Consider the following 49,335-nt stretch of genomic DNA (forward strand, 5'->3'; position numbering starts at 1 on the left):
ACACCAATCGAGATCTTCTTACTTAATCTACGTCACTAAATTCGTTCAAGTTATTTCTTGCAATCTGCCATTATAATAAAGGTCTCGTCGAGCAGTTAGGCTTAACGCCTTTGCCACAAGATCCCAGCTATACGGACGTATTGAATTTGGCCAAAGCGATTACTGACAAGACGGGTGGTCAAACTAAGGGGATGACGATTGAAGCGTATGGTTGGTTATTTGAAGAATTAACCGCCAACCAAAATCAACTGTTAGCCAATCATGACAATGGTCGTGCAGCTGGCCAGTATGCGACAAAAATTAATCTGAATACGCCGGCGGCCAAGCGTTTAATGCAATTTATGACGCAAGCCATTCAAGATAAATCATTTGTGAATTATGGGTCCGGTGACATTGCCGAAGCGAACCAACAAACAGGGTTTTTAGCAGGCAAGTTGGGGATTTTCATGCAATCGTCAGCGTCAACTGGTGATTTGCAAGCCAATGCTAAATTCAAACTCGGTGTGACGTATGTGCCACATGCTGATGGTGTGCCACGCAACGGGCTCGCGCTAGGTGGGGCGGCGTTGTGGGCAAATAAGAACCAACCCGCAACAGTCAAGCAAGGCACGGCAGACTTCTTGAAATTCATGGCATCGGCTAAGTCACAAGCCCAATGGCGTTTGGCAACAGGGTATCTTGCCGTGAACAAGCACGCTAAAGATTTGCCACAGATTACCACCGCGGTCGCTAAAGATCCTAATTTGGGTGTTGCGACGCAACAACTCGCAACCAGTCAAAAAAATCCAGTAACAGCTGGGCCGTTGGTGCCAATTATGCCAATTGCTCGAACTAATATGGAAACGGCGATGCAATCCATTGCCAACGGGGCGCCGATTGATAAAAGTCTGCAAGTGGCCGAAGATGCGACTAATCAAGCGCTGGCAGCTTATAATGCTGCAAATCATTTAAAAAAGTGAGGAAGACGCATGATAAAAATTGCGCATCGCGGTATATCCGCTCAAGCACCCGAAAATACGCGGGGCGCGTTTGAACTGATGTTACCCCTTGGGGTCAATTGGTTAGAAACTGATATTGATATGACGTCTGATGGTCATCTGGTGTTGATTCATGATAGTAAGGTTGATCGCACTTCAAATGGCAACGGGATGGTCAATCACAATTCACTGATGGGGTTACAAAAGCTTGATTTTGGGCAGTGGTTTGCGCCAGCATTTACGGGAGAACGCATCGTCACGTTGGATTGGTTAATTGATTTTATCAATGAACATCACATCAATGTGAACTTTGAGCTCAAGACGAATGTCCGCGGTGAGCAGCAAAATTTTTATCTGATGCGTCTGCATCAAGCGATTCATCGCATTAATCGTGAAAATCAGATTATTGTGTCGAGTTTTGATGTGAAATTACTTAAAAAATTCCATGACTTAATGCCAAAAATTGCGATTGGGCTGTTACTGGCAGAGCCAATTTCAGATAACACGAACACGGTCGCACTCGCACGCTTGGTCGGTGCCACCTACGTCCATCCTGATGTTAATGGCCTCACTGAAGCAGCCGTCCAACTGTTATTAGCTAATCAATTGGGTGTCAATGTGTGGACAGTTAACGATGCAGAAACGGCACAACGGCTGGCTGATTGGGGTGCTCATGCCATATTTACCGATTTTCCAAAGACGATGTAAGTCGTCTTTTTTGATTGCAAATTATTTGCTGCACAAGGTAATTTTTGCGGTGACATGTGATAAAATTAAGGGCATATTAATTGTCGGAGGCTGGATGTGGCTAAATTGGGAGAGCGGCGTGCCGCACGGGTTGCAGCAAACTATAAGCGGGTGATTAACAGTTTGGATAATCACTGGCATGTGTTAGACGATTCACGTGTGGCGGTAGTGAAAGAAGTATTAGCATGGCTTGGGCATCCAGACCAAAAACTCAAGATCATTCACATTGCCGGCACGAATGGGAAAAGTTCTACAGGCGCTATGCTGGGCGCTATTTTACAGGCTAATGGCTATTCTTACGGTCATTTTTCGAGTCCCTACATTCTATCAGATCGTGAGCAAATCACCGTTGATGATGAGATGATTTCAAAAAGTGATTTTCTCCGCCATTATCAAGACTTGGTGGCTTGTTTTAAACGCCATGGGGTGCCTGCCAATCATTTGACGTATTTTGAGTATTTTACCGTCATTTCACTGTTGCATTTTGTCGATAATGCGGTCGATTTTGTTATTTTTGAAGCCGGATTGGGTGGATTAAGAGATGCGACAAATGCGATTGCCACCCCGATGTTGACTGTCTTTACGAAAATTAGTGTCGATCATCAGCTCACGATTGGCCGTAGTCTTCATGATATCGCTGAAAACGAAGCAGCCATTATCAAACCAGGGACCGTGGTGATTGATTATGCTGGTCAAGACTTGACCGTGCATCGTGTTTTAAAGGCGCAGGCTGAGGCGGTTGGTGCTGAGTGGTTTGTGCATACACAAGATCAAATTATTATTGCCAACACGACGCCAGGTGGTATGGATCTTATTATTAATGGCACACCAGGTTATTTTTTGAGTATGCCTGGGGCGTTTCAGGTACATAATTTTGGGATTGTTTTACAAATTAAAGCTGCTTTGAAGACAATGGGGTACACGTTTACTACTGAGAAAACGCAGGCTGGCTTAGCCAACGTGAGCTTGATTGGTCGGATGAACTATCACCCAGAAAAAAACATTTTATTTGATGCAGCCCATAATGTTGACGGCATCACCGGTTTGGTGGCAGCGTTAAATGCTTGGCATTTGAAAATCAAACCCACGTTAATCTTAGGGGTCTTAAAAGATAAAGAATACCATGAAATGTTGGATGAAATTATTCCAGTTGTCCAGCGGGTGATCACCGTCACGCCGAAAAATAAATCACGGGCTTTGTCAGCAGAAGAATTGGCCGCTACCATTATTATGACCTACCCAAAAGTCGAAGTTGAGATTGCCAATGATGCCTCGGCTGCGATTTCATTAGCCATGCGGGTCCGTGAATCATCACAGGCATTGATTGTAGTGACGGGATCCTTTTATACGCTAAGTGCTCTGCAAAAAGATGAGCGCATTTAAGCTGTGAGCAGCGTTTTTGAGATTTATCTCGAAATATGGTATGATAGTATGCGTTGACTTACATTAAATAAGGAGAAATCTTCATGACGCAATCGTCTCTGCAACCGCTTTTCTGGGACGAAGTTGTGGCTAATGCACAAAAAGGCCATGATTCGTCTGAAAAGCGACCATTCTTCAGTTTGGCACCCATGGAGGCCGTGACGGATACGATTTTCCGTCGTGTGGTTGAAAAAGCTGGTGCCCCCGATGTTTACTTTACAGAATTTACGAACGCAAGTTCAATGATTCATCCCAAGGCAAAGTTTTCCGTGCAAGGGCGTTTGGCCGTCGCTGAAAATGAGACACAACCAGTGGCACAAATTTGGGGCTCACGACCAGAAGATATTGCTGGGGCAGCAAAATTGTTGCCCGACATGGGTTATCGGGCAGTTGATTTGAACATGGGTTGTCCTGATCCAACTGTTGTTAAAAATGGCGCTGGGTCAGATTTGATTCGCCACCAAGACTTGGCAGCACAACTCGTCTCAGCTGCCAAAGAATCTGGGCTCCCAGTGTCAGTTAAGACACGTCTCGGTTTTTATGATCCCATGGAATTCCGTGACTGGTTGCCTGTGATTTTGCAACAAGATGTTGCGGTGTTGACGGTGCACTTGCGTTCGCGCAAAGAAATGTCAAAAGCACCCGCGCATTTTGAATTAATTGATGAAATCGTAGCGATGCGTGATGCCATAGCACCAAACACATTGCTACAAATCAATGGTGATATTAAGTCACGTGCCGAAGGAGAAGCGTTAGCTAAAGCCCATCCAGGCGTTGACGGCATTATGATTGGCCGCGGTATTTTTGAAAATCCTTATGCGTTTGAAGAAAGTCCGCGTCAACATACTTTGGAAGAATCAATTGCCTTGTTAAAGTTACAATTAGACTTATTTGATGAGGTAAATGCGACGGTAACGCCTAAGCATTTTGAAGCTTTGAAGCGTTACTTTAAGATTTATTTGCGTGGCTTTGCGCACGCATCAGCTTTACGACAAGTGTTGATGGAAACCCATGCGACTGATGAAGTGCGTGAGGTTTTAGATCGTGAATTGGCACGTGTCTATGCGGCTGTTGCCGCTGATCAGCACATTTATCGTGATAATGCAGCAGCTAGTGCCGAAATGGCAGCAGCCACTGCAGCCAAACTAGCACGTGAAGCAGCAGAATCATAATTGAATCGTTAAACTGGTTGAGTAAACACTCAAGGCGAACGTTTGTGGGGGAGCAACGTTAGTTTTTTGTGTTTGCTCTTTTTATTATCTGATAAAACAAGTACAATCATGTAGAAAGGACGTATTGCAGTACGCAATACAGCAAGGAAATATGACATTTTATTTAGATTTATTTTTAATGTTAGCCGCAGCCATCATCATGGGCTTAGGGGCACAACGTATCGGGATGCCGATTGTTGTTGGCCAATTATTAGCGGGTGTGGTGCTGGGTCCGAGTTTGTTGAACATTGTTCAGATTTCGCATAGTATTGAATTTATGGCTGAACTCGGGGTCATGATTTTGATGTTTATTGTCGGCCTGGAAACCGATATCAAGCAATTAAAAGCCAACATCAAACCGTCACTGATGGTAGCCGTTTTAGGCGCAATCTTCCCGATGGTAGTCTTTTACTTCCTCGCGCAAGCTTATCATTTTGATACCAAACAAGCGATATTCTGGGGCGTGGTGTTTGCCGCAACATCAGTCTCAATTACAGCGGAAGTCTTAAATGAATATCACCAACTGAAAACAAGAGCTGGTGTGACCATCCTTGGCGCAGCCGTAGCGGATGATATTTTAGCGGTTGCGAGCTTGTCTGGCTTCATTGCGATTTTCAGTGGTCAAGCTGACAAACAGCAACCACTTTGGCTCCAAGGGTTATTGGCAGTTGGCTTTTTCGTTGGGTTATATGTTGTGAGTCGCTATGTGCTACCAACATTTGTGCGGGTGGCAACGAAAATGAGTTTGCCAGCCATGAGTGGTTTGGTCGGGATGTTGCTGGCTTTGGGCGCCGGCACAGTTGCTGAGTTTGCTGGTATTTCTGCTGTGGTTGGATCATTCTTTATCGGGGTGGCCATTGCCAACTTACCACAAGCCCACAAGATGATGTCTGAGATGGTGTCAATTGGGTACGGCCTATTTATTCCAATCTTTTTTGCAAGTATCGGCTTAAAGATTTCATTTGACGGGTTTGGTGATAAGTGGGGGCTGCTACTCGTGATGTCATTAGCTGCTATTTTGACAAAGTGGGTCGGTTCTGGATTAGGGGCCAAAATGACTGGTATGAGTTATCATGATGCCAATGTTATTGGCTTGGGGATGGTGTCGCGTGGTGAAATGGCCTTGATTGTAGCCAATATCGGCTTGCAAGCCCACGTCATTGGTAAGGATACGTATTCCGAATTGGCAATTATCATCCTTGTCACGACGATTTTTGCACCAATTGCGTTGAGAAAAGTCCTTGTGAAATAATTAAAAAAAACGTTGTGCCTGTTCTGGGTGCAACTTTTTTTGTATAATAAAGCTTATGGAACTCACAAGTAAAACAATTGAACAATTACTCACTGCACATCATTTGTTAGTCGCTAAGCCAGATAGCGATCAAACATTTGATTTTTTACATTATGATACCCGTCAAGTTAAAGACCAGACACTATTTGTTGTCAAAGGGGCTTTTCGGGTAGAATATTTGGCGCAAGCCGCCGGCGTGACTGGCTTAGTCACGGAAGAACTGCTACCGGTTGATTTGCCACAATGGCAAGTCACGGATGTCCAAAAGGCATTATCAGTCTTATCGATGGCCTTTTTTGACTACCCACAAAACGACTTGTGGATTGGTGCCTTTACGGGCACAAAAGGGAAAACAACCGCGGCGTACATGGCCTTTCAAATCTTACAGCACATGACGCATCAGCATACGGCTTTGTTTTCAACGGTTGATCGCATTACTGGCAATCAACCAGCTGATAAGAAAAAGTCGGATTTGACCACGCCAGAATCTTATGAACTTTTCAAAGATATGCGCCGCGCTGTTGATAATGGCATGACGCATTTGGTCATGGAGGTCAGCTCACAGGCATATCTCAAACAACGTGTCTATGGCCTAGAATTTCAAGTTGGCGCCTTTTTGAACATTTCACCTGATCACATTGGGCCAAATGAACATCCCAGCTTTGAGGATTATTTAGCCCATAAAATGATGTTACTGGATCATGCTGAACAGGTTATTGTTAATGCGGCAAGTGATCAGTTATCAGCCGTGTTAGCACACGCCAAAACGCATCATGATCACGTCTATACTTATAGTCAAACCGACCAAGGTGGTGCATACACGTATCAATCTCTTGAAAGTGCGATTCATGAGAGTCGTTTCACGGTTGCTGAAAGTGATTTGGCTGAGATGAGCGGGACTTATCGCTTGAATTTACCAGGTGATTTTAATGAATCAAATGCTTTAGCAGCGTTGATGATGACTGCCTTGGCGGGGGCCCAGCATGCTGATATGGTGGCTGGTTTAGATACGGTCTTTATTCCTGGTCGTATGTTGAGCTTACCAATTCCCGGTCATGGTGTCGCATTTGTTGACTACGCCCACAACTATGCGTCGATGCGGGCACTGCTACAGTTTGCACAGAGTCAATATCCTGATGGTAAGGTTTCAGTGGTGATTGGTGCACCAGGCAATAAAGGTGTGTCACGCCGTGCTGACTTTGGTCGGGTGGTGTCAGAGTTTGCGGATACGGTCTTTTTGACGGCTGATGATCCACAATTTGAATCGCCAATGGCCATTGCCAAAGAAATTGCGGCCCACATTACCAATCCTGATGTGACGGTACATTTTGAAATGGATCGTATCCAAGCCATTCAACAGGCGATTGCACAGGCCAACCCGCATGATATCGTGATTGTTGCTGGCAAAGGTGAAGATCCGTATCAAAAGATTAACGGTGTTGACGAACCTTATATTGGTGACTATGCGGTTGTCCAAAACGTTTTAAACGCGAATAATGCCTAAGAACACGCCCGATACGGGCGTGTTTTTTTAATGAGATATCACGTATTGTCTTCTTTGACATAAATGTGATATCATTAATATATGAAAAAGATTAACGAAGAAAAAACTCATAAATCAGGTCGCATTCCATTGCGGATTGCACCTGAATTGCATGAAATATTAGCGGAACAGGCCGCGCAAGAAGGGCGCTCGCTGAATAGTTATTTGACGAAGTTACTGGAAGCAGGCGCGCAACCGGACACTTTTGAAGAACGGCAGATTGTCGGTCAAATTATTTCAGGAGAAAACTTTGATTTGTTTAATCGATTAGTCTTAGTATCAGGGATTTATTATCGCTATTTAATTGATAATGCTGCGACGGCTAAAGTGGATCGGCAATATGTTGTGATTGAAGCGACTGGCAATATTTTAACGTTACGCGAATTAAAGCCAGTGCTTGCTGTTTACGAATCTTAATATACGGGGGAGAAAGATGCTATTTTTTAAAATTGTGCCACAAAACAACGCAGGTTTAGTTGAAACGCTTGGTAAGTACCGCACGCGGAAAGAAGCTGGCCTTCACTTTTATGTGCCGTTTGTCCAACGCATTCGAAATGTCAGTTTGGCCATGCGACCATTGCGATTGCCAGATTATTCAGTCATTACGGCGGATAATGCTGATATTAAAGCTAGTGTCACATTGAACTACCATGTCACGGATGCGGTTAAATATATGTATGAAAATACGGATTCGGTCGAATCCATGGCACAACTTGTACGTGGTCACTTACGTGATATCATCGGCCGGATGGAATTGAATGAAGCTTTGGGATCTACGACTAAAATCAACATTCAGCTTGCCTCAGCGATTGGTGATTTAACGAATACGTACGGGATCAATGTTGACCGTATCAACATTGATGAATTACGCCCATCGGCTTCCATCCAGGAAGCAATGGATAAGCAGTTAACGGCTGATCGTGAACGAGTGGCAACTATTGCAAAAGCCGAAGGGGAGGCACGCTCCATTGAACTTACAACCAAGGCTAAAAATGACGCCTTGATGGCGACGGCGAAAGCCGAAGCTGACGCGACGAAAACCCGTGCTGATGCCGAACGTTACCGAATCGATACGGTACAAGCTGGTTTGGCTGGAGCGGATGACAAGTACTTCCAAAACCAATCCATTAACGCATTCGCGACGTTAGCCAATTCACCTACGAATTTGGTCGTTGTGGATAGTAAGAAAATGGCAACGCTTGGCCAATTACCGGTGGCTGGCAAGTTGTTTGATAAGGGTCTAAAATAAAAGCGCTGTTAATCCAGCGCTTTTTGCGTGACATCAGCAGGGGTTGTGAGAATATGTTACAATTTTTTCAGTGAGTGACGGGTAGTTTAGCTGCGGTCACAAGAATTAAAGGCATGCACACGCTTTGCTGTGCTTGGTAAGGAAAATGTTTAAAGAAAAAAATGTGCTGGTCGTTGTCACGGGCAGTGTATCAGCTTATAAAGCGGCTAGTTTTGTCCGTTTGCTCGTGAAGGATCACGCCCATGTACGCGTTGCGATGACACAATCAGCACAAGAATTTATTACCAGCAAAACACTGGCTATTCTATCTGGGCATGACGTGCTAACTGATTTATTTGCTGGCCATACGACTGAGGTGGTGCATATTGACTGGGCTAAGTGGGCGGATATCATTTTCGTCGTCCCCGCCACCGCAAACATGATTGGTAAGTTGGCTAACGGCTTGGCTGATGATGCACCAACCGCAACCATTATGGCCGCAACAGCTAAAAAGATTATTGCACCGGCCATGAATGACGTGATGTTAGCGAATCCCGCGGTTGTCCGCAATTTGGCAACACTTGCGGCCGATGGTTGGTTGGTGATTGAACCAGCCGAGGGTTTTTTGGCAGAAGGGTATGCTGCTAAAGGGCGCTTGCCAGAACCAGAAGCCATTTTGGCAGAAGCGGCCATCCGACTCCGCGCCCAAACGGGTCATCTGCGTGGCAAAAAGATTGTGATTACGGCTGGTGGGACGCGTGAAGCGCTGGATCCGGTGCGTTTTTTAACCAATAAATCCAGTGGCAAAATGGGTTATGCGTTAGCCCAAGCTGCCGCGGAAAATGGGGCCGAGGTCACGCTTATCACCACGGTTGATCGTCAGACTATTTTTGGCGTCACCAAGGTCATGGTTGATTCAACCCAAGCGATGTATGAGGCCGTGATGGCGGCTTTTCCGACCGCAGATATTTTTATTGGGGCTGCAGCAGTGTCAGACTTTAAGCCTGCCACACTGGCCCAAGATAAAATCAAGAAACAAGGGGATGGCGGTTTGACGTTAACGCTTGTTCAAAATCCTGATATCTTGAAAACAGTGGGGCAGCAAAAATCAGCCAATCAGTTGGTTGTTGGTTTTGCGGCTGAGACCCAAGATGTCATTGCCTATGGACAAGCTAAGCTGAAAAAGAAGCGGGCGAATATGTTGATTGTTAATGATGTGAGTTCGCCAAACATTGGCTTTTCATCGGATGATAATGTGATTACAATCTTAACGCCAGATCAGCCAGCAGAAACCTTACCGCAAGCAGATAAATTAACCTTGGCACGCGAGATTATGCAACGGATTAGTACGTTGAAATAGCAGCGTTTTTGTGGTAAAATATGGTGTTACACATCGATTACAGGAGGAAATGTGACTAGGACAGTTGAAAAGCGCAATGCGCATTGTCCTTGCAATTGCGCTGTTGACTTGTAAAGCAACAGCCAAGACGTCACAGCTGACAAACATGGCAGACGAAGAAGAAAACAAGGCCTCTAAGTATCATATTGGCGACATTTTACTCGCACCAGCTTATGGTAATTTGGAAAAGCCATTTACTGGACAAGTTGAAAAAGTTTATGAAAATTCATTGTTGGTTGAAATTACGGAAAATGATCCAGCTGACCAACCCACTGTTAACGAAATGAATCATCGTGCAGTGGTCCGAATGGATGAAATTGAAGTGATTAAGCATGCTCCAGCACCAAAAACTGCTGAGGTTGACGTTGAAGAATAAAGATGTTTCGGTAATTCATTACCAGCGAGTCTGAGTGGGTGTGAGTCAGATAATGAAGGAAACGGCGCGTATTTGGAGTCAAACAATTAGATATTGAGTGGCGAAAGCTATTAGAGTGGTACCGCGGGTGAAAACTCGTCTCTTGTGATATATCAAGAGACGAGTTTTTATTTTGCAGGCAAAAAATACGGTATAATATAAACTAATATAAAAAAGGATACGGACACATGGCAGATAACACACAAGTTGTCTCAGCACTTGCAGCAGTGTTGACAGATTTAACAGCATCAGAAATTGCTGAAAAATTAGAAGCACCAAAATCATCAGAATTAGGGGATGTTGCCTTCCCAACGTTTACGTTGGCCAAAGTTTTGCGCCAAGCACCACAACAAATCGCCGCTAATATTGTGGCAGAAATTGACCAAACAGGTTTTGAAAAGGTTGTCGCAACCGGCCCTTACGTGAATTTCTTCTTGGATAAAGTGGCAACATCTCGTGAAACCTTGCAAACGATTTTGACATTAAAGGCAGACTACGGGAACAACACCGACGGTCAAGGTGAAAATGTCACGATTGACATGTCATCACCAAACATTGCTAAGCCAATGTCAATGGGCCACTTGCGTTCGACTGTGATTGGGAACGCTTTGGCCAATATCACAGCCAAAAACGGTTACCAACCCATCAAAATCAACCATTTGGGTGATTGGGGCACACAGTTTGGTAAGTTGATTTATGCTTACAAGACTTGGGGATCAGAAGATGAAGTAAAAGCTGATCCGATTGCGACGTTGTTGCGTTATTACGTTGAATTCCATGACAAGGCCAAGGAAGATGACAGTTTGAACGATGCTGGTCGGGCTTGGTTTAAAAAGCTTGAAGACGGTGACGAAGAAGCGTTGGCATTATGGGCATGGTTCCGTGAAGAATCACTGAAAGAATTTACAGAAATCTATGATCGTTTAGACATTGGGTTTGATTCATTCAACGGTGAAGCATTCTATAATGACAAAATGGACACAGTTGTGGACCAGTTGACGGAAAAGGATTTGTTGGTGACGTCGCAAGGGGCACAAATTGTCGATTTGACAGATATCAACCCGAACTTGACACCTGCCATGATTAAGCGCACAGATGGGGCGACTTTGTACATGACCCGTGATTTGGCAGCGGCAGTTTATCGTAAGGATACTTATGATTTTGCCAAGTCTTTGTACGTTGTGGGTGGTGAACAACGGGAACATTTCGTTCAAATGAAGGCCGTGTTGTCATTAATGGGCTTTGATTGGGCCGATGATGTTGAACATATTTCCTTTGGTTTGATCACCTTTAACGGTAAGAAAATGTCAACGCGTAAGGGTGATGTTGTCTTGTTGAAGGATGTCTTAAATGACGCCCATGATTTGGCTTTGAAGCAGATCCAAGAAAAGAATCCAACTCTTGAAAATAAGGAAGCAGTTGCCGAACAAGTCGGTGCGGGTGCCGTCGTCTTCCACGATTTGATGAATGACCGCACCAACAACTTTGACTTTAACTTGGAGGAAGTGGTGCGCTTTGAAGGTGATACGGGACCATACGTGCAATATACCAATGCCCGTGCTAAGTCAATTTTGCGTAAGGCGCCTGTTTCAGTTAGCTTGGATGCAGTGACACTTGATGACCCAATGACTTGGGATATTATCACGACGTTGAACAGCTTCCCAGCTACGGTGCAACGTGCTTGGCAACAACGCGAAGCTAGCATCATTGCCAAGTATGCTTTGACGCTATCACGCGCCTTTAATAAGTACTACGCCAACTCAAAGATTTTGACGGATGATGACCAATTGCAAGCACGTTTAGCCTTGGTTGAAGCCGTTACCATTGTGTTAACAGAAAGCTTGCGTTTGCTTGGTGTGAAAGCACCAGAAGAAATGTAACTAGGTGTTGCGTGGCCGCTGCTTAAAGTAGTAGCATTTATTCTCATGTAGGAGAAAAATATGATTTCAAAACAACAACGGCAGGCATTAATCCTTGAGATTATTCAAAATCAAGTGATTACAAGCCAAGAAGATTTACTCAGTGAGTTATTGAAAAATCAAGTTGAGACAACGCAAACAACAATTTCTCGTGATATTCGAGCGTTGGGAATTGTCCGCATTAAAGATATTGACGGCCAACTACGCTATCAACAACTATCATCAGATGATGACCAAACAGGTAATCCGGTGACAGCCAATGCCGTCGATTCAGCGATTGCTGAATATGCCATTTTTGTCAAGCGTGTGCAATTTATGACGATTATTAAGACGACAGATTCTAGTGGCAACGCTGTTGCCGGGATTATTGACGATGCCCATTTACCAGAAGTTGTTGCAACGTTGGCCGGTTTTGACACCATTTATGTCACCAGTCCAGATGAAGCAAGCGCGGAAGTGCTGACGGCTCGCTGGTCAGCTTTGATAGGTTAAGGTATGAAGGCGTTGAAGCAATTGATTCAGAAAATGCGCGATAAGATCAGGCCGGTTGCCCAGCGTTGGCAGTTGTGGCGATTACTGGTGGTTATCTTTTTAACCGGTTTTCTACTAATGAGTGTGTACTTAGTGGTCTTGGCGAAAACTGCCCGCGTGCAGAACTTGCAAGCGACGCTGGCGCAAACCACGTCAGTGTATGATGATGCGGGTGATAAAGCCGGTGAATTGTATTCGCAAAAAGGGACCTATGTCAGTTATGATAATATTTCGCAAAATATGCGGGATGCGGTCATATCGAGTGAAGATCGTAATTTTTACAAAGAACATGGTTTTTCCATCAAAGGGATTTTGCGAGCGGTGGTGCTCAACTTGAAAAATAAGTTGACGGGCTCGTCAGCAATCGCCGGTGGTGGCTCGACCTTAACGCAACAGTTGGTTAAGAATGCCTACTTGACGCAAGAACAAACGATGACGCGTAAAGCCAAGGAAATTTTCTTGTCGATGCAGGTTGAGCAGGTGTATACCAAAAATCAGATTCTCACGATGTATTTGAATAACGCATGGTTTGGCCATGGTGTTTGGGGTGTTGAAGATGCTGCCCAAAAATATTTTGGGGTGCATGCTCGTGATTTAACCACGTCTCAAGCGGCAACCTTAACGGCCATGTTGCCAAGTCCGGCATTGTATAATCCAATTGATCATCCACAGGCTGCGCTTGACCGGCGGAATGTGGTACTTGGCACAATGGTTGCCAATAAAAAGTTATCGGCTTCTGAGTATAAGTTAGCCAAAGCCGCGCCGATGACGTTACGCGATACGTATAATAGTCAAAATAATTATCGTTATCCGTGGTTCTTTGATGCCGTCATCAATGAAGCGGTTCAAACGTATGGTTTGACCGAAACAGACGTCATGAACCGTGGCTATAAGATTTATACAACGTTGAACCAGCAAGATCAGAAGCATTTGCAAACGGATTTTGATAATCCGGCCATGTTTAATTACAATACTGACGCACAGGCAGCCAGTGTGATACTGAATGCCAAAACTGGTGGTGTCCGGGCTGTTGTTGGGGCGCGCGAAGACACGCATACTTTCCGTGGCTTTAACTATGCAACCCAATCAAAGCTGTCGCCAGGTTCAGCTATTAAGCCGATTGCCGTTTACGCGCCAGCCTTAGAACGTGGTTACAGTATCGACACGATGCTACCAAACACAACGCGGACTTTTGGGACGAATCATTATACGGTACACAATGCCTTAGATGTACAAACAGCAGACGTACCGATGTATTCAGCTTTGGCGCACTCGTATAATGTGCCGGCTGTTTACTTACTCAATAAAATTGGTGTTAATGCTGGGTATGCCAGTGCCAAAAAGTTTGGCCTACCGTTGACTGAGAAAGATAAAAATCTTTCATTAGCATTGGGCGGCTTAACGAACGGTGTGTCACCGATTCAAATGGCACAAGCTTATACCGCCTTTGCCAATGATGGGGTGATGAGTGATGCGCACTTTATTACCAAGATTGTCGATGCGACGGGTAAAGTGATTGTCTCTCAACCAAAAGCCAAGCAGACACGCGTCATCAGTTCACGTGTTGCCGACAATATGACACGGATGATGCTTGGGACTTACACCAACGGAACGGGTCTTGGCGCAGCGCCACGCGGCTTTACCATTGCAGGTAAAACAGGCACCACTGAAAATTCCAATGATACGCAAAATGCCCAATCATCAAAGGACTCATGGGCGCTGGCCTACACGAAGGATGTGGTGTCTGCCTATTGGATGGGCTTAGATACGAAGAATAAAGATAATAGTTTACCTTTGGGACTGACAGCAACAATGGGCCCATTAGTAAAGTATTCGCTCCAACAAATTTTGCCAAATACGCCAGAGACGAACTTCTCAGTCACTAATCCTAATAGCGCGTCAGATAATAACAATCAGGCGAGTCAAGGGATTGATTGGGGCCGTTTGGGCTCTGATTTCTCAAATGGGGTTAATCAGGCAGTCGATGGTGCGGGCAAAGCTTGGCAAGCAGTTAAAGGCCTCTTTGGTGGCCAATAATCACATAACGTAAACAATTAAAAATAAGAGGATAATAATATGACAGTTAACATTTATGATAACGCCAACGAAATGGCAAATGTTTTAAAAACAACCCCACAATACACAGCTTGGCAAGCAGCATTTGATGCGATCCAAGCTGATGCAGAAGCGAAGGCATTGTTTGATCAATTCCAAGACATCCAAATGGCTGTGCAACAAATGATGCAAACGCAACAACAACCAACAGTAGAACAAGAAAAAGAATGGAATGCTGTTGCTGAAAAAGTACAAAAAAATGACACAATCACGGCATTGTTGGCAGCTGAACAAGCTTTGAATACATTGTTGACTGAGTTAAATGATATTGTCACAAAGCCAGTAGCGGATGCTTACGCAGCTTTGCGTCGCTAAATTACAGCACCGGACGTGATGACAGCGTACGGTGTTATGAAAGAGGAAAATGATGTTAAAAAAGTTTTTTGAGTTTTTCAAAGAATGGCTTGTGCCAATCGGTTCAGCGTTAATTATTGTCATCTTGATTCGCACGTTCCTATTTACTTTTGTTCACGTTAGTGGTCCATCAATGACGCCTAATTTGCAAAACAATGAATTAGTGATTTTAAATAAGATTGCTAAGTATCAACGAGGCGATGTGGTTGTTTTTGATGCGCGTCAGGAAGATCCAAGAATTCGACCTGGTGAAAAAGATTACGTGAAGCGCATTATTGGTGTCCCTGGGGATACCATCTCTTATAAGGACTCAAATCTTTACGTTAACGGCAAGCAAGTTAACCAAGATTATATTGGGATTAATGAACGGACCGAAGGCACAGAGATGTCATTTGGTAAGAACTGGTCATTAGCGAGTCTGTCAGCGAGTGATTTGTGGCAAAAGAAGGATCGTAACAAGGTGAAAGTGCCAGCCGGAGAATATTTCGTGATGGGTGATCACCGCTCAGTTTCTAACGACGGCCGTTACTTTGGTTTCGTTGATGCCAAGCATATTGAAGGTAAGGTAATTGTCCCATTCTGGAACTCAAATCAAACAGCTAAAGCAAACGTCAACCAACAAAATAAGCATTTCTTTGCAAAATAGCATTTGCAACTGAGCCAAAAAAATGCTACTATATGTGAAACGATAAAACCTTTAATTAAGTCCAGAGAGACTTGCAAGGCATTTAGATACTCGGGGTCGTAGTCTATACTATTGACCGTAATTTTCTAGAACCGCGTAAGTCTGCCGACTTACGCGGTTTTTGTATAAAGAGGGGTATTATGCGAAATTTTCTGAATATAAATGCACTCGATCGAGATGATGTGTTAAAGTTGGTGCAACGGGCATTGGCCTTAAAAGCTGGTGTAACGCCAAAACAGGCACCGTTCACCGTTGCCAATCTATTTTTTGAAAATTCAACCCGAACCCATACAAGTTTTCAGATGGCTGAAAACAAGTCGGGCTATCATCAGATTGTGTTTGATCCACAAACCAGTTCGATGTCAAAAGGGGAAAGTTTAGCAGATACCCTCAAAACCCTTAAAGCAATCGGCATTGATGTTGCGGTAGTCCGGCATGCCGTCAATGATTGGTATGTGCCAGTGCTTGAAGCAGCTGGCCATCCCATCCCGCAATTGGTTAACGCGGGTGACGGGAGTGGACAACATCCTTCTCAAAGCTTACTTGACTTGGTGACCATATATGAACAATTTGGTCATTTTGATGGGTTGCATATCCGAATTGTTGGTGATTTGTTACACTCACGGGTGGCACGTTCCAATGCGGAAATCTTGCATCAATTAGGCGCTAACGTCACGTTCTCAGGACCGGACGGTTGGTTGCCGAATGATTTTCAACAATTTGGTCACTTCGTTGCCATTGATGAGGATTGGGACAAACAGGATGTGGTCATGTTTCTCCGTGTTCAGCATGAACGGATTACCCAAACGGAAAACTTAAGCTTTTCAGCTAGACAGTATCACGAACAATTTGGCTTAAATCAGGCGCGTTATGCGCGTTTGAAAGCGACCGCGATTGTGATGCATCCGGCCCCAGTCAATCGTGATGTCGAAATCGCAGACGACTTAGTGGAAGCCCCAAAATCTCGCATCTTTGAGCAAATGACGAACGGTGTTTATGCCAGAATGGCAATCTTAGAATATACAATGGAGACTGAACATGCAGCTGATTAAAAACGCAAACCTGCTTGTAGACGGTGAGCTTAAGCAACACGATGTCTTGATCGATGGTCAAACAATTGCGCAAGTCGCCGAAACAATCACAGCCCCTACGGCAGAAGTATTTGATGCCAATGGCGCTTTTCTCACCAATGGGTTGGTGGACGTGCATGTGCATTTCCGTGAACCAGGCTTTACGTATAAAGAAACGATTGCTTCTGGTTCTGCCGCAGCGGCTCGTGGCGGTTTTACAACCGTTGTTGCCATGCCAAATCTCAATCCAGTACCGGATAGTCCTGAACGCGTTGCCCAACAGGTTGCGCTAAATGCCAAAAATGGGGTTGTCCATGTCGCACAATACGGCGCTATTTCAGCTGGATTAACGGACCAAACGGTTTCAGATATTGCAGGCATGTCAGCCGCTGGGGCAGTTGCCTTCAGTAATGATGGGAAAGGGGTGCAAACAGCCGATACGATGCTACAAGCCATGACGGCGGCCGCCAGCGTCAATAAGCCATTGGTTGCGCACTTAGAAGATGATTCCTTACTCCATGGTGGTGTGATGAACGCTGGCGCAACGGCCAACAAATTGCAATTACCAGGGATTACGGGGTTGGCCGAAAGCGCACAGCTTGCGCGTGATCTTGTCCTAGCGCAAGCAACTGGGGTGCATTACCACGTGGCTCACATTTCAACGCAAACGTCTGTTGAACTCGTGCGTTTAGCGAAAGCACAGGGCGTACATGTAACGGCTGAGGTATCACCACACCATCTTTTATTAGCGGATTCAGATATTACAGGGGATAACGCCTTGTTCAAGATGAACCCACCGCTACGTTCGCAAGCCGATCGCGAAGCGGTGTTAGCAGGGCTGCTGGACGGTACCATTGACATGGTAGCGACTGATCATGCGCCACACGGGACGGCAGAAAAGGCACAATCCTTTAACACAGCCCCATTTGGCATTACAGGTATTGAAACAAGCTTCCAATTGCTTTATACGCATTTGGTGAAATCAGGGGTGATGACGTTAGAAACGTTGATCCACCGCATGTTGGTCGCGCCGGCTACCGCCTTTGGTTTGCCAGCACCAACCCAAATTACTGCTGGCGAAACGGCCGATTTGGTCTTGTTTGACTTAGCAGCACGGGACACGATTGCTGAAGCAGACTTCAAATCACTCGGTAAAAACACACCGTTTGTGGGTTGGCCGGTTTATGGGCGTACAATGGCGACTTGGGTTGATGGTGACATTGTGTATCAAGCATGACACGGCAGAACGTAAATTACAGTAAGGATAAGGGACAAATGAAAAAGCGATATTTAGTACTTGAAAATGGATCAATCTATGAAGGTGAAGCCTTTGGAGCTGAGACAGACGTGATGGCAGAACTGGTATTTAATACCGGTATGTCAGGTTATCAAGAATCAATCACAGATTTATCCTATCGTGGTGAAATGATTGTCTTCACTTATCCTTTAATTGGTAATTACGGCATCAACCGTGATGACTTTGAAAGTTTACGGCCAGCAGCCTCAGCCATTGTTGTACATGAAATTGCGCGTCGCCCAAGTAACTGGCGCCAAATGATGAGTTTGACGGAATGGGCTGAACGCATGGGGATGCCAGGGATTACTGGCGTTGATACGCGTGCCTTGACGCGTGAGTTGCGTGACCAAGGTGCCATGAAGGCGGCTTTGGTTGATGAAGTGACGGACGATGTGTTTGTGCAATTGCGTGATTTTGAAACATCAGCAGATTTGGTTGCCGAAGCGACGACAAAGACGCAATACCAAAATCCAACGGATGGTGTATCCATTGCTTTGATTGATTTTGGTTTGAAGAACTCGATTTTGCGCGCTTTGGCGAAGCGTGGTGCAAACGTGATGGTCTTTCCAGCTGATGTGTCAGCTGAAACAGTGCTGGCGGCTAATCCAGATGGCATTCTTTTGTCAAATGGCCCTGGTAACCCCGAAGATGCCGCCTATGCCATTCCAACCATTCAAACGTTACAAGAACAGTTGCCGCTGATGGGCATTTGCTTGGGTCACCAGTTATTTGCCCTGGCTAATGGGGCCCAAACTTATAAAATGAAATTTGGTCATCGTGGCTTTAACCACGCGGTGCGTCATTTGGCACATGAGCGTTTGGACTTTACCTCACAAAACCACGGCTATGCTGTGGATCGTGATAGCTTGGGGGACACTAACCTTGAAGTGACCCACGAAGAAATCAACGACTTAACAGTTGAAGGTTTGCGCCTCAAGAACCACCACGCTTTCTCAGTTCAATTCCATCCTGATGCTGCCCCAGGGCCACATGATGCGGAATATTTATTCGATGATTTTTTGAACATGATTGCGGAAGCACAAAAGGAGACAACACAACATGCCTAAGCGTACAGACATTAACAAAGTATTGGTGATTGGTTCTGGCCCAATTGTGATCGGACAAGCTGCTGAATTCGATTATTCTGGCACGCAAGCTGCCTTGAGCTTGAAAGAAGAGGGTTACCAAGTCATTTTGGTGAACTCAAACCCCGCCACAATTATGACGGATGCAGAAATCGCTGATAAAGTTTATGTTGAGCCAATCTCAATTGACTTCATCGAACGTATTTTGCGTAAGGAACGCCCAGATGCCATCTTACCAACGCTTGGTGGCCAAACTGGTTTGAATATGGCCAAAGATTTGTCTGAAGCAGGTATCTTGGATGACTTGCATATCGAATTATTAGGCACAAAGCTCACGGCTATTGAAGAAGCGGAAGATCGTGAAGCGTTCAAGGATTTGATGGAACGTTTGAACGAACCAATTCCTGAATCAACGATTGCGACTACTTTGGAACAAGCCTTAGCATTTGCTGACACGCATGGCTATCCAGTGATTGTTCGTCCTGCCTATACTTTAGGTGGTACGGGTGGTGGAATTGCAACCACGCATGACGAGTTAGTCGAAATTGCCGCCAATGGGCTAGAATTGTCACCCGTGACGCAAGTTTTGATTGAACGTTCAATTGCAGGTTATAAAGAAATTGAATTTGAAGTGATGCGTGATGCCAGTGATAATGCGCTGGTCGTGGCATCCATGGAAAATTTTGATCCCGTCGGTATCCACACGGGTGATTCAATTGTGACGGCACCAGTGCAAACTTTGTCAGATCGCGAAGTGCAAATGATGCGTGATTCAGCCTTGAAAATCATCCGCGCCTTGAAAATTGAAGGTGGCGTGAATATTCAAATGGCTTTGGATCCAAAGTCTTATAAGTATTACATTATTGAAGTGAACCCGCGTGTGTCACGTTCATCAGCATTGGCTTCCAAAGCAACAGGTTATCCTATTGCCAAAATGGCGGCCAAAATTGCGGTTGGGCTGACATTGGATGAAATCATTAACCCTGTAACTGGCACGACTAAGGCTGAATTTGAACCAGCCTTGGACTATGTCGTCTTTAAAATTCCACGCTGGCCATTTGATAAGTTTGCCACTGCCAATCGTCGCTTGGGTACGCAAATGAAGGCCACCGGTGAAGTCATGGCGATTGGTCGTAACATGGAAGAAGCCATGTTAAAAGCGGTGCGCTCGCTTGAAATTGGGGCAACTGGCTTAAATGACATCACCTATGATGATATGACAGATGAAGCGTTGCTTGATGCTTTGATGCCTGCTCGTGATGATCGTTTGTTCATGATTGCTGACTTGTTGCGTCGTGGTGTCAGCATCGAAACAATCCATGATAAAACACAAATTGATGAATTCTTCCTGGATAAAGTGTCACACATCATTGAAATCGAACGTGATTTGGCAGCGCATGTTGGCGATTTAGATTACTTACACTACGCGAAGAAAAACGGTTTTGCAGATGAAACGATTGCCGGAATTTGGCACAAAACGACGGCCGAAATTCGACAATTACGCCAAGAAGCCGGTATTATCCCAGTCTATAAGATGGTGGATACGGTGGCTGCTGAATTTGAGTCACAAACTCCTTATTTCTACGCGACTTATGAACGTGAAAATGAGTCTGTAAAGTCAGATAAGCCATCTGTTATCGTACTTGGTTCAGGGCCAATTCGTATCGGGCAAGGCGTGGAATTTGATTACGCGACCGTGCATGCCGTTAAGGCGATCCAACGGGCCGGTTACGAAGCCATTATCATGAACTCGAACCCCGAAACAGTCTCAACAGATTTCTCAATTTCAGATAAGCTCTACTTTGAACCGTTGACACTTGAGGATGTTTTGAATGTGATTGACCTCGAACAACCTTTGGGTGTTGTGGTGCAATTTGGTGGGCAAACAGCGATTAATTTGGCCCAACCATTAGTTGAAAATGGCGTGCATATTCTTGGGACAACGGTTGAAGATTTGAATCGTGCCGAAGATCGTGAAGCCTTTGATCAAGTCATTAAACAATTACAACTCCCACAACCCATTGGTAAAACAGCTACCACAGTCGAAGGCGCGTTGGCAGCAGCTCAAGAAATTGGCTATCCAGTGTTAATTCGCCCATCTTACGTGTTAGGTGGTCGGGCAATGGAGATTGTGTCATCAGATGATGAACTCCAAGACTATATGCAACGGGCCGTAAAGGTGTCAAATGATCACCCCGTTTTGATTGATTCTTACTTGGTGGGTCAAGAAGCAGAAGTGGATGTTTTGTCAGATGGTGAAACAGCGGTTATTCCAGGTATCATGGAACATATCGAACGTGCCGGTGTGCATTCAGGCGATTCTATGTCAGTCTACCCACCACAATATTTGTCACAAAAAGTCCAAGATGAAATTACACAAGCAGTCATTAACTTGGCAAAGGCCATGGGCACGATTGGGTTGATGAACGTACAGTTCGTGATTCATGAAGACACGGCTTACGTGATTGAAGTGAACCCACGAGCTTCACGTACGGTGCCATTCATTTCAAAGGTGACCCATATCGCATTGGCACAACTCGCTACCCGCGTGATGTTGGGTGAAAAGTTGGCAGATATGGGCTTTGAAACGGGTCTGGTACCAGCTGATGATATGGTCCATGTGAAAGCACCAATCTTCTCATTTACGAAGTTACCAGACGTTGATTCACTACTTGGGCCAGAAATGAAGTCAACTGGTGAAGTTATGGGCTCAGATGCTACTTTGCCAAAAGCCTTGTACAAAGCTTTTGTGGCCTCAAACATTAAAGTACCACAATATGGTAATGTCCTCTTTACAGTTGCTGATGACGATAAGGAAGAAGCATTAACGTTAGCCCGTCGTTTCAACGATCTTGGGTTTGCCTTGTTTGCTACGGCCGGCACAGGCGCGTATCTTGCTAGTCAAGGCTTACCTGTTGAAACACTGGACAAAATCGCTGAATCTGACAACAATTCGGTTGAAGCACTACGCGCACAAAAGCTCCAAGTTGTGATTAACACGACACAAGCGGATGATCGTGCCGAATCAGACGGCCGTTTGATTCGAAACGCCGCCATCGAAAACGCAGTGCCGCTGTTTACGGCATTAGATACCGTTAGTGCTTTCTTGGATGTTCTGGAAAGCCGTAGCTTTACAGTCAATGAAATGAAATAATACCTGCAGTACTAATAAAATTGTCCGGTGAGACAAATTAGGAGAAAAAATGACGCAACGCTTAGCAGTAAAGTTACCAGGCCTAAACTTGAAGAATCCGATTATGAATTCATCAGGAGCTGTTTATTTTGGCCTGGAAGATATGTACGGGATTGAAAAAACTGGTGCCTTGGTGACGAAAACGATTACCATGGCGCAACGTGCGGGCAATCCGCAACCTTGGGTCATTAACATCACCAGTGGCGTGATGAACTCGGTTGGTTTGGCTAATCCTGGTGTTGAGCAGGTCATGGCTGATTTATTGCCAAAAATTACGGCAAAATATGCCGGTGAACTCCCCGTAATGGCCTCTATTGCGGGTGAATCCGTTCAAGAATACCGTGATTTAGCGCAGTTGTTATCCGCAACGGGACATATCACAGCCATTGAAGTGAATTTATCTTGCCCAAACGTGGACCGTGGCGGTATGGCCTTTGGGGTGGATGCGCAAGCTGCTGCAGAAGTGGTGACGGCAATTAAGAGCGTGACGGATTTGCCAGTATATGCCAAATTGTCACCCAATGTCACGGATATCAAACCCATTGCCAAAGCTGTCGAAGACGCAGGTGCTGACGGCATTGTTTTGATTAATACGGTAGTGGGGATGCGCTTTGACTTGAACACCCGTGCGCCACAATTAGCGCGTGGCACAGGCGGTATGTCTGGGGCAGCGATTCATCCGATTGCAGTCCGATTTGTATATGAAGTTGCCCAAACTGTGGCGATTCCGGTGATTGGGGTTGGTGGCATTCGCACCGTCGATGACGCCTTAGAAATGCTAATGGCTGGTGCGAACGCTGTCCAAGTCGGTTCCGGGTTGGCTGAAAAACCAGACATGATGTTAGACATCATTACAGCGCTGCCGGAAGCCCTCGATCGCTATGGTTTTGACGATGTGCAAGCCGTGACAAACACGTTTAAGAACTCACAGAACTGAAGTTGAAAGGAATGCTGATGACCGCACCTGTTTTTATTGCCTTAGATTTTCCGGATGCTGCCAGTGCGCAAGCGTTTTTGGTACCATTTCGTGATTTACCCGAACAACCAGCTGTGAAGGTTGGGATGGAACTATTTTACGCAGCCGGACCGGAATTTGTGCGTGAGTTACGCCAACAAGGCTTTACCGTCTTTTTAGATTTTAAACTTTACGATATTCCAAACACCGTTGGGCATGCTGTAGCGCGCCTTGCGCAACTGGACGTGCAATATTTGACCGTTCATGCCGCTGGTGGGACCAAAATGTTACAGCAGGCGGTTGCCAATAAGGGCGCTGACATGAAAATTTTGGCGGTGACGCAACTTACATCATTTTCAGAAGCGGACATGCAAGCCACGCAGCAAACACCATTATCAATGGCTGATAGTGTACAGCATTTGGCGAAGTTGGCTTATGCCGCTGGGGTGGACGGGACGATTAGTGCACCAGGGGAAGCAGCGCTCATTCAGGCGGTGACAGCTGATGATTTCTTACGGATCACGCCAGGTATTCGTTTGGCTGGTGATGCCGCCGATGATCAAGCACGCATTACCACGCCAGCAGTTGCCCGCCAATCAGGGGCCACTGGCTTGGTGGTGGGTCGTTCAATTACAAAAGCACAAACGCCAGTTGCCGCTTATCAACGCGTGATGGCAGAATGGGGAAATGAAGCATGACAGAATATGCAACACAAGTCGCAAATGATTTATTAAAGATTGGGGCCGTGAAGTTTTCACCGGAAGTGCCCTTTACTTGGGCCTCTGGCATTAAAAGCCCAATTTATACGGATAATCGGATGACGATTGGTTTTCCTGAAGTTCGTCAAAATATTTTTAAAGGTTTGGCTGAACTCATTACGACCCATTATGGGGATGTTGAAATCGTCGGTGGTGTTACCACGGCCGGTATCCCACACGCGGCTTGGGTAGCTGAAACGTTGAACAAGCCCATGATTTATGTTCGCTCAAAGCCAAAAGATCACGGTGCTGGTCGGCAAACAGAAGGTGCTGACGTGACTGGTAAAAAAGTGGTTTTGATTGATGATTTGATTTCAACCGGCGGGTCAGTTTTGGGTGCTGTTGAAGCAGTTCGCAAGGCAGGCGCTGACGTGTTGGGCGTTGTCTCAATCTTTTCATATGAATTACCGGCTGGCGTGGCTAACTTTGTGCAAGCAGGGTTAACATTTCAGTCCTTGACAACCTATTCACAACTCATTGATGCCGCCATTGCGCGAGGCGATTTGAATGCTTCGCAATTAGCAACCTTAAAAGCATGGCAACAATCGCCAGCTGATTGGCAAGCTTAAACAAGTAAAAAAGCTGAACGACGATGATCGTTCAGCTTTTTTGATTAATAAATGGCATCGCGGTACAAGCCAATAACTTTACCGAGAATGGTCACATTATCTAAAATAATTGGTGCCATGGCATCATTTTCAGGTTGTAATCTGAAATGATCGGCTTCACGGAAGAAACGCTTAACAGTTGCTTCGTCATCGTCATTCATTGCGACAACAACATCACCATTATCGGCATTATCTTGCTTCCGCACGATCACTTTATCGCCGTCCAAGATACCGATGTTGACCATTGAATTGCCACGGACGTTGAGCATAAACATATCGCCGTCAAACTGCATCAAGTTATCTGGGATTGGGAAAAACTCAGTGGCTTCTTCTTCAACTGCGAGAATTGGCGTACCAGCTGTTACTTGGCCTAGAACCGGAATGCGACCAGGTGTGGTGGACACACCTAATGCTTCCAACCCTAAATCTGTTACTTCAATAGCACGGGCGCGTGGCTTTGAGGCGTCTTTTAATAAGTAGCCTTTTTTCACTAAGCGTTCGATGTGCCCGTGAATGGTAGAAGACGACGATAGGCCGACTGCTTCACCAACTTCACGTACTGTTGGCGGATAACCATTGTTGGTTTGTGCTTCATGAATGAAACGCAAAACTTGGAGTTGTTTGCTTTCTTGAATTTTGATTGCCATGATGGGTATATTCCTTAATAATAAGCGATTTAATATGATTTCATTATAGCGAAAGTGGGAACAGAAATCAAACGTTTGTTCGTTTTCGGCTCATGACACCCGATAAATTGGGGGAATCTTTACCAAAAATTTGAAAACAACGCCCATAGGTGGCCGCTGAGTGGCAAAAAAACGTGCCACAAGGTCATTTACTGCCGGTATTCATCGGGTTAATCGTCTTGTCAACCTGGGTTTTGTGTTATAATGGTTGGTAGACAATTTTATTAAGGGGATATTTAACCATGAACACAGGACTTTCAATCTTGATTTTCGTTATTGGCTTGGTTATCGGCTTGATTGCAGGTTTCTTCCTCGCACGTAACGCCATGAAGAACTATCTTGCCAAAAACCCACCGATTTCAGAAGAAATGATGAAATCAATGATGATGTCAATGGGACAAAAGCCATCACAAAAGAAGTTGGCACAAATGATGGCACAAATGAAGCAACAAAGCGAACGTGCACAAAAAAAATAAGCCTTCAGGCTTATTTTTTTTCGTGTTTTTGATCAATATAGACAAAATCAGGATTGATTTCTTGGTCTAAGCGATCAAACGCATCTTGAATCATTTGTGTATATTTGGTAATGTTTTCTTTGTCCAACTTATCTTTGCGATCAACCACGATTGGTTCCCCGAAATTAATCGTTGTATTGTTACGCTTGAAGAGTTGACTAAACTTAACTGGCCCCTGATATACAGCTGGTACAATGGGCTTACCAGACATCTTGGCAATTAAGATGGTACCAGATTTGAGTTCAGCGCTGTGACGTGAACCGGAAGGGAACATGATCAATGACCGGTCACCAGATTTCAATTCGCGCACGGGGACTTTAATCACACTGGGCCCAACGTTTTCACGATCCACGGGGAACGCACCAGCGGCTCGGATGAGCCACGCAAGTGGGGGGAACTTAAACAATTCGATTTTTGCCATAAAAATGAAGTGCTTGGGATAGGCGGCTACGGCATACCAAACGGGATCCCACCAAGAACGGTGAGGGCCAACGAGGATATAATTATCGTTGACAGGGAGACGATCACGGTGGATATATTTAATGCGACCGTTAATCGTCCAAATCAAACCAACGACAATGCCGTGGAGTACGTCATAAAATTTCATGCTAATTCACCTCATAAACTGTCCTAACTATTTTACACGATATCGCGAGAAAAAAACAATGATTGAACCAATTCTTAAACAAGGTGAACGACTTGATGGTTTGCCAGCACAAAACATTCGTATTATTCAAAATCCAGATATGTTCGCCTATTCGCTCGATGCGATTTTATTGGCTTATTTTGCCGGCGTGAAAGGCAAAGGCAGCGGGTTAACTGTTGATCTTGGTGCTGGCACTGGGGCGGTTGGCTTGTTTTATGCTCCAAAGGTGACGGGGCCAATCACTTTAGTTGAAATCCAACCTGAACTCGCTGAGATGGCGCAACGTAGTGTGGCGCTAAATGGCCTGCAAGATCGTGTGTCGGTGGTGCAAGCGGATATGAAAGCGATTTTTGATGTCATTCAACCAGGATCAGCCGAAACGGTGCTATCTAATCCACCTTATTTTCCTTTAAATGACACGACGAAGACTAACAACGACCAACATTACGAGATTGCTCGGCACGAGGTCACGATTGATTTGCCTGGTCTGGCACAAGTTGCCAATAAATTACTTAAAAACAACGGCAAATTTTACATGGTACACCGGCCAGATCGGTTGGCTGACATTTTTGCCGCCTTTGCGCAGCGCAAGTTGATGATTAAACGCGTGCAGTTTGTTTATGGTAAGGCCGATCGGGAGGCCAATATGGTACTCGTCGAAGCAATTAAGGCTGGGAAACCAGGTGGTGTGCGGATTATGCCGCCTATTGTGGCCTATACCGCCGATAATGACTACACAGAGACGGTTAAGACGATTCTGTATGGACAAGCGTGGTCAACATGAAACACTACTTCTTTTATGTGCTTTATACTGCGGATGGCTACTTTTATGGTGGCTTTACCGATGATGTACAGCGGCGGCTAGCCACGCACGAAAAAGGGCAAGGTGCGAAATTTACCCGAGTTAAATCACGGCATCCGTTGCAACTCGTTTTTTCGGAAGCCTTTGACACAAAAGGGGATGCATTACGTGCCGAAGCGGCTTTTAAACGGTTAACTCGCGCTAAAAAAGAAGCTTTCTTAGTGACACGTGGTGTTTCAGCCACAATTTGGGAAAAATAGCTTGCTTTATATCTTGAACACTGTATAATATTAACTGTTGTCAAAAGCAACAAATACACACGGCAAACGAGTTCACATAGGTGCAGCAATGTCAGTGTGAATGTCGAATTTGTCGGCGGAAAAAACCTAGGAGGCCACATCATGGCAGTTATTTCAATGAAAGAACTCCTCGAAGCAGGAGTACACTTCGGTCACCAAACACGTCGTTGGGACCCAAAGATGGATGAATTTATCTTTACAGAACGTAATGGTATTCACATCATCGATTTGCAAAAGACAGTTAAGTTGGTTGATGAAGCTTACAACTTCATGCGTAACGCATCAGCTGATGGCGCAACTTTCTTGTTCGTTGGAACAAAGAAGCAAGCTTCAGATGCAATTGCTGAAGAAGCAACACGCGCTGGTCAATACTACATCAATCACCGTTGGTTGGGTGGTACTTTGACAAACTGGAACACAATCAAGACACGTATCCAACGTTTGAAGGATTTGGAAGCAATGGCCGAAGACGGCACATTTGACCAATTGCCTAAGAAGGAAGTTGTGTTGTTGAACAAGCAACGCGAAAAGTTGAACAAGTTCTTGGGTGGTATCAAGGACATGCCTGGTTTGCCAGACGTTTTGTTCGTTGTTGATCCTAAGAAGGAAGAAATCGCCGTTAAGGAAGCTAACATGTTGAACATTCCTGTTGTGGCAATGATCGACACAAACGCTAACCCTGAAGTGGTTGACGTTAAGATTCCTGCAAACGATGACGCTATCCGTGCCGTTCGTTTGATCACTTCAAAGATGGCTGATGCTATTATCGAAGGTCGTCAAGGTCAAGATTCAGCACCTGAAGATGCATTCGTTGAAGGCGATGAAACAACAGAATCAATCGAAGAAATTGTTAGCATTGTCGAAGAAGGCAACAACTAATCAGTAAGATTTAAATGACATTTGCCGTTCCTGCGGACCTGTTTGGGACGCGGAAACGGCATTTTTATTTGTTCGAAAACAGAACAAATCATGCTATAATAAACTTATAAACATTTTTAGAGGAGCAATATAATGGCAATTACTGCTGCACAAGTAAAAGAACTACGTGACAAGACATCTGTTGGTATGATGGATGCGAAGAAGGCTTTGGTTGAAGCTGACGGTGACCTTGACAAGGCAATCGACTTGCTCCGTGAAAAGGGTATGGCTAAGGCCGCTAAGAAGGGCGACCGTATTGCTGCTGAAGGTATGACTTACGTTGCCGTTAAGGGTAACAAGGCTGCCATCATCGAATTGAACTCAGAAACTGACTTCGTGGCTGGTAACGCTGAATTCAACGACTTGTTGAAGACTGTTGCTAACACAATCGTTGAAAACTCACCAGCAGACGTTGAAGCTGCTTTGGCTTTGGAAGTTGAAGCTGGTCAAACTTTGAACGAAAAGATCATCGGTACAACACAAATTACTGGTGAAAAGATCACTTTGCGTCGTTTCACAGTTGTTGAAAAGGCAGATTCAGAAAACTTCGGTGCTTATTCTCACTTGGCTGGTTCAATTTCAGCATTGGTTGTTGTTGAAGGTGCCTCTGAAGAAGCTGCTAAGGACATCGCAATGCACGTTGCTGCCATTGCACCACAATACGTATCAGATGCTGATGTGCCTGCTGAAGTTGTTGAAAAGGAAAAGGCTGTTCAATTAGCTTCTGAAGACTTGGCTGGTAAGCCTGACAACATCAAGGAAAAGATGGTTGAAGGTCGTATCAAGAAGTTCTTGGCTGAAATTTCATTGTTGGATCAAGCATTCGTTAAGAATGGTGATCAAACTGTTGCCGAATTTATTGCGTCACAAAATGGTTCAGTAAAGTCATTTGTCCGTTACCAAGTTGGTGATGGTATCGAAAAGAAAGTGACAGACTTGGCCGAAGAAGTTGCTAAGCAATTAGGTTAATTACTTATAAAAGTGCGTTATTTTCATATAACGCACTTTTTTTGCGGGAAATTTTGGTATAATGGACTAGATAATGAAAATGAGGTAAATCATGACTGATATTAAATACAAACGTGTATTGATGAAACTTTCGGGCGAAGCATTAGCTGGCGACAAAGGACAAGGCATCGACCTTGCCGTAGTTTCTGAAATTGCGCAAGATTTGAAAGAAGTACACGATCTTGGCACACAAATCGCCATTGTTGTCGGCGGTGGTAACCTTTGGCGTGGTGAACCTGCATCAAAAGTTGGCATGGAACGTTCTCGTGCCGATTACACAGGGATGCTTGGCACAACCATGAATGCTTTGGTGTTACAGGATGCCTTGGAACGCGCTGGCGTTGATACACGTGTACAAACAGCCATTACAATGCAACAAATTGCCGAACCTTATATTCGTGGGCGCGCGATTCGTCACCTTGAAAAAGGTCGGATTGTGATTTTCGCGGCCGGAACTGGTTCACCTTACTTCTCAACAGATACAACGGCAGCTTTGCGTGCTAATGAAATTAACGCGGATGCCATTTTGATGGGTAAGAACGGTGTGGATGGGGTCTACGATTCTGATCCAAACAAGAATGCAGATGCCGTTAAATTTACTGAATTAACACACTTAGATATTTTGCAAAAAGGTTTGAAAGTGATGGACTCAACTGCTAGCTCACTTTCAATGGATAATAACATGCCACTTGTGGTCTTTAACCTGAACACCCCTGGCAATTTGAAGCGTGTCGTATTGGGTGAAAATATTGGAACAACAGTTACAGGAGGAAAATAATGGCTTTTGATATAACAGATGCAAAGGCGCGTATGCAAGGCGCACAAGATGCATTACAACGTGAACTTGGTAGTATCCGGACAGGACGTGCAAACCCCCGTATTTTGGACCGCATTGAAGTTGAATATTATGGGGCAATGACACCCTTGAATCAAGTGGCGTCAATCTCAGTACCAGAAGCACGTATTTTGTTGATCACACCATTTGATAAGTCAGTGCTTGACGAAATTATTCGGGCAATTAACATGTCTGATCTTGGACTAAATCCAGCTTCAGATGGAAATATTGTGCGTTTGGCAATTCCACAAATGACAGAAGAAGGTCGTAAGGAATTAGCTAAGCAAGTGAAAGCTGAAGCTGAAAAGGCGAAAGTTTCAGTTCGTAATGTGCGTCGTGATGCAATGGATAGCGTGAAAAAGGACAAGGAATTGCCTGAAGACGTTGCCCGTAAAGCGGAAGATGCTATCCAAAAGTTGACGGATGACAACATTAAGGCAATTGATGCGATTGCAGCTGAAAAAGAAAAAGAATTGCTAACAATCTAACACACGTTGGTATTTTCTTATGCAGTGTGTGATAAACACATGACACAAAAAGACTTGGTAACACGCCAAGTCTTTTTGTTTAAATGATTGGAGACGGGATGCGTAGGTATTGGCAATATTGGCGACTGGGGTTGAATTTTCGTGAAGGCGCCTACCGGTTGGACTTTTGGTGGATTCGGGCCATTAATGTCGTCCTGGAACTCATGCTAGTAGCGATACCTGTCATCTTTTTTCAGTCATGGTATTGGGGATTTAAAAGTCTGGCGATATTTTATATTATCAAATTTGTGCCAGATAGAGCGTTACTGACACGCCGGCTAAGAGATACTGGTTTGGCACTTAATCAAATTAAGTTTGTGATCCTAAGTCCAACCTTATTGTGGGTTGGTGTACTGATTGTTGCGGCATTTAGGGTTGTTTTTTTGCTGCCGATTGTGGTATTGAGCTATTTTGGTTGGTTTGTATTGATGGTCTCTCGACGATCAGCGTATTGGACACCACAACTCAATCAAAAACAAAAACTGGCCTATGGTCTTGGTTTTGTTGGCCTGATTATAGTGACCATGATGTTAACCGGCTATCTGATGGTAGCGGGGCAAGCGACAATCAATCGTCTCCTTCAACCTGTTTTATCCGATCCGAAAACAGCTACATCAAAATCATCACCATCAAGTGCTGCGCACCATGACACAGCGGCAGTCGCGTCATCAGTACCTGAAAAACCAGTGACACGACAGGCTGATGATAAGCTGACAACGGCTTATCGGCAATTGCCGGCGATGACGATTGGGGATGTGAGTTTTGGTTTTATGACGGTGAATGGGCAATGGCAATAAGATCCCACAACCTTACAATGGTGGCAACTCGCGCAAAATATTGTGATTGATACCCGCGATCGTGGTCAGGGATTTGGGGTCGATACGGCGAGTTTTACCTTTAAAACTATCAGTAGCCAAAGTCACTTTCAATTAACTACCCAAGGTGATGTGTCTGGTACACGCTACGACGGGACTTACCAGTCACCAACTGCAACGCAACCAGACGCGATGAGTTATTTGGAGTGTCAGACGCCAGATCATCAATTGCACGCAGTGTATGTCATTGCGCCGACGATGGCATTATGTAATTTGGTCGTTAATCAAATCATACAATCATATCGTGGGTAGGGCTTGACGTTTTGTGCATGACAAGGCATAATAAGAGATAATAACGTTGGTAAACGATGAGATCATGTGGCGATGGTTGAGGGCATCAACGCTTCGAGTGTCTGCTTCGGCAGGAAATCAGGTGGAACCGCGCGCAAGCGTCCTGATGTCAATTGATTTTGGCATCGGGACGTTTTTTGTTTGGGTGCAGAAAGGACAGATTGTGATGACACCAGCAAGAGAATTTGAAGCTTATTTTGATGATCCCGATATCCCTGAACAACACTTGGCGCAGTTGCAACGCGTGCGTCAGTTTGTCCATGAGATTTATCCAGACATTACGGAACGAGTTGCCTATGCCATGCCAGGTTTTTATCCGGTGGAAGGGAAAAAAGCAACCGAAACACTGCTCTTTGTAATGGCACAAAAAAATTGGTTGGGCATCTACGCGTTGCCAGAATTTAATGAGACCTATCAAGATTTTTTAACTGCTGAGCACCTGCAAATGGGTAAAGGGTCAATTCAAGTCCCTTATGATTATCCAGCCGATAAATTACGCACATTGGTCGGAAAAATTATGCTGTATAATTTGAAACGATTTCATTTCAATGTGCCAGCCACCACGTTACAATTTGCCTAACTGGATGGTGCGAATAAGTAGCCGTCAGGGCGTCAAAAATAAGGAGTAAAACATGACAAATAAATTATCAATGCAAGATATTATTTTAACGTTGCAACAATACTGGGCGAAGCAAGGTGCAAACCTGATGCAAGCCTACGATAATGAAGTGGGGGCCGGTACCCAATCCCCTTACACATTCCTGCGCGCTAATGGACCAGAACCTTGGAACGCAGCTTATGTTCAACCTTCTCGCCGACCAGCCGATGGCCGTTATGGGGATAACCCCAACCGTTTGTTCCAACACCACCAATTCCAAGTGGTGATGAAGCCTAGTCCTGTTAATATCCAAGAGCTTTACTTGGGTTCATTGGAAGCCTTGGGTATTAAGCCACTAGAACATGATATTCGTTTCGTTGAAGACAATTGGGAAAACCCTTCAATGGGTGCGGCTGGTATTGGTTGGGAAGTTTGGCTTGACGGCATGGAAGTCACGCAATTTACGTATTTCCAACAAGTTGGTGGGATTGAAGTCGATTCTGTCACGGCTGAAGTAACGTATGGTTTGGAACGTTTGGCTTCTTATATTCAAGATGTCCCAACTGTTTATGATTTAGAATGGGGCAATGGTGTCCTTTATGGTGATATTTTCAAGGAACCTGAATTTGAACATTCAACTTACGCCTTTGAAGCGTCAGATCAAGACATGCTCTTGCGTCATTTTGACGAATATGAAGCCGAAGCGACACGTTTGTTGGGCCTTGGCTTAGTGCACCCAGCCTATGACTACATTTTGAAGTCATCACATACCTTTAATTTATTGGATGCCCGCGGCACTGTGTCTGTGACGGAGCGTGCAGGGTACCTTCACCGGATTCGAACAATGGCACGCCAAGTATCAAAGGTTTTCATCGAAGAACGGGCTAAGTTAGGCTTCCCTTTGTTGAAAGACGAAGCCTTGCGGGAAAAGTATCTGGGTGAAAATGGTAAATACACGGTGGATGAAACAGTCTAACGGATCGCAATAGACTTGACGGTTATTCGTCAGGTTGATGTGGGTTACAAACTAAAATTGGAGAAATCAAGATGTCAACATTTTTACTAGAAATTGGATTGGAAGAAGTGCCGGCGCATTTGGTCACCCCATCAGAAGCGCAACTGGTAACGCGGACAGCAGCCTTTTTAGCCGAACATCGCTTAGCTGTAGGGGAAATTAAGGCTTATTCAACGCCTCGTCGTTTGGCCGTACAATTATTGGATGTCGCTGCTGAATCAGAAACTTTGTCAGAAGAAAAGCGTGGGCCTTCAATTGACCGTGCAAAAGATGAACAAGGCAACTGGACAAAGGCGGCCCAAGGTTTTGCGCGCGGCCAAGGGGCAACGCCGGAAGACTTTGAAGAACGTGATGGCTATGTCTGGCTAACAAAGACAACGCCTGGTGTGCCAGCGGCAGAAATTTTAGCGCAAATTGGCGATGAAGTTGTCGCACAAATGAAGTTCTCAACGTACATGAAGTGGGCCAACAATGCCTTCTTATATGTGCGCCCAATTCGTTGGTTGGTCGCCTTATTGGATGACAAGGTGCTGGATTTCAGTATTTTAGATGTTCAAACAGACCGGATCACGCGGGGTCATCGTTTCTTGTCAGACGAACAAGTGACGATCCCAACGGCTGAGGATTATGTGGAAACGTTAAGAGCTGCGCATGTGTTGGTTGATGCCGACGAACGTCGCGCAACAATCAGCCAACAGTTGGCAGCCATTGCGCAAGAAAATGGCTGGGTGTTGCAACTTGATTCTGACAAGTCACAAGACTTATTGGAAGAAGTCAACAACATTGTGGAATGGCCAACGGCCTTTGCGGGTAGCTTTGATGAAAAGTATTTGGCCGTACCAGATGATGTGTTGATGACCTCAATGCGTGAACACCAACGTTTCTTTTATGTGACCGATCAATCAGGTCAACTCTTGCCACATTTCCTATCAGTTCGTAATGGGAATGATGAACATTTGCGTAACGTGATTGCTGGTAACGAAAAGGTGCTGGTGGCACGTTTGGAAGATGCTGAATTTTTCTATCATGAAGACCAACAAAAGACGATTGCAGATTATATGGCAAAAGTTGAAAAATTGGTGTTCCATGAAAAGATCGGGACAGTTTACGAACATATGCAACGTGTCGGCCTTTTGGCAGCTGAATTAGCGGATCGATTAGGTTTCGATGAGACAAAGAAAGCTGATTTGGCACGTGCAGCTGACATTTATAAGTTTGATTTGATGACGGGCATGGTCGGCGAGTTTGACGAATTGCAAGGTATTATGGGTGAACACTATGCGCAATTGTTCGGTGAAAATACTGCAGTTGCAACAGCCGTACGCGAACATTACATGCCAACGTCTGCTGCCGGTGAAGTAGCCCAATCAGATATTGGGGCTGTCTTAGCGATTGCTGATAAATTAGATACCTTGGTGACATTCTTTGCGGCCGATCTTGTCCCATCAGGGTCAAATGACCCTTATGGTTTGCGACGTGCAGCGACAGGGATTGTTCGTACGTTACAAGCCAAGCAGTGGCGAATTGCGTTAGCGCCATTGCTTGAAAGCTTTATTGCCAAAACAGGTGAGGTATCAAGTCATGCTGATACTGCCGCTATCCGTGCCTTTATTTTAGATCGTGTCCGCAAGTTAGCCCTTGATGCTGGCACGCGTCAAGATCTTGTGGCAGCCGGTACTGCTAATGTCGTGAACTTGGATGTTGTGTACGTGGCACAACGTGTACAAACACTGGCCCAACATGCTGATGATGCGAACTTCCGTGATGTCATTGCGTCATTGACACGTGTGTCACGCTTGGCTGTGAAGTATGACACGGATGCGACAGTTGATCCTGCTTTGTTTGAAAATGAAGCTGAAGTGGCGTTGTATGCGGCAACGCAATCAATTGATTTGCACACGCTAGTGATGGCGGGCAGTGAAGCTGTTTACCAAGCATTGGCCAACTTACAAGCCCCAATTGCGGCTTACTTTGACGAGACAATGGTCAATGTTGACGATGAAGCCGTTAAAAATAACCGCTATGCACAACTGCACTTAATTAACCGCTTGATTTCAGGATTGGGTGATTTAGAAAAAATCGTTATCAAGTAATTGAGCTGCCGCAATAGACTGAAGGATAGAGGCGACAATAACATGTTAAATATTGCTTATGTTGGTTTTGGTAAAAGTACAAATCGTTACCATTTACCGTATTTAAAGTTACGTTTGGATAAATTCCGCGTTGGTCGTGTTGTGACGCCAACACTTGGCAAACGGCCGGCTGATCAAGCTTACTGGGAAGCAACTGGGACGATTTTTTCAACCGATATACAAGATATTTTGGACGACGACACGATTGATTTAGTGGTGGTCGTCACGCCTTCTAGCAGTCATTTCGCTGTGACCAAGCAGTTATTAGCTGCAGGCAAGAACGTGCTCGTTGATAAGCCAATGGCAGCTAATCTCGCTGAGGCACAAACATTAGTCCAACTGGCACGTGAACAACAGTTGTTTTTGATGCCATACCAATCACGACGCTATGACAGTGATTTTTTAACCGTACAACATATTTTGAATCATGGTTATTTGGGACGTTTGGTGGAGTTGGAAGTGCACATGGACCATTATCGACCTTCAGACGGGGTGGTCTCAGGCCCTACGATTGATGGGTCACTCTTTGGTCACGGGGTCCATTTAGTCGATCAAGTGGTGAGTTTACTCGGGGCACCACAAGCTGCGACCTATGATTTACGAGCAACGCGTGAATTAGGGGCAGACGTCGATGATCAAATTGAAGTGAATTTATTCTATGAGGATGCCGTAAAAGCGACGGTACAAACCACCGAATTAGCGATGGTACAACACCCAAAGTGGCAATTACGTGGAACAAAAGGCACGTTTATCAAGTATAATGTTGATGAACAGGAAAATGATTTAAAAGCCGGCGTGATGCCAGGTACACCAGGATTTGGTCTTGATGCGCCACAAAATTATGGGCAACTGGTTTATGTGAATCAAAGCGGCGATCGCATTGAGAAGCAGATCCCAAGTATCCCAGGGGATTATGGGCGCATTTATGACAGTATCTTTGACACACTTACCCATGGCGCACCCAAATTGGTGAGCGATGAACAAATGTTAACGGTGATGACCATTTTGTCGGCGGCTGATTTTAATCATAGTCCGAGTGTCGTAAAATTTTAATCACGTCCTAACACATTAAGTTTGGCAATTTGCTAAACTTTTTTCATTTTGTCACCTAAAAATGATAGGACAACACATACTGGAGAAGAGATGACGAATAGAACAAAAGGCTTGCTGTTTGCAATCCTTGGGCCACTGTTGTGGGGAATTAATAGTGTCGTAGTTGACATGTTATTTGCGCAGGGCGTCAATGCGCGTTGGTTTGCCACCTTTCGATTGATAGTGGCAGGCGCGGTCTTGCTCGTTTGGGCCTACTTGAAACAGGGGAATCAAATTTTTGCGCCGTTTAAGCGCTGGCGAGATGCCGGCCATTTGTTAGTATTCTCGTTTTTGGGCATGTTATTTGTCCAATACACGTATATTATGGCGATTGAAGCGGGGAATGCCGCTACCGCAACGGTATTACAATTTACGAATCCAATTATGATTGCCATTTTCTTGGCGATTCGACATTGGCAACTACCAGCCCGACAAGATGTTATCGCCATTATTTTTGCAGTTGTCGGCACGATCTTAATTGCCACACATGGTCAAATTGGCACCCTGGCAATGTCGACCCCCGCATTAGTTTGGGGGTTGCTAGCTGGTGTTGGCGCAGTCTTTTATACGTTATTGCCGCATCAACTGATTACAAAATTTGGCGCAGTAACGGTGAGTGCCTGGGCGATGGCGATTAGTGGCATTGGGATTAATTTTGTGAATCCGGTTTGGGTTGACGCGCCAGATTGGCGTTTACCAGTCATTGGGCTGCTTAGCTTTTCAATTCTGATTGGGACAGCGTTTGCTTATGTCGTGTTTATTCAGAGCTTGGCTTGGATTAAACCAACGGTGGCCAGCACATTAGGTGCCCTGGAACCGTTGATGGGGACGATATTAAGCATCCTGATTTTCCATATCGCATTTGGCGTGGCGGACATGATTGGCTCAATCTTAATTATTAGCACCGTCTTTATTCAAGCGTTGCGTCGAACAATCTAAAAAGGTGTGTGGTGTTATGTTAGAAATAGCATGCCATCACGCTTTTTTTATCGGTTTCATGATAAAATGAATAGGATAGAATAATTGAAAGAAAGCGCGTTTTTCACGCAATATAAACATGACAGAAATTAATTTAGAACAACTTAAAAAGAGACAAAAACATATCCGTAATTTTTCCATTGTGGCACATATTGATCACGGGAAGTCGACGATTGCCGACCGTATTTTGGAACATACCCATACGGTGGCAGAACGTGACATGCAAAACCAATTGTTGGATACAATGGATTTGGAACGTGAACGTGGGATTACCATTAAGCTAAATGCCGTCGAAGTGCAGTATGATGCCAAAGATGGTGAAACTTATATTTTCCACTTGATTGACACACCTGGTCACGTTGACTTTTCTTATGAAGTGTCACGTTCTTTGGCTGCCGCCGAAGGGGCCATTTTAGTCGTTGATGCCTCACAAGGCGTGGAAGCACAAACGTTAGCCAATGTTTATTTGGCCTTAGATAACGGCTTGGAAATTTTGCCGGTCATTAATAAAATTGATCTCCCAGCCGCTGATCCGGAAAAGGTTCGTGCTGAGATTGAAGATGTGATTGGGATTGATGCTTCAGAAGCCGTGTTAGCTTCTGCTAAAAAAGGGATTGGCATTCCAGAATTGCTGGAAAAGATTGTTACGGATTTGCCTGCACCAACAGGGGATTTGGAAGCACCATTACGGGCCTTGATTTTTGACTCGGCTTATGACCCATACCGTGGTGTTGTGGTCAACATGCGTGTGCGTGAAGGGATTGTGAAGCCTGGTGATAAAATTCGCATGATGAACACTGGTGCCGAGTATGAAGTCAATGAAGTCGGCGTGATGTCACCAAATGCGCAAAAGCGTGATTATTTGATGGCTGGTGATGTTGGTTATTTGACGGCTTCTATCAAAGACATTCATACGACGCATTCTGGTGATACGATTACCAGTGTGGCGAATCCTGCCTCTGAACCGTTGGCCGGTTATAAGCCGATGACACCAATGGTTTATTCAGGACTATACCCATCTGATAATGCCAAATATACGGATTTGCGTGATGCGTTAGAAAAGTTGCAGTTAAACGACGCGGCGTTGACATTTGAACCGGAAACATCACAAGCCTTGGGCTTTGGTTACCGTGTTGGGTTCCTCGGGTTGTTGCACATGGATGTGATTCAGGAACGACTAGAACGTGAATTTGATTTGGATCTTGTGACGACAGCACCTTCGGTTACTTACCGTGTGTTGACCAACGATGGCGAAGAATTAGAAATTGAAAACCCATCAGAAATGCCGGAGCCATCTAAGGTAAAGGCGATTGAAGAGCCCTATGTTGATGCCCAAATTATGGTCCCCAATGAATATGTCGGCGCCGTCATGGAATTGGCACAACGTAAGCGTGGTGAATTTGAAACGATGGAATATTTGGATGCGTCACGTGTTAATGTCAAATATAAGATGCCGTTGTCAGAAATTATTTTCAATTTCTTTGACAAATTAAAATCAAGTACACGTGGCTATGCCTCACTAGATTATGAAATTTCTGGTTATCGCCCATCTGACTTGGTCAAGATTGATATTTTGTTGAATTCTGAAAAGGTCGATGCGTTGAGTTTCATTGTGCATCGTGATTTTGCTGCTGAACGTGGTCGTATTATCACGTCAAAGTTGAAAGAAATTATTCCACGACAAAACTTCGAAATTCCCGTACAAGCAGCGATTGGCGCAAAGATTTTGGCACGAACGAATATTAAGGCCTACCGTAAGGACGTGACGGCCAAGATTCATACAGGTGATCCTGATCGTCGTGCTAAATTGTTGGATAAGCAAAAGCGTGGTAAGGCACGTATGAAGTCCGTTGGGACAGTCGACGTCCCACAAGAAGCCTTTATGGCAGTGTTGAAGACGGAGGATGATACACAATATGCCCGAGGAAACTAAGGATTACCCAAAATCACGGATGGCCAAATATTGGGGTGGGGCACAAAAGACATTTGTGCAACGTTACCGTGTGATCATTGTGACGGTTTCAGTCTTGGTGATGCTTGGCGTTGTTGGTTTTGCCATCGCACGGATTGGTTTTAACTATGATGGTGTCAGTCAGGCAACGCGCCAAAAGTTAGCCAAAAAAGAAGCAACAACCGCGTTATCATTTGGTTTAACAGGGCAGGCATCTGCGCCAAATGTGAAAGATGTGGTGCATTTAACCCCGGCCGCTTGGCAAAAGGAAATTACGACGAGTATCCAACAAGCGCTTAATCATGGGGATGCTGTGGCTGACCAAGTGGACTTTGATGGGAAAACCTATCACAAATCAGAAGTGATGGCAGCGTTATCACGCCATTATTTGGCAACGCTACAACACGATCGCCACTACCGCATTAATCAGATTACTTTTGATCGTTACCATAATGCGACCGTGTCTTATACGGTTGTGCCAATTGATCTTCCAGCGGCACAAAAGAAAGTACGAGATTACGTCGATGGCGAATTGAATAAAAAGGCTGATGACGTGCACAAATTATCTGAGCCACAGCTCAGACTCGTTGCTTATGCCATGGTGTCGGATAATTGGCAAAATGTGTTACAAAATCAGTTGCCAACAGCTAAGCCAATTCAAGCTAAAATGACCTTACTTTATACCGGCCGCTGGTTACATGGCGACTACCAAGTATCAAAGGAAACACTCAATAATATTTTAAATACGGGATTAGCAGAATAGGAGTCTTAAATGTCATTACTTGATACTTTCAAACAATTATGGCCTTTTGGGCAAGATAAGATGTGGGCGGTTGGTTTTGACCAAGCCTTACCAGTTGAAGATCCTAATGTATTTCTGGCTAAAAAGGTCGCCCGACCACGACCAGCAGCGCATGAATTGTTGGTTAAAGTCGCTGCCAGTGGTCTCAATCCAGTTGACAGTAAGATGCGCCAAAGTTATCAAGACACTGGGGTTTTTCGCATTCTTGGTTTTGATGCAATGGGTGAAGTGGTCGCAACTGGCGCTGAAGTATCAAATTTTGCTGTTGGGGATAAAGTTTATTATACTGGTTCGCAACGGCAACAAGGTGCGCATGCGGATTATCAAGTTGTCGATGCCCGTTTAGTGGGACATGCGCCCCGTGCTTTGACGCCAGCTGAAGCCGCTGCGGTGCCTTTAACAGCGATTACAGCAGTGGAAATTTTACACGATGCTTTTGGATACGATATAACAGCCGAAACCGCTGCCGGCAAGAGTATCTTAATTTTAAATGGTGCTGGTGGTGTCGGTTCGATGCTCATTCAACTGGCAAAATATTTAGGTATGACGGTGATTACGACTGCTTCGCGCTTAGAATCAGTAGAATGGGTGAAGCAACTAGGCGCTGATTATATCTTAGATTATCAGCAAGATATCAAAGCGCAATTGATCAAAATTCAACATGAACAAGTCGATAATATTGCGATTTTGCAAGATACCAATACGTATTGGCCATTGGTCTTGACAACAATTCGCCCATTTGGTCGCATTGCCAGCATCGTTGAAACAACTGGACCAATTGATATGGGGCCATTGAAAAATATTGGGGCCCAATTTAGCTGGATCTTTATGTTTGCCAAGGGCAACTATGGTGTCGATATGGCATCACAAGGTGAGGCTTTGAATACGGTCGCCAACTTAATTGATCAACATATCATACAATCGACACTCACGACAACATTTGAGGGCCTAACCGTTGAAAATCTGCGCCAAGCAACAGCCATGGTTGAAGCTGGCCACATGATTGGTAAAGCGGTGATTAGACATGAGGACATAGGATGAACTGGCAAGCAGTGCAAATTACAACACAACCTGAAGCAATCGAAGCGGTATCAGATATTTTGTTACGGGTTGGCGCGGAAGGTGTTCAAATTGAAGACAAGGCTGAGGTACAAGTCATTGCCTATTTTGCTGATGATGAGCAATTCCCCAAAGTCTTAGCTGCCATTCGTGCAGACCTAGATGAATTGGCGCATTTTGGAATCCAGGCGGCACCGGCTACAATGACTGTGAACGGGATTGCCCAGTCTGATTGGGAAAATAATTGGAAACAATACTATCATGCGCAACGAATTACACGACATTTGACAGTTGTGCCATCTTGGGAGCCGTTTGAACCACAGCAGGCTGATGAAAAACCAATCGTGATGGATCCCAAACTAGCTTTTGGGACTGGCACACATGAGACAACGCAGTTGATGATGCAAGCCCTTGAAACAGTTGTACGTGGTGGTGAGTCGATGATTGATGTGGGAACGGGGTCCGGTGTTTTGGCCGTTGCGGCCAGACAATTAGGCGTTGGCCCAATTTTAGCCACGGATATTGACGATATGGCAGTGGCTGTAGCGAAAGAAAACTTGGCGTTAAACCCAGTAGCCGCAGATATTCCTGTCGTAGCCAGCGATTTATTAGCGGACGTGACCGTTGCGCCAGTTGATTTAATTGTTGCTAATATTTTGGCCGATGTCATTGCGCGTCTCATTCCACAAACAATCCCACTCCTGAAGCCAAACGGTTATTTCTTGGTATCTGGGATCTATGACGCGATTGCCCCAGAAATTGAACAGCAACTGGTATCACATGGCTATCATGTGGTGCAAAAAGCACAGATGGGTGAATGGCATAGTTATATTGCAAAACGAGAGGAAACGGAGTAATGCAACGTTATTTTCTTAAGCAACCAATCGCTGATGACATTGTCCTCACAGATGAGCAAGATGTTTTTAAGCATTTTGGTAAAGTGTTGCGTGCACGCGTCGGCTCGCAAGCAGAGTTTGTCAGTCAAGATCAAGAGGTGGTCGTTGGTGAAGTCGTAGCGATTACACCAACGGAGATGACCCTAAAAGTGGTCTCGCGGTTAACGGAAAATGTAGAATTGCCAGTTCAGGTCACGGTAATCGTGTCGCCGTTAAAAAATGATCGGTCTGATTGGTTTGTTCAAAAAGCCACGGAACTTGGTGTGCATCGCATTATTTTTACAACGATGACACGCACAGTGGCTGATTGGCGGAAACAACAGCTTAAAAAAGCGATGCGTTTAGAAAAAATTGCGCAAGCAGCAACAGAACAGTCGCATCGTTTGATGATTCCGACCATTGATTTTTTATCGTGGTCAGAAGTCTTGTCGTTACCCAAGCAAGCTGGGATAGTCGCTTGGGAAGAATCTGCGCGCGAGGGCGAAGTGGGGACGCTTGTTCAAGTCGTCAAGCCCTTACCAGCGGGGGCGACACTGGCCCTGGTGTTTGGGCCTGAAGGCGGCCTCACAGCTGATGAAGTGGCGGCCTTAAGTACACATGGGTTTAAACCAGCAGGGCTAGGGCCACGCATTTTACGTGCCGAAACGGCACCATTGTATGCCTTATCGGCAATTAGTGTTTTAAAAGAATTAAATTAATTTTTTGCCACAAAACATAACATTGGGCTACTATATTAACGTACGCTGTAATATAATCAGATAAGATAGAATTGTTATTAAAGGTGGTCACGGATGAAAAAGACGTTTAAAAAATATTATGGTTATCAATGGTTGGCTGCGATTATATTTGGCTGGGGCCTACCTTTCTTGGGTGAACTAGCAGGTTGGACGAGTTTGCATAAGGTGATCTTTATTTATATCATCCTTAATAGTGCTTACATGTTGTATCTCGGTTATGATGTTCGCCGCCATGGTTATTCACCCGTCACATTATTATTAATGCCAATCATTTTTGCATTAGTTGCGACACTTTGGTTAGGTTTAGTGTCGATATCATACGGCTTTTATTTCAGTTTATTATACGTTGTCTTAAGCCTCTTTACTTTTTTGGGTGATACACGAGATGATCCAGATGAAAATTTGATTCCAATTGAAAATGGTTTTCATGATTTGAATTCTGGTGAGTCCGAAACGTTCCAAATACCGGTTGAAGGTGGCTTTAAATCGTAATATCAACCCAGATTAGTCAGGGATTGTGTTGGAATAAAGTTATGAAAAAGCGCGACCTTTCGCGCTTTTTCTGTTATAGTTATAACAGGTATTTTTACAGAACTGTGTTTGGTGATTGAGATAAAACAACCTGAACATAGCGATAATGGAGGAAATTTAATTGATCACAGTATCAGACATGAGCTTCAGCTTTGCTGGGCCTAAATTATATCAAGATGTTAACTTAAAGTTGACGCCTGGCAATACTTACGGTATTATCGGTGCCAATGGTGCCGGCAAGTCAACTTTTTTGAAGTTATTACAAGGTGAATTGCAACCAACAGAAGGTGTGATTGCGATTGGTGAAGGTGAACGGATGTCATCTTTGCAACAAGATCACTTTGCTTTTGATGAATTTACCGTGTTGGACACAGTGATTCAAGGGCATAAGCGTTTGTATGAAGTCAAGACGGAAATGGATGCCATTTATGCCAAGCCGGATTTCAATGATGAAGACGGTGTCCGCGTTGCGGATTTGGGTGCCGAATTCGAAGAACTTGATGGTTGGAACGCAGAAGTTGAAGCCGGTCAATTGTTGAGCAAGTTAGGCATTCCTGACGATATGCAATATACGTTGATGGGTGAACTGACTGAAAATGATAAAGTGAAGGTGTTGTTGGCGCAAGCTTTGTTTGGTAATCCTGATATTTTGGTGCTTGATGAACCAACCAACGGTCTGGATGTGCAGACAATTAACTGGTTAGAAGATTTCTTGGCTGATTTCCCGAACCTAGTGATTGTGGTATCCCACGATCGTCACTTCCTAAACGCCGTGTCAACCAACATCTTGGATGTTGACTTTGGTAAGATTACACCATTCGTCGGTAACTACGATTTCTGGCGTGAATCTTCTGAATTGGCGCAACGTTTGGCTTCTCAGCAAAATGCTAAGAAGGAAGAACAAATTAAGCAATTGCAAGAATTCGTGGCCCGTTTCTCAGCCAATGCTTCTAAGTCAAAGCAAGCCACTGCTCGTAAGAAGCAATTGGAAAAGATTACACTGGATGATATCAAGCCATCATCACGTAAGTATCCATTCATTAATTTCCCAATGAACCGTGAATTGGGTAACGACATGATCCGTGTTGAAAATGTCTCTAAGACAATTGATGGGGAAAAAGTGCTCGATAATATTTCATTTATCGGTCGTCCTGGCGATAAAATTGCGATCTTGTCACGTTCTGATTTGGCAACGACAACCCTGATGCAAATTATTGCCGGCACGCTTGAACCAGACACTGGGTCAGTGACTTGGGGTGTGACAACCTCACAATCTTATATTGCCAAAGATTTGAATGATAACTTTGACGATCAAGAAGCAACGATTTTGGATTGGTTGCGTGATTTTGCGGAAGAAGATCAAAAGGACAATACAAGTCTTCGTGGTATGTTGGGACAAATGTTGTTCCGCGGCGACGATTCTTTGAAGCAAATCAAAGTTCTTTCTGGTGGTGAGAAGGTGCGTATTACCTTGGCTAAGATGATGTTATTGAAGGCAAACGTCTTGCTCATGGATGACCCAACGAACCACTTGGATTTGGAATCAATTCAATCATTAAACGATGCCGTGGTGAACTTTAAGGGTGGCATTATTATGACTTCTCACGATCACGAGTTCTTGGCAACGACCGCCAACCACGTGATTGAAGTTTCAGCCAAAGGTGCTGTGGACCGTGTGGATACAACGTATGATGAATTTATTTCAACACCAAGTATCCAAGAAAAGGTCAAGGAACTTTATTAAGCTGTGTGTTTAACCCATATATCGTAAAAAAGGCGTCTGAGGACGCTTTTTTGCGTCAACGCACATGATCAAAGGAAAGACAATAACCATGACAATAGGGATTGATAAAATCGGATTTTACACACCAAATTATGTGTTAGATCTTACTGAACTCGCGCAAGCACGTGGGGATGAACCAGAAAAATATACGATTGGTATCGGCCAATCGCAACAAGCTGTCGTACCCAACTATGAAGACGTCGTGACGATGGGCGTTAATGCTGCCCAAAGTATTTTAACGGATGACGACCGTGCAGCGATTGACATGGTCATTTTTGCCACGGAATCAGGGATTGATAATTCCAAATCAGCTGCCGTTTACGCTCAAAAATTGTTAAATTTATCAGAATTTTCGCGTACTATTGAGTTAAAGCAGGCTTGCTATGCGGGAACATTTGGTTTAATGCAGGCGCGCGACTACGTGACCTTGCATCCAGAAAAGCGGGTTTTGGTGATTGCGGCCGATATTGCCCGTTATGGTTTGGGAACACCAGGTGAAGTCACACAAGGGGCCGGTGCCATTGCCATGGTTGTGGCGAGTGAACCGAAAATTTTAGCGATTAATTCAGATTCTGTTTATATGAGTCGAGATGTCGCTGATTTCTGGCGACCGGTTGATCGGGAAGAAGCGTTAGTTGACGGGCATCTCTCAACTGCTGTTTATAAAGAGATGTTTTTGACACTTTGGCAACGTTATCAAAAGCAAACGCAACATGTCCTAGATGATTTTGCTGGTTTTGCGTTCCATTTACCTTATACAAAAATGGGGAAGAAGGCGTTGGATCAAATTATGGCCGAAGCGTCACCTGCCCAGCAAACCCGTTTGGCTGAGCATTTAACTGCTAGTCAAGTCTATAGTCGTCAGGTGGGAAATTTATATACTGGATCAGTTTATTTGAGTTTGCTATCCCTTTTAAGTCAGGCAACGGATTTAGTGGCTGGGGAAGATATTGCTGTCTTTAGTTATGGTTCTGGCGCTGAAGCTGAATTATATTCAGTGACCTTACAAGATAACTTTGCTGACTATGTGCCAAACACTATGACGGATACCTTATTGGCAAATCGTCATCAAGTCAGTGTGGTTGAATATGAGGCCATGTTCACCTCACACTTGTATAATTCGCATGTTGACGCGAAAACCCAAGCCCGCGATGATGCCAAAACGGTACAATTTTTAGGTTGGCAAGCCGGCGAACGGTTGTATCGTTAGTCGCAAATCGCATTCAGTTAATGACAAGGGCGCGGGTCTTATTGTATAATACCTAAAATAACTTTTTTAAAGAGGGAAAATCGTGGCAAAAGCAGTTGTAACCGTAGTTGGAAAAGATAAGCCAGGCATTATTGCCAGCGTAGCACAAACTTTAGCAGCACATGATGTGAATATTTTAGATGTCTCACAAACGATCATGTCTGATATTTTCACAATGAGCATGTTGGTGAATCTTGAACAACTAGATGAAACCTTTAATGGCTTACAAGATGATTTGAATGTTCTGGGGCAACAGTTAAATGTTGAAATTCATACCCAACGTGAAGAAATTTTTGATGCGATGCGTCGTGTTTAAAGTTTGACGTTAGGGATTATTTTGATGTGCCATTGCTGTTGACCAATGGCCAAAAATTTGGGAGAAGTCATGGAAACCACGCAAATTATAGAAACAATCAACATGGTTGCCGAAGAGCATTTGGATATTCGTACTGTAACAATGGGTATTTCACTGCTTGATACAATTGCTGGCACACCGGCAGATACGGCAAAAAATATTTATGATAAAATTACGACTTACGCCAAGGATTTAGTGGCGGTCGCGCAACAAATCGAACGTGAATTCGGAATTCCAATTACCAACAAGCGCATTAGTGTGACACCAATTGCTTTAATTGCTGGGAAGGCGACACCAGATGAGATGTTGTTATACGCGCATGCCTTGGATGATGCGGCTAAAACCGTTGGGGTCGACTTTATTGGCGGCTATTCAGCGCTTGTACAAAAGGGGTTTGCCAATGGTGACCTAGCTTTGATCAAATCATTACCCCGCGCCTTGACTGAAACAGACTTGGTCATGTCAAGTGTGAATATTGGCTCATCCAAAGCAGGCATTAACTTGGATGCGGTGAAGTTAATGGGTGAAACGATCAAAGCCATTACGGATAAGTCAGACACAGCCAATGCGAAGTTAGTCGTATTTGCCAATGCCGTGGAAGATAATCCGTTTATGGCAGGGGCTTTCCATGGCGTGACGGAAGCCGATGTGGTGATTAGTGTCGGTGTTTCTGGCCCTGGTGTCGTGAAGCGTGCACTTGAAAAGGTGAAGGGCCAACCAATTCAAATTGTTGCGGAATCGGTTAAAAAGACTGCCTTTAAGATTACACGTGTCGGCCAAATGGTAGGGGCGTTAGCAGCCGAACGGTTGGGCGTTGAATTTGGCATTGTGGATTTGAGTCTAGCACCAACACCCGCTCGTGGTGATTCAGTGGCAGAAGTCTTGGAAGAAATCGGCTTAGAAATGGTCGGGACTCATGGGACAACGGCGGCTTTGATGTTGCTCAATGATGCGGTAAAAAAGGGTGGAGTGATGGCGTCACAACGTGTTGGTGGCTTATCAGGGGCCTTTATTCCAGTTTCTGAAGATGCGGGCATGATTGATGCGGTTAAGGCTGGTATTTTGTCATTGGCCAAGCTTGAGGCGATGACATCCGTCTGCTCAGTTGGGTTGGACATGATTGCCGTACCGGGTGATACACCAGCAACAACGATTGCGGCTATGATCGCTGATGAAGCAGCGATCGGTGTGCAAAACAACAAGACAACCGCAGTGCGTGTGTTACCAACCAACGGGACTAAAGTTGGAGATATGGTAGATTATGGTGGCTTACTGGGGACAGCGCCAGTGATGCCAGTTGTACCGAAGTCAAGTGCTAATTTTATTAATCGTGGTGGGCACATTCCAGCCCCAATTCATTCCTTTAAGAATTAAAAAGCAACGCCCATCTGGGCGTTGCTTTTTAGTTACTGCGTTGTTGTGTATTGGGACTCGTGATTTGTGTGGTATGATTGCTCTTAGCTTGCGCAAACATAATCACTGTATAAACTAGCAAAACCATAATCACCAGCACCGCGATCACGCGAGCGGGGTGTTGCCATAAAACCCGATACCAGTGTTGACGGGTAGGTTGTGTCAAATTATCCGCTTGATTTTCGGTCATTTCAGCTGTTAGTGCGTAGGCAAAGCTTTCGGCATCAACTGCTTTAGGTGCGGCTTCATAAGATACAGTTGAGACGGCGTGAGAATCCGTCTTAGATCGTGGGTGCTTGGGTGCGTGTTGTGCATCACGGTTTGTCAAAATATTTTTACGGAAAGCCGCAATCCCTTGCTGAAGCTGATGTTGCATCGTGTTGATGGCATCACGTAATTGTTCAAGTGGTGTTTGTATTGGAATTTTCATAAGGATACTCCCTGACGTCTACTCATATTTTTCAATCAGGCAGATTGTAAAATTTAAGTTGAACATTTAAGTGGACAGAAAAACCCATCAAGGTCTTTAATGGTGTTAC

49 protein-coding genes are annotated in these 49,335 nt (G+C 44.7%); 46 read left to right on the forward strand and 3 right to left on the reverse strand.

The genetic code is table 11. From position 1 onward, the window contains the following. The first annotated feature begins 62 nt into the window (after window positions 1-62). The 22 genes from IE039_RS04845 to pyrE all read left to right on the forward strand — a co-directional run bounded on the left by IE039_RS04845 (window position 63) and on the right by pyrE (window position 24,764). Window positions 63-959 (forward strand): extracellular solute-binding protein, encoded by an 897-nt coding sequence (locus tag IE039_RS04845; RefSeq protein ID WP_259651149.1) that lies wholly within the window; start codon window positions 63-65, stop codon window positions 957-959. A 9-nt stretch (window positions 960-968) separates the two neighbouring features. Then, window positions 969-1,685: a glycerophosphodiester phosphodiesterase family protein gene (locus IE039_RS04850; RefSeq protein ID WP_189428827.1), complete on the forward strand. Its 717-nt coding sequence runs from the start codon at window positions 969-971 to the stop codon at window positions 1,683-1,685. A gap of 96 nt (window positions 1,686-1,781) precedes the next feature. Further along, on the forward strand, window positions 1,782-3,107 hold the full coding sequence (locus IE039_RS04855; protein WP_189428828.1) for a bifunctional folylpolyglutamate synthase/dihydrofolate synthase: 1,326 nt from the start codon (window positions 1,782-1,784) through the stop codon (window positions 3,105-3,107). Between the two features lie 83 nt (window positions 3,108-3,190). Beyond that, window positions 3,191-4,318, forward strand: coding sequence for a tRNA dihydrouridine synthase (locus tag IE039_RS04860; protein WP_189428829.1), 1,128 nt, complete (start codon window positions 3,191-3,193; stop codon window positions 4,316-4,318). A gap of 151 nt (window positions 4,319-4,469) precedes the next feature. Beyond that, the gene (locus tag IE039_RS04865; protein ID WP_189428830.1) at window positions 4,470-5,609 is read left to right on the forward strand and encodes a cation:proton antiporter; all 1,140 of its coding nucleotides are present in this window, start codon (window positions 4,470-4,472) and stop codon (window positions 5,607-5,609) included. A gap of 55 nt (window positions 5,610-5,664) precedes the next feature. Continuing rightward, window positions 5,665-7,152, forward strand: a complete 1,488-nt coding sequence (murE, locus tag IE039_RS04870) for a UDP-N-acetylmuramyl-tripeptide synthetase (protein WP_048701980.1) — start codon at window positions 5,665-5,667, stop codon at window positions 7,150-7,152. A gap of 81 nt (window positions 7,153-7,233) precedes the next feature. Then, window positions 7,234-7,608, forward strand: coding sequence for a toxin-antitoxin system HicB family antitoxin (locus tag IE039_RS04875; protein WP_048701982.1), 375 nt, complete (start codon window positions 7,234-7,236; stop codon window positions 7,606-7,608). Between the two features lie 16 nt (window positions 7,609-7,624). Beyond that, window positions 7,625-8,440 carry an SPFH domain-containing protein gene (locus IE039_RS04880; protein WP_029509830.1) on the forward strand — a complete coding sequence of 272 codons (816 nt, stop codon included), beginning with the start codon at window positions 7,625-7,627 and terminating at the stop codon, window positions 8,438-8,440. Between the two features lie 145 nt (window positions 8,441-8,585). Further along, complete coding sequence (gene coaBC / locus IE039_RS04885) at window positions 8,586-9,779, forward strand: bifunctional phosphopantothenoylcysteine decarboxylase/phosphopantothenate--cysteine ligase CoaBC (protein ID WP_189428831.1); 1,194 nt, start codon at window positions 8,586-8,588, stop codon at window positions 9,777-9,779. A gap of 145 nt (window positions 9,780-9,924) precedes the next feature. After that, a complete protein-coding gene (locus tag IE039_RS04890; protein ID WP_029509832.1) occupies window positions 9,925-10,194 on the forward strand; it encodes a DUF2187 domain-containing protein in 270 nt (89 codons plus the stop codon). A 227-nt stretch (window positions 10,195-10,421) separates the two neighbouring features. After that, window positions 10,422-12,113: an arginine--tRNA ligase gene (gene argS / locus IE039_RS04895; protein ID WP_010005054.1), complete on the forward strand. Its 1,692-nt coding sequence runs from the start codon at window positions 10,422-10,424 to the stop codon at window positions 12,111-12,113. Between the two features lie 60 nt (window positions 12,114-12,173). Further along, window positions 12,174-12,644 (forward strand): arginine repressor, encoded by a 471-nt coding sequence (locus IE039_RS04900; RefSeq protein WP_010000576.1) that lies wholly within the window; start codon window positions 12,174-12,176, stop codon window positions 12,642-12,644. 3 nt (window positions 12,645-12,647) lie between these two features. Further along, window positions 12,648-14,720, forward strand: a complete 2,073-nt coding sequence (locus tag IE039_RS04905) for a PBP1A family penicillin-binding protein (protein ID WP_010005053.1) — start codon at window positions 12,648-12,650, stop codon at window positions 14,718-14,720. 39 nt (window positions 14,721-14,759) lie between these two features. Beyond that, entirely contained in the window at window positions 14,760-15,113 is a 354-nt protein-coding gene (locus tag IE039_RS04910; RefSeq protein ID WP_010005052.1) for a YlbF family regulator, read from the forward strand. Between the two features lie 52 nt (window positions 15,114-15,165). Then, window positions 15,166-15,798, forward strand: a complete 633-nt coding sequence (gene lepB / locus IE039_RS04915; protein WP_048701993.1) for a signal peptidase I — start codon at window positions 15,166-15,168, stop codon at window positions 15,796-15,798. A gap of 179 nt (window positions 15,799-15,977) precedes the next feature. Further along, window positions 15,978-16,889 carry an aspartate carbamoyltransferase catalytic subunit gene (locus IE039_RS04920; RefSeq protein WP_010005050.1) on the forward strand — a complete coding sequence of 304 codons (912 nt, stop codon included), beginning with the start codon at window positions 15,978-15,980 and terminating at the stop codon, window positions 16,887-16,889. Next, window positions 16,876-18,144 carry a dihydroorotase gene (gene pyrC, locus IE039_RS04925; RefSeq protein WP_010005048.1) on the forward strand — a complete coding sequence of 423 codons (1,269 nt, stop codon included), beginning with the start codon at window positions 16,876-16,878 and terminating at the stop codon, window positions 18,142-18,144. The genes IE039_RS04920 and pyrC overlap by 14 nt, the downstream gene beginning before the upstream one ends. Before the next feature lie 38 nt (window positions 18,145-18,182). Continuing rightward, window positions 18,183-19,271, forward strand: a complete 1,089-nt coding sequence (locus IE039_RS04930; protein ID WP_029509839.1) for a carbamoyl phosphate synthase small subunit — start codon at window positions 18,183-18,185, stop codon at window positions 19,269-19,271. Next, window positions 19,264-22,443 carry a carbamoyl-phosphate synthase large subunit gene (gene carB, locus IE039_RS04935; RefSeq protein ID WP_189428832.1) on the forward strand — a complete coding sequence of 1,060 codons (3,180 nt, stop codon included), beginning with the start codon at window positions 19,264-19,266 and terminating at the stop codon, window positions 22,441-22,443. Before IE039_RS04930 ends, carB begins: the two co-directional genes overlap by 8 nt. Window positions 22,444-22,492: 49 nt before the next feature. Next, on the forward strand, window positions 22,493-23,419 hold the full coding sequence (locus IE039_RS04940) for a dihydroorotate dehydrogenase (protein ID WP_189428833.1): 927 nt from the start codon (window positions 22,493-22,495) through the stop codon (window positions 23,417-23,419). 17 nt (window positions 23,420-23,436) lie between these two features. Further along, complete coding sequence (gene pyrF, locus IE039_RS04945; protein ID WP_189428834.1) at window positions 23,437-24,135, forward strand: orotidine-5'-phosphate decarboxylase; 699 nt, start codon at window positions 23,437-23,439, stop codon at window positions 24,133-24,135. Then, complete coding sequence (gene pyrE, locus IE039_RS04950; protein WP_010002993.1) at window positions 24,132-24,764, forward strand: orotate phosphoribosyltransferase; 633 nt, start codon at window positions 24,132-24,134, stop codon at window positions 24,762-24,764. The genes pyrF and pyrE overlap by 4 nt, the downstream gene beginning before the upstream one ends. Before the next feature lie 44 nt (window positions 24,765-24,808). Here pyrE and lexA read toward each other — a convergent pair whose 3' ends face one another. Then, window positions 24,809-25,450: a transcriptional repressor LexA gene (gene lexA, locus IE039_RS04955; protein WP_010000563.1), complete on the reverse strand. Its 642-nt coding sequence runs from the start codon at window positions 25,448-25,450 to the stop codon at window positions 24,809-24,811. Between the two features lie 281 nt (window positions 25,451-25,731). Here lexA and IE039_RS04960 point away from each other — a divergent pair, with 281 nt between their 5' ends. Further along, entirely contained in the window at window positions 25,732-25,965 is a 234-nt protein-coding gene (locus IE039_RS04960) for a YneF family protein (RefSeq protein WP_029509844.1), read from the forward strand. Between the two features lie 10 nt (window positions 25,966-25,975). Here IE039_RS04960 and IE039_RS04965 read toward each other — a convergent pair whose 3' ends face one another. Beyond that, complete coding sequence (locus IE039_RS04965; RefSeq protein WP_189428835.1) at window positions 25,976-26,611, reverse strand: lysophospholipid acyltransferase family protein; 636 nt, start codon at window positions 26,609-26,611, stop codon at window positions 25,976-25,978. Window positions 26,612-26,669: 58 nt separating this feature from the next. Between IE039_RS04965 and IE039_RS04970 the strand changes: the two genes are divergently transcribed. The 23 genes from IE039_RS04970 (at window position 26,670) to IE039_RS05080 (ending at window position 48,757) form a co-directional block, all read left to right on the forward strand. Beyond that, window positions 26,670-27,434, forward strand: a complete 765-nt coding sequence (locus IE039_RS04970) for a tRNA1(Val) (adenine(37)-N6)-methyltransferase (protein ID WP_010003138.1) — start codon at window positions 26,670-26,672, stop codon at window positions 27,432-27,434. Next, a complete protein-coding gene (locus IE039_RS04975) occupies window positions 27,431-27,712 on the forward strand; it encodes a GIY-YIG nuclease family protein (RefSeq protein WP_141308466.1) in 282 nt (93 codons plus the stop codon). The genes IE039_RS04970 and IE039_RS04975 overlap by 4 nt, the downstream gene beginning before the upstream one ends. Before the next feature lie 141 nt (window positions 27,713-27,853). Then, the gene (rpsB, locus tag IE039_RS04980; protein WP_010000909.1) at window positions 27,854-28,630 is read left to right on the forward strand and encodes a 30S ribosomal protein S2; all 777 of its coding nucleotides are present in this window, start codon (window positions 27,854-27,856) and stop codon (window positions 28,628-28,630) included. 132 nt (window positions 28,631-28,762) lie between these two features. Continuing rightward, window positions 28,763-29,638, forward strand: coding sequence for a translation elongation factor Ts (gene tsf, locus IE039_RS04985; protein ID WP_010000910.1), 876 nt, complete (start codon window positions 28,763-28,765; stop codon window positions 29,636-29,638). Between the two features lie 91 nt (window positions 29,639-29,729). After that, on the forward strand, window positions 29,730-30,455 hold the full coding sequence (gene pyrH, locus IE039_RS04990; RefSeq protein WP_029509848.1) for a UMP kinase: 726 nt from the start codon (window positions 29,730-29,732) through the stop codon (window positions 30,453-30,455). Beyond that, window positions 30,455-31,000 carry a ribosome recycling factor gene (gene frr, locus IE039_RS04995; protein ID WP_010000912.1) on the forward strand — a complete coding sequence of 182 codons (546 nt, stop codon included), beginning with the start codon at window positions 30,455-30,457 and terminating at the stop codon, window positions 30,998-31,000. The genes pyrH and frr overlap by 1 nt, the downstream gene beginning before the upstream one ends. Window positions 31,001-31,098: 98 nt before the next feature. Next, window positions 31,099-31,836, forward strand: coding sequence for a DUF805 domain-containing protein (locus IE039_RS05000; RefSeq protein WP_189428836.1), 738 nt, complete (start codon window positions 31,099-31,101; stop codon window positions 31,834-31,836). Window positions 31,837-31,878: 42 nt separating this feature from the next. Beyond that, window positions 31,879-32,166: a hypothetical protein gene (locus IE039_RS05005; protein WP_189428837.1), complete on the forward strand. Its 288-nt coding sequence runs from the start codon at window positions 31,879-31,881 to the stop codon at window positions 32,164-32,166. Window positions 32,167-32,311: 145 nt separating this feature from the next. Then, window positions 32,312-32,785 (forward strand): iron chaperone, encoded by a 474-nt coding sequence (locus IE039_RS05010; RefSeq protein WP_010002245.1) that lies wholly within the window; start codon window positions 32,312-32,314, stop codon window positions 32,783-32,785. Window positions 32,786-32,837: 52 nt separating this feature from the next. Further along, entirely contained in the window at window positions 32,838-33,779 is a 942-nt protein-coding gene (glyQ, locus tag IE039_RS05015) for a glycine--tRNA ligase subunit alpha (RefSeq protein WP_010000918.1), read from the forward strand. 71 nt (window positions 33,780-33,850) lie between these two features. Beyond that, entirely contained in the window at window positions 33,851-35,911 is a 2,061-nt protein-coding gene (glyS, locus tag IE039_RS05020) for a glycine--tRNA ligase subunit beta (RefSeq protein ID WP_010002243.1), read from the forward strand. A gap of 42 nt (window positions 35,912-35,953) precedes the next feature. Next, window positions 35,954-37,003, forward strand: a complete 1,050-nt coding sequence (locus IE039_RS05025; protein WP_010002242.1) for a Gfo/Idh/MocA family oxidoreductase — start codon at window positions 35,954-35,956, stop codon at window positions 37,001-37,003. A gap of 90 nt (window positions 37,004-37,093) precedes the next feature. Then, entirely contained in the window at window positions 37,094-37,981 is an 888-nt protein-coding gene (locus IE039_RS05030; RefSeq protein WP_146977236.1) for a DMT family transporter, read from the forward strand. A 118-nt stretch (window positions 37,982-38,099) separates the two neighbouring features. Next, a complete protein-coding gene (gene lepA, locus IE039_RS05035) occupies window positions 38,100-39,953 on the forward strand; it encodes a translation elongation factor 4 (RefSeq protein WP_029509854.1) in 1,854 nt (617 codons plus the stop codon). Further along, the gene (locus IE039_RS05040) at window positions 39,937-40,734 is read left to right on the forward strand and encodes a hypothetical protein (protein ID WP_010005652.1); all 798 of its coding nucleotides are present in this window, start codon (window positions 39,937-39,939) and stop codon (window positions 40,732-40,734) included. The genes lepA and IE039_RS05040 overlap by 17 nt, the downstream gene beginning before the upstream one ends. 9 nt (window positions 40,735-40,743) lie before the next feature. Beyond that, the gene (locus IE039_RS05045; RefSeq protein ID WP_010005654.1) at window positions 40,744-41,814 is read left to right on the forward strand and encodes a zinc-binding alcohol dehydrogenase family protein; all 1,071 of its coding nucleotides are present in this window, start codon (window positions 40,744-40,746) and stop codon (window positions 41,812-41,814) included. Beyond that, window positions 41,811-42,689, forward strand: coding sequence for a 50S ribosomal protein L11 methyltransferase (prmA, locus tag IE039_RS05050; protein ID WP_010005655.1), 879 nt, complete (start codon window positions 41,811-41,813; stop codon window positions 42,687-42,689). The genes IE039_RS05045 and prmA overlap by 4 nt, the downstream gene beginning before the upstream one ends. Next, complete coding sequence (locus tag IE039_RS05055) at window positions 42,689-43,426, forward strand: RsmE family RNA methyltransferase (protein WP_189428838.1); 738 nt, start codon at window positions 42,689-42,691, stop codon at window positions 43,424-43,426. Before prmA ends, IE039_RS05055 begins: the two co-directional genes overlap by 1 nt. A gap of 93 nt (window positions 43,427-43,519) precedes the next feature. Continuing rightward, the gene (locus IE039_RS05060; RefSeq protein WP_010005656.1) at window positions 43,520-43,957 is read left to right on the forward strand and encodes a hypothetical protein; all 438 of its coding nucleotides are present in this window, start codon (window positions 43,520-43,522) and stop codon (window positions 43,955-43,957) included. Between the two features lie 160 nt (window positions 43,958-44,117). Beyond that, entirely contained in the window at window positions 44,118-45,740 is a 1,623-nt protein-coding gene (locus IE039_RS05065; protein WP_010005657.1) for an ABC-F family ATP-binding cassette domain-containing protein, read from the forward strand. An 88-nt stretch (window positions 45,741-45,828) separates the two neighbouring features. Further along, entirely contained in the window at window positions 45,829-46,989 is a 1,161-nt protein-coding gene (locus IE039_RS05070; RefSeq protein WP_189428839.1) for a hydroxymethylglutaryl-CoA synthase, read from the forward strand. Between the two features lie 82 nt (window positions 46,990-47,071). Continuing rightward, window positions 47,072-47,344 carry an ACT domain-containing protein gene (locus tag IE039_RS05075; RefSeq protein WP_010000932.1) on the forward strand — a complete coding sequence of 91 codons (273 nt, stop codon included), beginning with the start codon at window positions 47,072-47,074 and terminating at the stop codon, window positions 47,342-47,344. Between the two features lie 69 nt (window positions 47,345-47,413). After that, window positions 47,414-48,757: a PFL family protein gene (locus tag IE039_RS05080; RefSeq protein ID WP_189428840.1), complete on the forward strand. Its 1,344-nt coding sequence runs from the start codon at window positions 47,414-47,416 to the stop codon at window positions 48,755-48,757. Between the two features lie 28 nt (window positions 48,758-48,785). Here IE039_RS05080 and IE039_RS05085 read toward each other — a convergent pair whose 3' ends face one another. After that, entirely contained in the window at window positions 48,786-49,226 is a 441-nt protein-coding gene (locus IE039_RS05085; RefSeq protein WP_189428841.1) for a hypothetical protein, read from the reverse strand. Window positions 49,227-49,335 lie beyond the last annotated feature (109 nt).

The organism is Leuconostoc lactis KCTC 3528 = DSM 20202 (assembly GCF_014651235.1).
In the GTDB taxonomy this organism is placed as follows: Bacteria; Bacillota; Bacilli; order Lactobacillales; family Lactobacillaceae; genus Leuconostoc; species Leuconostoc lactis.

Excerpts from the sequence above, each read along its gene's own strand:
- IE039_RS04850 (WP_189428827.1), top strand. The coding sequence starts at position 969 with ATGATAAAAATTGCGCATCGCGGTATATCCGCTCAAGCACCCGAAAAT.
- IE039_RS04860 (WP_189428829.1), top strand. The coding sequence starts at position 3,191 with ATGACGCAATCGTCTCTGCAACCGCTTTTCTGGGACGAAGTTGTGGCT.
- IE039_RS04865 (WP_189428830.1), top strand. The coding sequence starts at position 4,470 with ATGACATTTTATTTAGATTTATTTTTAATGTTAGCCGCAGCCATCATC.
- murE (WP_048701980.1), top strand. The coding sequence starts at position 5,665 with ATGGAACTCACAAGTAAAACAATTGAACAATTACTCACTGCACATCAT.
- IE039_RS04875 (WP_048701982.1), top strand. The coding sequence starts at position 7,234 with ATGAAAAAGATTAACGAAGAAAAAACTCATAAATCAGGTCGCATTCCA.
- IE039_RS04880 (WP_029509830.1), top strand. The coding sequence starts at position 7,625 with ATGCTATTTTTTAAAATTGTGCCACAAAACAACGCAGGTTTAGTTGAA.
- coaBC (WP_189428831.1), top strand. The coding sequence starts at position 8,586 with ATGTTTAAAGAAAAAAATGTGCTGGTCGTTGTCACGGGCAGTGTATCA.
- IE039_RS04890 (WP_029509832.1), top strand. The coding sequence starts at position 9,925 with ATGGCAGACGAAGAAGAAAACAAGGCCTCTAAGTATCATATTGGCGAC.
- argS (WP_010005054.1), top strand. The coding sequence starts at position 10,422 with ATGGCAGATAACACACAAGTTGTCTCAGCACTTGCAGCAGTGTTGACA.
- IE039_RS04900 (WP_010000576.1), top strand. The coding sequence starts at position 12,174 with ATGATTTCAAAACAACAACGGCAGGCATTAATCCTTGAGATTATTCAA.
- IE039_RS04905 (WP_010005053.1), top strand. The coding sequence starts at position 12,648 with ATGAAGGCGTTGAAGCAATTGATTCAGAAAATGCGCGATAAGATCAGG.
- IE039_RS04910 (WP_010005052.1), top strand. The coding sequence starts at position 14,760 with ATGACAGTTAACATTTATGATAACGCCAACGAAATGGCAAATGTTTTA.
- lepB (WP_048701993.1), top strand. The coding sequence starts at position 15,166 with ATGTTAAAAAAGTTTTTTGAGTTTTTCAAAGAATGGCTTGTGCCAATC.
- IE039_RS04920 (WP_010005050.1), top strand. The coding sequence starts at position 15,978 with ATGCGAAATTTTCTGAATATAAATGCACTCGATCGAGATGATGTGTTA.
- pyrC (WP_010005048.1), top strand. The coding sequence starts at position 16,876 with ATGCAGCTGATTAAAAACGCAAACCTGCTTGTAGACGGTGAGCTTAAG.
- IE039_RS04930 (WP_029509839.1), top strand. The coding sequence starts at position 18,183 with ATGAAAAAGCGATATTTAGTACTTGAAAATGGATCAATCTATGAAGGT.
- carB (WP_189428832.1), top strand. The coding sequence starts at position 19,264 with ATGCCTAAGCGTACAGACATTAACAAAGTATTGGTGATTGGTTCTGGC.
- IE039_RS04940 (WP_189428833.1), top strand. The coding sequence starts at position 22,493 with ATGACGCAACGCTTAGCAGTAAAGTTACCAGGCCTAAACTTGAAGAAT.
- pyrF (WP_189428834.1), top strand. The coding sequence starts at position 23,437 with ATGACCGCACCTGTTTTTATTGCCTTAGATTTTCCGGATGCTGCCAGT.
- pyrE (WP_010002993.1), top strand. The coding sequence starts at position 24,132 with ATGACAGAATATGCAACACAAGTCGCAAATGATTTATTAAAGATTGGG.
- lexA (WP_010000563.1), bottom strand. The coding sequence starts at position 25,450 with ATGGCAATCAAAATTCAAGAAAGCAAACAACTCCAAGTTTTGCGTTTC.
- IE039_RS04960 (WP_029509844.1), top strand. The coding sequence starts at position 25,732 with ATGAACACAGGACTTTCAATCTTGATTTTCGTTATTGGCTTGGTTATC.
- IE039_RS04965 (WP_189428835.1), bottom strand. The coding sequence starts at position 26,611 with ATGAAATTTTATGACGTACTCCACGGCATTGTCGTTGGTTTGATTTGG.
- IE039_RS04970 (WP_010003138.1), top strand. The coding sequence starts at position 26,670 with ATGATTGAACCAATTCTTAAACAAGGTGAACGACTTGATGGTTTGCCA.
- IE039_RS04975 (WP_141308466.1), top strand. The coding sequence starts at position 27,431 with ATGAAACACTACTTCTTTTATGTGCTTTATACTGCGGATGGCTACTTT.
- rpsB (WP_010000909.1), top strand. The coding sequence starts at position 27,854 with ATGGCAGTTATTTCAATGAAAGAACTCCTCGAAGCAGGAGTACACTTC.
- tsf (WP_010000910.1), top strand. The coding sequence starts at position 28,763 with ATGGCAATTACTGCTGCACAAGTAAAAGAACTACGTGACAAGACATCT.
- pyrH (WP_029509848.1), top strand. The coding sequence starts at position 29,730 with ATGACTGATATTAAATACAAACGTGTATTGATGAAACTTTCGGGCGAA.
- frr (WP_010000912.1), top strand. The coding sequence starts at position 30,455 with ATGGCTTTTGATATAACAGATGCAAAGGCGCGTATGCAAGGCGCACAA.
- IE039_RS05000 (WP_189428836.1), top strand. The coding sequence starts at position 31,099 with ATGCGTAGGTATTGGCAATATTGGCGACTGGGGTTGAATTTTCGTGAA.
- IE039_RS05010 (WP_010002245.1), top strand. The coding sequence starts at position 32,312 with ATGTCAATTGATTTTGGCATCGGGACGTTTTTTGTTTGGGTGCAGAAA.
- glyQ (WP_010000918.1), top strand. The coding sequence starts at position 32,838 with ATGACAAATAAATTATCAATGCAAGATATTATTTTAACGTTGCAACAA.
- glyS (WP_010002243.1), top strand. The coding sequence starts at position 33,851 with ATGTCAACATTTTTACTAGAAATTGGATTGGAAGAAGTGCCGGCGCAT.
- IE039_RS05025 (WP_010002242.1), top strand. The coding sequence starts at position 35,954 with ATGTTAAATATTGCTTATGTTGGTTTTGGTAAAAGTACAAATCGTTAC.
- IE039_RS05030 (WP_146977236.1), top strand. The coding sequence starts at position 37,094 with ATGACGAATAGAACAAAAGGCTTGCTGTTTGCAATCCTTGGGCCACTG.
- lepA (WP_029509854.1), top strand. The coding sequence starts at position 38,100 with ATGACAGAAATTAATTTAGAACAACTTAAAAAGAGACAAAAACATATC.
- IE039_RS05040 (WP_010005652.1), top strand. The coding sequence starts at position 39,937 with ATGCCCGAGGAAACTAAGGATTACCCAAAATCACGGATGGCCAAATAT.
- IE039_RS05045 (WP_010005654.1), top strand. The coding sequence starts at position 40,744 with ATGTCATTACTTGATACTTTCAAACAATTATGGCCTTTTGGGCAAGAT.
- prmA (WP_010005655.1), top strand. The coding sequence starts at position 41,811 with ATGAACTGGCAAGCAGTGCAAATTACAACACAACCTGAAGCAATCGAA.
- IE039_RS05055 (WP_189428838.1), top strand. The coding sequence starts at position 42,689 with ATGCAACGTTATTTTCTTAAGCAACCAATCGCTGATGACATTGTCCTC.
- IE039_RS05060 (WP_010005656.1), top strand. The coding sequence starts at position 43,520 with ATGAAAAAGACGTTTAAAAAATATTATGGTTATCAATGGTTGGCTGCG.
- IE039_RS05070 (WP_189428839.1), top strand. The coding sequence starts at position 45,829 with ATGACAATAGGGATTGATAAAATCGGATTTTACACACCAAATTATGTG.
- IE039_RS05080 (WP_189428840.1), top strand. The coding sequence starts at position 47,414 with ATGGAAACCACGCAAATTATAGAAACAATCAACATGGTTGCCGAAGAG.
- IE039_RS05085 (WP_189428841.1), bottom strand. The coding sequence starts at position 49,226 with ATGAAAATTCCAATACAAACACCACTTGAACAATTACGTGATGCCATC.